At 46.8% G+C, this 40,375-nt stretch carries 39 protein-coding genes and 1 tRNA gene; 16 read left to right on the plus strand and 24 right to left on the minus strand.

Translation table 11 applies throughout. The annotated features are described in order from the left end of the window. Window positions 1–270 precede the first annotated feature (270 nt). Both QUB06_RS09515 and hpf read right to left on the minus strand, forming a co-directional pair. On the minus strand, window positions 271–909 hold the full coding sequence (locus tag QUB06_RS09515) for a Uma2 family endonuclease (RefSeq protein ID WP_333143054.1): 639 nt from the start codon (window positions 907–909) through the stop codon (window positions 271–273). 174 nt (window positions 910–1,083) lie between these two features. Beyond that, entirely contained in the window at window positions 1,084–1,737 is a 654-nt protein-coding gene (gene hpf / locus QUB06_RS09520; RefSeq protein WP_333435086.1) for a ribosome hibernation-promoting factor, HPF/YfiA family, read from the minus strand. A gap of 152 nt (window positions 1,738–1,889) precedes the next feature. On the opposite strand from hpf, the gene lipB reads away from it, so the two are divergent. After that, complete coding sequence (lipB, locus tag QUB06_RS09525; protein ID WP_333435087.1) at window positions 1,890–2,570, plus strand: lipoyl(octanoyl) transferase LipB; 681 nt, start codon at window positions 1,890–1,892, stop codon at window positions 2,568–2,570. A gap of 44 nt (window positions 2,571–2,614) precedes the next feature. On the opposite strand, the gene QUB06_RS09530 is transcribed toward lipB, so the two are convergent. Next, the gene (locus tag QUB06_RS09530) at window positions 2,615–2,836 is read right to left on the minus strand and encodes a helix-turn-helix transcriptional regulator (protein WP_333435088.1); all 222 of its coding nucleotides are present in this window, start codon (window positions 2,834–2,836) and stop codon (window positions 2,615–2,617) included. A gap of 221 nt (window positions 2,837–3,057) precedes the next feature. On the opposite strand from QUB06_RS09530, the gene QUB06_RS09535 reads away from it, so the two are divergent. Further along, window positions 3,058–3,291, plus strand: a complete 234-nt coding sequence (locus tag QUB06_RS09535; RefSeq protein ID WP_333077960.1) for a hypothetical protein — start codon at window positions 3,058–3,060, stop codon at window positions 3,289–3,291. Here the strand turns inward: QUB06_RS09535 and QUB06_RS09540 are convergent. Further along, the gene (locus QUB06_RS09540; protein WP_333435089.1) at window positions 3,276–3,410 is read right to left on the minus strand and encodes a hypothetical protein; all 135 of its coding nucleotides are present in this window, start codon (window positions 3,408–3,410) and stop codon (window positions 3,276–3,278) included. The genes QUB06_RS09535 and QUB06_RS09540 overlap by 16 nt on opposite strands. Window positions 3,411–3,687: 277 nt before the next feature. Between QUB06_RS09540 and QUB06_RS09545 the strand changes: the two genes are divergently transcribed. Beyond that, window positions 3,688–4,035 (plus strand): hypothetical protein, encoded by a 348-nt coding sequence (locus QUB06_RS09545; RefSeq protein ID WP_333435090.1) that lies wholly within the window; start codon window positions 3,688–3,690, stop codon window positions 4,033–4,035. A gap of 150 nt (window positions 4,036–4,185) precedes the next feature. Here QUB06_RS09545 and QUB06_RS09550 read toward each other — a convergent pair whose 3' ends face one another. Continuing rightward, window positions 4,186–4,743, minus strand: coding sequence for a single-stranded DNA-binding protein (locus QUB06_RS09550; RefSeq protein WP_333435091.1), 558 nt, complete (start codon window positions 4,741–4,743; stop codon window positions 4,186–4,188). Window positions 4,744–4,752: 9 nt separating this feature from the next. Here QUB06_RS09550 and QUB06_RS09555 point away from each other — a divergent pair, with 9 nt between their 5' ends. Beyond that, window positions 4,753–4,893, plus strand: coding sequence for a hypothetical protein (locus QUB06_RS09555; protein ID WP_333435092.1), 141 nt, complete (start codon window positions 4,753–4,755; stop codon window positions 4,891–4,893). A gap of 42 nt (window positions 4,894–4,935) precedes the next feature. On the opposite strand, the gene QUB06_RS09560 is transcribed toward QUB06_RS09555, so the two are convergent. Both QUB06_RS09560 and QUB06_RS09565 read right to left on the minus strand, forming a co-directional pair. Then, window positions 4,936–7,479 carry a mannose-1-phosphate guanyltransferase gene (locus QUB06_RS09560; RefSeq protein WP_333435093.1) on the minus strand — a complete coding sequence of 848 codons (2,544 nt, stop codon included), beginning with the start codon at window positions 7,477–7,479 and terminating at the stop codon, window positions 4,936–4,938. A 321-nt stretch (window positions 7,480–7,800) separates the two neighbouring features. After that, the gene (locus QUB06_RS09565; protein WP_333435094.1) at window positions 7,801–8,040 is read right to left on the minus strand and encodes a hypothetical protein; all 240 of its coding nucleotides are present in this window, start codon (window positions 8,038–8,040) and stop codon (window positions 7,801–7,803) included. An 18-nt stretch (window positions 8,041–8,058) separates the two neighbouring features. Between QUB06_RS09565 and QUB06_RS09570 the strand changes: the two genes are divergently transcribed. Next, window positions 8,059–8,256, plus strand: coding sequence for a hypothetical protein (locus QUB06_RS09570; protein WP_006633481.1), 198 nt, complete (start codon window positions 8,059–8,061; stop codon window positions 8,254–8,256). Between the two features lie 7 nt (window positions 8,257–8,263). Continuing rightward, window positions 8,264–9,001: a class I SAM-dependent methyltransferase gene (locus QUB06_RS09575; RefSeq protein ID WP_333143063.1), complete on the plus strand. Its 738-nt coding sequence runs from the start codon at window positions 8,264–8,266 to the stop codon at window positions 8,999–9,001. 245 nt (window positions 9,002–9,246) lie between these two features. Here QUB06_RS09575 and QUB06_RS09580 read toward each other — a convergent pair whose 3' ends face one another. Beyond that, window positions 9,247–10,980 carry a hypothetical protein gene (locus tag QUB06_RS09580; RefSeq protein WP_333435095.1) on the minus strand — a complete coding sequence of 578 codons (1,734 nt, stop codon included), beginning with the start codon at window positions 10,978–10,980 and terminating at the stop codon, window positions 9,247–9,249. 644 nt (window positions 10,981–11,624) lie between these two features. Further along, window positions 11,625–12,104 carry an NUDIX domain-containing protein gene (locus QUB06_RS09585; protein ID WP_006633478.1) on the minus strand — a complete coding sequence of 160 codons (480 nt, stop codon included), beginning with the start codon at window positions 12,102–12,104 and terminating at the stop codon, window positions 11,625–11,627. Window positions 12,105–12,256: 152 nt separating this feature from the next. On the opposite strand from QUB06_RS09585, the gene QUB06_RS09590 reads away from it, so the two are divergent. Both QUB06_RS09590 and QUB06_RS09595 read left to right on the plus strand, forming a co-directional pair. Continuing rightward, the gene (locus QUB06_RS09590; protein WP_333284003.1) at window positions 12,257–12,958 is read left to right on the plus strand and encodes an alpha/beta fold hydrolase; all 702 of its coding nucleotides are present in this window, start codon (window positions 12,257–12,259) and stop codon (window positions 12,956–12,958) included. A gap of 92 nt (window positions 12,959–13,050) precedes the next feature. Then, window positions 13,051–13,173 (plus strand): hypothetical protein, encoded by a 123-nt coding sequence (locus QUB06_RS09595; protein ID WP_333435096.1) that lies wholly within the window; start codon window positions 13,051–13,053, stop codon window positions 13,171–13,173. Window positions 13,174–13,211: 38 nt separating this feature from the next. Here the strand turns inward: QUB06_RS09595 and QUB06_RS09600 are convergent, their stop codons facing one another. From QUB06_RS09600 to QUB06_RS09615, 4 genes are all read right to left on the minus strand, one after another. Next, window positions 13,212–13,472 carry a hypothetical protein gene (locus QUB06_RS09600; protein ID WP_333435097.1) on the minus strand — a complete coding sequence of 87 codons (261 nt, stop codon included), beginning with the start codon at window positions 13,470–13,472 and terminating at the stop codon, window positions 13,212–13,214. A gap of 16 nt (window positions 13,473–13,488) precedes the next feature. After that, entirely contained in the window at window positions 13,489–13,815 is a 327-nt protein-coding gene (locus QUB06_RS09605; protein WP_333435098.1) for a flavoredoxin, read from the minus strand. Window positions 13,816–14,050: 235 nt separating this feature from the next. Then, window positions 14,051–14,395 carry a hypothetical protein gene (locus QUB06_RS09610; protein WP_333036310.1) on the minus strand — a complete coding sequence of 115 codons (345 nt, stop codon included), beginning with the start codon at window positions 14,393–14,395 and terminating at the stop codon, window positions 14,051–14,053. 67 nt (window positions 14,396–14,462) lie between these two features. Next, window positions 14,463–15,044 carry an RNA polymerase subunit sigma-24 gene (locus QUB06_RS09615; RefSeq protein WP_333435099.1) on the minus strand — a complete coding sequence of 194 codons (582 nt, stop codon included), beginning with the start codon at window positions 15,042–15,044 and terminating at the stop codon, window positions 14,463–14,465. A 205-nt stretch (window positions 15,045–15,249) separates the two neighbouring features. On the opposite strand from QUB06_RS09615, the gene QUB06_RS09620 reads away from it, so the two are divergent. Further along, window positions 15,250–16,650 (plus strand): NB-ARC domain-containing protein, encoded by a 1,401-nt coding sequence (locus tag QUB06_RS09620; RefSeq protein ID WP_333435100.1) that lies wholly within the window; start codon window positions 15,250–15,252, stop codon window positions 16,648–16,650. Here the strand turns inward: QUB06_RS09620 and QUB06_RS09625 are convergent. The 6 genes from QUB06_RS09625 to QUB06_RS09650 form a co-directional block, all read right to left on the minus strand. Next, complete coding sequence (locus QUB06_RS09625; protein ID WP_333435101.1) at window positions 16,624–17,262, minus strand: type I restriction enzyme HsdR N-terminal domain-containing protein; 639 nt, start codon at window positions 17,260–17,262, stop codon at window positions 16,624–16,626. The genes QUB06_RS09620 and QUB06_RS09625 overlap by 27 nt on opposite strands. Window positions 17,263–17,468: 206 nt before the next feature. Then, complete coding sequence (fba, locus tag QUB06_RS09630; protein WP_006633469.1) at window positions 17,469–18,548, minus strand: class II fructose-bisphosphate aldolase; 1,080 nt, start codon at window positions 18,546–18,548, stop codon at window positions 17,469–17,471. A 193-nt stretch (window positions 18,549–18,741) separates the two neighbouring features. Then, window positions 18,742–18,813 (minus strand) — tRNA-Lys (locus QUB06_RS09635). A gap of 67 nt (window positions 18,814–18,880) precedes the next feature. Then, window positions 18,881–19,750, minus strand: a complete 870-nt coding sequence (locus QUB06_RS09640; protein WP_445251370.1) for an aldose epimerase family protein — start codon at window positions 19,748–19,750, stop codon at window positions 18,881–18,883. Between the two features lie 134 nt (window positions 19,751–19,884). After that, window positions 19,885–21,963, minus strand: a complete 2,079-nt coding sequence (locus QUB06_RS09645) for a CapA family protein (protein WP_333435103.1) — start codon at window positions 21,961–21,963, stop codon at window positions 19,885–19,887. A gap of 12 nt (window positions 21,964–21,975) precedes the next feature. Further along, window positions 21,976–22,131 carry a hypothetical protein gene (locus QUB06_RS09650; RefSeq protein WP_158307982.1) on the minus strand — a complete coding sequence of 52 codons (156 nt, stop codon included), beginning with the start codon at window positions 22,129–22,131 and terminating at the stop codon, window positions 21,976–21,978. A 1,055-nt stretch (window positions 22,132–23,186) separates the two neighbouring features. On the opposite strand from QUB06_RS09650, the gene QUB06_RS09655 reads away from it, so the two are divergent. Continuing rightward, entirely contained in the window at window positions 23,187–23,498 is a 312-nt protein-coding gene (locus tag QUB06_RS09655; protein ID WP_015177146.1) for a DUF6679 family protein, read from the plus strand. A 334-nt stretch (window positions 23,499–23,832) separates the two neighbouring features. Here the strand turns inward: QUB06_RS09655 and QUB06_RS09660 are convergent, their stop codons facing one another. Next, window positions 23,833–25,470, minus strand: a complete 1,638-nt coding sequence (locus QUB06_RS09660) for an MBL fold metallo-hydrolase (protein ID WP_333435162.1) — start codon at window positions 25,468–25,470, stop codon at window positions 23,833–23,835. Between the two features lie 1,535 nt (window positions 25,471–27,005). Here QUB06_RS09660 and QUB06_RS09665 point away from each other — a divergent pair. The 5 genes from QUB06_RS09665 to QUB06_RS09685 all read left to right on the plus strand — a co-directional run bounded on the left by QUB06_RS09665 (window position 27,006) and on the right by QUB06_RS09685 (window position 35,343). Then, window positions 27,006–28,202 carry a glycosyltransferase gene (locus QUB06_RS09665; RefSeq protein WP_333435104.1) on the plus strand — a complete coding sequence of 399 codons (1,197 nt, stop codon included), beginning with the start codon at window positions 27,006–27,008 and terminating at the stop codon, window positions 28,200–28,202. A 34-nt stretch (window positions 28,203–28,236) separates the two neighbouring features. After that, window positions 28,237–29,637, plus strand: coding sequence for a glycosyltransferase (locus QUB06_RS09670; protein ID WP_333435105.1), 1,401 nt, complete (start codon window positions 28,237–28,239; stop codon window positions 29,635–29,637). 260 nt (window positions 29,638–29,897) lie between these two features. After that, entirely contained in the window at window positions 29,898–30,689 is a 792-nt protein-coding gene (locus QUB06_RS09675) for an ABC transporter permease (protein WP_333435106.1), read from the plus strand. Further along, on the plus strand, window positions 30,690–32,762 hold the full coding sequence (locus tag QUB06_RS09680; RefSeq protein ID WP_333435107.1) for a Wzt carbohydrate-binding domain-containing protein: 2,073 nt from the start codon (window positions 30,690–30,692) through the stop codon (window positions 32,760–32,762). A gap of 154 nt (window positions 32,763–32,916) precedes the next feature. Next, window positions 32,917–35,343, plus strand: coding sequence for a sulfotransferase (locus tag QUB06_RS09685; RefSeq protein WP_333435108.1), 2,427 nt, complete (start codon window positions 32,917–32,919; stop codon window positions 35,341–35,343). 130 nt (window positions 35,344–35,473) lie between these two features. On the opposite strand, the gene QUB06_RS09690 is transcribed toward QUB06_RS09685, so the two are convergent. Genes QUB06_RS09690 through QUB06_RS09700 form a run of 3 tightly spaced genes read right to left on the minus strand, consistent with a single transcriptional unit; the run spans window position 35,474 to window position 37,384 of the window. After that, window positions 35,474–36,694, minus strand: coding sequence for an NAD(P)/FAD-dependent oxidoreductase (locus tag QUB06_RS09690; protein ID WP_333435109.1), 1,221 nt, complete (start codon window positions 36,692–36,694; stop codon window positions 35,474–35,476). A 7-nt stretch (window positions 36,695–36,701) separates the two neighbouring features. Beyond that, window positions 36,702–37,070, minus strand: coding sequence for an aspartyl protease (locus QUB06_RS09695; RefSeq protein WP_333435110.1), 369 nt, complete (start codon window positions 37,068–37,070; stop codon window positions 36,702–36,704). Next, entirely contained in the window at window positions 37,067–37,384 is a 318-nt protein-coding gene (locus tag QUB06_RS09700; RefSeq protein WP_333435111.1) for a hypothetical protein, read from the minus strand. Before QUB06_RS09700 ends, QUB06_RS09695 begins: the two co-directional genes overlap by 4 nt. Window positions 37,385–37,452: 68 nt before the next feature. Between QUB06_RS09700 and QUB06_RS09705 the strand changes: the two genes are divergently transcribed. Further along, on the plus strand, window positions 37,453–38,214 hold the full coding sequence (locus QUB06_RS09705) for a calcium-binding protein (protein WP_333435112.1): 762 nt from the start codon (window positions 37,453–37,455) through the stop codon (window positions 38,212–38,214). Window positions 38,215–38,282: 68 nt separating this feature from the next. On the opposite strand, the gene dxs is transcribed toward QUB06_RS09705, so the two are convergent. Further along, window positions 38,283–40,190 carry a 1-deoxy-D-xylulose-5-phosphate synthase gene (gene dxs, locus QUB06_RS09710; RefSeq protein ID WP_333435113.1) on the minus strand — a complete coding sequence of 636 codons (1,908 nt, stop codon included), beginning with the start codon at window positions 40,188–40,190 and terminating at the stop codon, window positions 38,283–38,285. Window positions 40,191–40,375: the final 185 nt, after the last annotated feature.

Raw genomic sequence — 40,375 nt, forward strand, 5'->3', positions numbered from 1 at the left:
ATTGTCTGATACCCGTTAGTAGACGTTCCCTCTTTATCAATGCACTATTTGGTTATTTTGTCAATGCGTAAGTCCTAATAAGGTGTAAATGTCTAGATTGCATTGCGCTGTCGAGGTTTTAGTTATTTTTCTGATTGTCTGATACCCGTTAGTAGACGTTCCCTCTTTATCAATGCACTATTTGGTTATTTTGTCAATGCGTAAGTCCTAGAAAAAACTAAATTCCTGACTGCGAACTAACGGTTTTTAGTGAGAACTGAAATTCTCAGACTAGAGATTTTCCCGTACCCAATTTTTAAAAGCTTGAATAGCGCTGGTTCTGCCAGCAACTTGGCTCTGCTGAGTGTACTGATTCACCAGTTCGACAATCGGGATATTGGGGAAAGTAGGACTAACATCAGACTCAATATATTGTTCGGCTTGCAAGACGTTGATTTGTAGCCCTCGCCGTGCGTATCGCCAAAGTTCCGGCACTCCTAGAATTTGATAATTATCCAACTGCGTGCGAGAGGTGAGATCAATTTCTATAGCTAAGTCTGGGGGCGGATCAACACTCATATCAAGGCGATTTTTACCTATAACGGCTGCTTGATTTTGAATGTAAAAACAGGTATCCGGTTCTACAGCCTGACTCATGCGTTCATTTTTCAACGTTGTGGAACCTAACGACTCAAATGCTATTTGTCGTGTTTCCAACAAAATTTTTACCATGTCGCCAATAATTTCTTTGGCTTTTTCATGTTCGGGCAGAGGAACCATAATTTCTAACCGTCCGTTACTATAAGAAAGTCGGGAAGCACGACGTTCTCCTAATTCCGCCAGAATACTTTCAAATTGTTGCCAGTTAACATCCTCAACCAGTAATTGCTGACCAGGCTGAATCTTTAATTGTCTTAACTCCAATAGCATAATTGTTCATCCATTTTCTCTAGGAAATATCACGCAAGTCGTGACTACGAATCATTATCTTAAAAACCAAGAAAGGACTAAAGTCCTTACTAAAAACTCGTGGTTCGTAGTAAGGACTTTAGTCCTTTTTTGCTAACGACTTGCAGCCATTAACAATTAGCACTCAGCAATTATCTAGCTTTTCGCAACACTCGATTTTTCAGATGTAGCGCTTTCGGCAGTTTTGCCATTTTTGCTATTACCGTTACCGTTGCTGTGGCGGGGTTGGATAACTCCATAGCCACCGTGAGTCTTGCGTTCGTAGAGTACGTTAATTTCGCCTGTTTCCGAATTACGGAACATATAGAAATCGTGATCGATAATCTGCAATTGTTCCAAAGCTTGTTGCACAGTCATTGGAGGCATGGCAAAATACTTAGTCCGTACCACCTCAGCAGGAAGTTCGGGAGTTCGATCGCCAATTAGATCCGCTACTACAGGATGTTCTTCAACTGCCGTAACCGTTTTAACACTACTGTGGGTCTTGTTGTCGTGGCGTTTTTCCTTAAATTTCCGCAGTTGACGAGCTATCTTGTCGGCAACCAAATCGATGCTGGCATACAGGCTTTCCGTGCTTTCTTCAGCCCGAATAACGCTGCCGTTAGCATAAATTGTCACCTCAGCAGTCTGCTTAGGATTGATCCTGGGATTACGAGCCACCGATAGATGTATGTCCACTTCTGTAGTCAAATTTTGAAAATGGCTAACTGCCTTTTCAACCTTTTGATTGACGTACTCGCGAATCGCATCGGTGATTTCTATATTTTTACCCTGGATAACAAGCTTCATAGAGCTCCCTCCCTTCTGTAACTTCGGTATATTTTATACAGTAGCACTATGTATTCTCGAAAACACTTATCTTCCAAATCTTTTATTATATGTTGACAATTCTTGATTTAAACTGCGCCAATATTCCGTAATAACACTATTGACTTTTTTGCATGATTTCTCCTCTCATCCCTCAACAGTTAAATGCACAACCCTGCTTGCTCCTCGATTGGGGACAAGTTCCCTACTCCCAAGCTTGGGAAATCCAGCAAAAACTTGTGCAAGAACGCCGCGACAAGCCAGATTTGCCAGATGTCCTGATTTTGCTGGAACACCCGCCGGTTTACACTTTGGGAATGGGAGCAAAGTTGGAATTTCTGAAATTTGACCCAAGCCAAACTCTGCCGGAACTGCACCGAGTTGAGCGGGGCGGCGAGGTGACTTACCACTGTCCGGGCCAATTGGTGGGCTATCCGATTTTAAATTTGCGCCGTCACCAGCCTGATTTGCACTGGTATTTGCGGCAGTTGGAGGAAGTGCTGCTGGGGGTGCTGGAAGTTTTGGGGTTGAAGGGTTCGCGGGTTCCCGGTATGACTGGGGTTTGGGTGGATGGGTGCAAGGTAGGTGCGATCGGGATTAAAGTCAGCCGCTGGATTACGATGCACGGTTTTGCTTTAAATGTTTGTCCGGATCTGGCCGGTTTTGGGCAAATTGTACCTTGCGGAATTCCCGATCGACCTGTTGGCAGTTTAGAGCAGTTTATCCCCGGAATTGAGGTCGATCGAGTGCGATCGATCCTTGTCGCTGAGTTTGCTCGCGTTTTTGCAGTGGAAATTGTGCGATCGAATGTGTAGGGTGCGTCGCTGTCAACCTTACACATTCGATCGCAGTCGGTGTTTTAAGTGCGATCGCCATTGTCTTCCTCATACACCATTAAATCTCCCGGTTGGCAGTTTAGTGCTTTGCACAAAGCATCAAGAGTTGTTTCATCAATTCTTGTAAGCCGGCGGCGGGTTTTGATTTTAGAAACAGATGTTGGGTGCATCCCAACTAAAGTAGCCAATTCTTTATTGCTGATATTGCGATCGGCCATCACAACTGCCAATTTCCAACGGATCACTGCGGGTGCTCAACTACTAGCCAGGACTTTGCAAGGTGATGTTAGCATCCTGCAACCTTCACTAACACTTGTTTTGCCGTATCGGCAATATTTTTTGTCGTATCGCTTGACTTGCAGCAGCGAATGAACTATGCTGAGGATGTACAAACGGAAAAGCGATCGCCCCTTGGCCTCGAAAACTCAAGGGCGATCGCTATCCGACTATTTTGTAGTTAAAACTCATGATATCACAGCCAAAGTCAGTTCCCGAACTCCTGCGCGAAGAAATTCCCGACGCACCCATCGGAAAGCAACCGATCCGATTGTTGATTTGCGGCATTCCCAAAGGAGTGGAAAGCATCATCAATTTACTTCACGTCTTGGGTTTTGCAGAAGTTGGGGAATGGAGTCCGCCTTTACCGTCCCCTCTAGCAGGTGAAGTAATGCGGATTTTGACCCGTTACTGGAAAGAATAATCTTTAAGGGCGATCGCCCTTTCTTTTACCTCAAAAAAAGAGCGATCGCGCTTCCTTTCCCCAAGTGCGATCGCTCTTAAATAATCAAAAACATCAGGCTTAATTCTCCACCCAATCACTTAAAAACTCCAGACTAAGGATGCTAAATATCGAATCGAATTAACGCGGCGGTGTTTGCGAGACTTGGGGGTATTCTAAAATAGAAAATTTTAACGGTCTGTACTTACTGACTCAAAAATTGAGAGTAATTGGTGGTAAAATGCGCGATCGTCGGCTTCTATAACCTTAGAGAGAAGCAAGACCGATGCAGAAATACGTCCTAAGAGTTTTGCGATCGCCCCTAGCGTCAGGTAAGCTTCTTGTTAATTATTGCGCTCAGTTCAGGAGAAAAAATTTATGCCAGATATGTCCGGTCAAGACCCCTCGGAAATTAAAATGGCGACGGTTGATGAAGAAGAAAAAGGCGCAACGTTTAGCGGTACGGTCATCCTTGGTATCGATGTCGAGGGTGCTGGGGAAGTCCTTTTCTTCAAAGACTTTTTGATTGAAGATTATAAAGGCGAACTTACCGCTTATCTGGCAACAGATGGCAATATAACGAAAAGCATTGATTTAGGCGAACTTAAGCATAAGAGCAGCAGCTTTAAGCTGCCAATTCCGCTGGGGACGGATACATCACCCTACAATACCGTCGTGCTGCGCGACGAAAAAAGCAAGAAAAAAGTTGTGACGATCAAGCTGTAAAATTTGCAATTTAGCTCGTAGTTCAGCCAAATTCCTTAGCGCAGCCCTCGAAGAGGATCGCCCTTTTTTTGCTGAAGTGCGATCGCTCTTAAATTAAGGTGCGTCACTTTCGATCGAACAGTTCAGTTGTAAAGTGATGCACCCTAATTTTTAAAATGGAATCGGATCGTAATCGGGATTTTCCGGTTCGTTAGAGGAACCCGACTGGCGATCGGACTCAGAATTTGAAGATTGATGCGAGTTCCAATCCGAACTAGACGTGCGGTTAGCGCCGCCTGGAGCGCTGTTAGAACTGCGGTTCCGCGAGCCTAAAGGTACTACATTGCTCGGCACATTAGCCGGGGCGCTGTCGCGAATTTGAGCCGGTTCGGGGGCGGTTCTAGCAGCAGGAGCCGAACTCATTGCATCAGCCCCGACACTGTAAATCCTTTGAGCTGTCAGTTCAGCGCGCTTTTCTTTAATACCATCTCTTTCGATCGTATTCATGCTCAGCCGCCCCTCAATAATCACGCGATCGCCCTCGTGATATTTCTCGTGAATTTCTTGAGCAAAATTTCCCCATCCTATCACTTTCAAATGTTCGGGCGGATCTTCGGGTTTTGGGCCGGGAAACTGCACCAACATCTCAGCGATTTGAAGTTGATTGTCAGGAGTATAACGGAGTTGCGGTTGTTGAATTATTTCCGCCATCAAAATGCAGCTATTCATCTGTTCTCTGTGCGTAATTGGGAATTGGAAGAAGAAGGAAGACGGAAGAAGGAAGAAGGAAGAAGGAAAAATAGCTATCCGTGTACCGATGACTTGGGCGTCTTGCTTTGGGGAATTGCCAATTGCCAATGGGTAATTGGTAATTACTGATTTTTCTGCGCCCGATCGCTATTAGTTGTCACCGATGACGGATTACACGTGACCAAATTTATCTTGGAGAACCGCCGCCTCGGCTTGACTGACAAAATCGTGAACGAGGGCGCGGTACTCCTTCAACGTTTCAGATACCCAATCTCGATCCTCACTGTTGGCGAAGATATGAACGGTCGGTTCACTAGCATCGGGTAAAACTAATACCCAATTGTCGTCGCTGTAGTTAAAAATCTTCACTCCATCTAATAATTCTAAACGATCGGGCGAATGAGTTTCTACTAAATGCCGCATCAGCGAACCCTTGATAGTCCAAGGACAGCGGACGCTGTAACTGCGGTGGGTGATGCGGGGAAGTTCCGCCTTGATCTGTCCGAGCGATCGCTCCTGAATCGTCATCATTTCTATCACTTTAGCAATGCAGAACATTCCGTCAAATCCGGGATGCAACTGCGGGAAAATAAAACCCATAAGGCCGCTGCCACCCAAAACCACATTCGGGTTCCTGTTAGCGGCTTCCATCAAAGCAGTTGGGTTCGCCTTCGTGCGGATTACCTTGCTTTGATAGCGTCGGGCGATCGCCTCCACTGCAGAAGACGCATGCACCGGCACTACTACTGTACCTTTGGGATGAGAAGTCAGCATCAAATTTACCATCAACGCCGTCAGCATTTCCCCGCGAATCGCTATCCCAGACTCATCTACCAAAATGAGCTGTTCGCCGTTAGCCGATACCTGCACTCCAAAATTAGCGCTGAGTGCTTTCACCACCCGGCCGAGTTGGTCGAGCAAATATTCCCGTTCCCCGTTGCTTAGAGAAGTCTGCTTGAGACTAGCATTGAGCACCACCGCATCGCAGCCGAACTTGGCAAGCATTTGGGGCAAAATTGCTCCAGAAACCGCGTAAACGTAATCGATTACCACCTTAGTATTGCTGTAGCGTATTGCCTCAACATTCATCTGCCGCTCAAAAATGCGGTTGTAAACATCGAGAGCTTGGTTAAAGTACGTCATCTCTCCAATTTCGGGAATTAGAGCTCGGCGCAAATCTTCCTTAAAATAAGCCCCCTCGATTTTTTTCTCAGCTCCTTTAGTAATATTGATGCCTTTGATATCGAAGAATTCAATTAAAATGTGGTCGGAGCGATCGGGCGAAATGCGAACGTGAATGCCGCCGGCAATTGATATCGTAGACGAAACCGTGCGCGCGATCGGAATTGCCGTCGATTCCAAATTAATCACATTAATTCCCACCGACATCAAACCCGCAATCAAAGACCTCGAAACCATCCGCGAAATGCTCCGCTGGTCACGAGAAACCGATACCGCAGTCCCGGGTTTCAAAGTCGAGCCATAAGCCGCGCCCAATTTCACGGCAAATTCCGGGGTAACATCCACATTTGCCAGTCCTTGAACGCCACGCTGACCGAACAAATTCCGCTTAGCTTGTTCTCCCCAAATTAAATTTTGATTTAACAGAGCGCCGGATTCAATATTTTTGCTCGGCCAGACGCGCACGCTTGGCCCCACTTGTGCTTCTTCTCCCACGATGGACATTGAACCGACGACAGCACCTTCTAGGACGTGGGCGCGCCTGTCTACGCGGGTGCTCCGGCAAATCACGCAGGCCCTAAGATGAGCGTCTTCGCCGACAATTGCTCCGTTCCAGACGATGGGACGTTTGAGGTTGGCATCGGCCCCGACTGTCACGTTATCTCCGATCACTGTACCGGCATCGATTTTAACTCGGGCTCCAATTCGGCAATTGTTGCCGATCATGGCCGGTACTTCGACGATCGCGCTATCGTCAATAAAAGTATTCTGACCTACCCAAACTCCCGATCGAACTTCGTTGTAGTAGCTCAAATCCAGTTTGACCTTTCCCCGCAGCGCGTCGTACTGAGATTCCCGGTAAACATCTAGCTGGCCGACATCGCACCAGTAACCTTCGGCGATGTAGCCGTACATCGGCTCGTTTTTTTCCAGTAGCAGGGGAAACAAGTCTTTGGAGAAGTCGCACTCCTGATGTGTCGGCAGGTAATCCAAGACTTCGGGTTCTAAAATATAAATGCCGGTATTGATAGTATCGGAGAAAATTTCGCTGCTAGAAGGCTTTTCCAGAAAGCGACTGATGCGGTAATTTTCCTCGGTAATCACGACCCCGAATTCCATCGGGTTGGGAACGCGAGTTAAAATTAACGTGGCTTTGGATTGCTGACTGCGGTGAAATTTGATCGCTGCGGTTAAGTCGAAGTCTGTGATGCTGTCGCCGCTGATGACCAGAAAAGTTCGATCGAGCAATTCAGCAATATTTTTGACGCAACCAGCCGTACCCAGCGGTTGGTCTTCCTCCACAGCGTAAGTCATTTGAACGCCAAACTCTGCCCCGTCAGTAAAATATTCGCGCATGACATCGGGAAGGTAGTGCAGCGTCGCAATAATTTCCGTAATCTGATGCCTTTTTAGCAAATTAATAATGTGTTCTGCGATCGGGCGATTAAGAATCGGCACCATCGGTTTGGGCAAATCGCACGTCAGGGGTCTGAGCCTCGTTCCCGATCCCCCAGCCATCAGCACTGCACGCATAAAATCCTCCTTGCTTAGAAAGCTCTCTACCGCCATTGTCCGCTAGAAAAAGTTTGCCTGCTGTAATTCGTCGGCCGCGAGCTATCAGTTCTTAGTTAATTATCTTTGAGTAGTGACACGTCTGTGAAATCCCGTTCGGCCAGGCCGTCCCCCAACAGCAACCGATTTCAACCGAATTAGAACTTGCGACATCGCACCAATCCCCCGGTCGAGCTCGGATTTGTAGGGGATGTTGGGTAATACCAGTTAAAAAAAAAGAATGCAACTGTAGGCCCGTGCTCTAAACCCTTATCTCATCAGTCATTCCCAATTCTTTAATTCTTAAATTCTTCCATCTAAAATGGTATAAGTCCTCAGAACGATCGACTTTTGGCAGAAGTCCCTTCTTGCTTGCTGGGTGAAAGCTATTTCGGGGGTGTTATTTTTAAGTTTGTGGCAAGCGGGGATTTTGAAGTCTCTTTCTGAAGGTGGAATTACTACGGCTATCGGGTGCGCCTTGGCGTCTGATAAATGATAGATTAAGGGTAGCGCTGTGACTAGCTGACCCAAAATCCTATCCATTGCTTAGGGGTTTTTTAAATGAGTACGTTAATTAGCTTGGCATTGCTGATCGCTTACGGTGGCGGTATTTGGAAATTTTGGAATGGTTTCGATCGCACTAACTTCGACAGAAGTTTTACAAATCGCCTGAAGCTCTCGCTGCTCTGGCCCGCGTTAATTTTTAATAAGCCTTACCGCCAAAACTTTACAAAAGCTCTCAAAGCTTCTAAAAGGTAATTCAAGAATGTCTAAAAAGTCCGATCGCCCAGTAGCGGGTCAGGAGCAGACTTGGTTTGCTAAAGGAAAATCAGATAGCTGGCAAGTTTTACTGTCGCAAGTCGCTTCTCGATTCGATCGCGAATACCGAGGAGAAGCTTTCGCTTTACCCGAAGAAGTCGAAGCAATGCCGATTTTCCTAGAATCAGTTGCAGGAACTCTCCAAGCAAAAACAGTTTCTCCCTTCTGGAAAATTGCCAAACCTCAAAAAAATCAGCGCTGTTTAGACATTGGCTGCGGAGTCAGCTTTCTCATCTACCCTTGGCGGGATTGGGAAGCATATTTTTACGGTCAAGAAATCAGCAGCGCAGCGCGAGATGCCTTAAACGCTCGCGGCCCTCAGCTCAATTCTAAGCTGTTCAAAGGCGTAGAATGGGCCCCCGCTCACCAGTTAAATTACGAGGAGGCTCAGTTCGATTTATGCCTCGCTACAGGCTTTAGCTGTTACTATCCCATAGACTATTGGAGTATTGTCATGGGAGAAGTAAAGCGGGTATTAAAACCGGGCGGTCATTTTGTTTTTGATGTCCTCAACCCCAACGCTCCTTTAGCAGAAGATTGGGCTATTTTGGAAACTTATCGAGCCGGAGAAGTATTTTTAGAGACAATAGAAGATTGGGAAAAAATGATTAAAGCTGCGGGCGCTAAGGTAGTAAAAAAGCAAAGTGGCGACTTATTTCAAATGTATAAAGTTGAATACAATTGAGAGGTTAAGGGGAATAGATAATTAGCTTTGTAGTCAAAACTTCAATCGTCCAAAGCAGAGTCGGGCGGACGAAAAACAACTTGATTCTTAGTAGATAAAGTAGGGTGCGTCAGCCCGTAGAAATTAGTTTGAAAAGCAACCAATATTCAAGCTGACCCACCCTACTAACTACTAACTCACAATAGTGAAGCAAGCAGATTGGATATTACCCATTCCCATACAAATTGCCAATTACCGATGCCCAATTAATTTTCGGTAGCCGCAGGAGATGGCGCTGCTTCCGGCGACGGCGACACTTCCGGGCCAGGAGATGGCGACACTTCCGGGGCAGGAGATGGCGCTGCTTCCGGCGATGGCGACACTTCCGGGGCAGGAGATGGCGCAGCTTCGGGCTGCGGAGACTCTTCGGCGGCAGGAGATGGCGCAGCTTCCGGCTGCGGAGACTCTTCGGCGGCAGGAGATGGCGCAGCTTCCGGCTGCGGGGACTCTTCGGCGGGTTGCGGTTGAGGAGAAGGCGACTGTTCCGCGGCTGGTTTCGGTTCAGGCGAGGGCGACGGTTTAGCAGCAGGCTTGGGTGCCGACGGCGACGGTTTGGCCCCGGGCTGCGGTTTGTTCGACGGGGCCGGCGGGTTCTCAACCTGCGGTTTCACTTCAGTAGGCGCTGGGGAAGGTGGCTGGCCTGTTGGTCTGCTGGGCGCTGTCGGCGCGGGCGCAGGCTGCGACTGGCCTGGTGGGTTGGGCCTGGTTGGGGTGAGAGGAATGCCACTACAAAGTTTTTCGTCGTACTTAAACTCGACAGTCAGTTGGTAAAGCTTGTGCGTGCTGGCTGCTTCAAATGTTAGAGAAGGGCTAATAATCGCAATTTTAGCCGCATTATCGAGAATACCGTAACCCGTGGGGACGATCGGCTGTGGCTCGGCCTTGAGCAAGCCTTGAGGGCTGACAACTGCTCCAAAAACTGCTCTTCCTTGGAGTTTTTGCGAGCAAGCTGTTACGGGATAAGGGACAGGCACAGGAGTCGGGCCCGTCGTTTCCAAGTCAGGATAAGCCTTTTTGAATTTATCAAACAAAGCAACATAGGTCTCTCCAGCCGCCAGCAGTGTCTCTCTGTCGGTGGGTAAGTTTGAACCCGGTTGGCCGGACTGTCCTAGCTGTCGCTGTCCCTCTTCAAATTGTTGTCTCCTGATTCTTTCTTCGGGAGTTTCTGCGATGAGATTCCTTTTATTGGGATCTTTTTGAGTCAATTTTGGTACTCCATCGGGTCCCACATTCCTGCCAATTGGGAATTCCGGGGTAAAGACTGGAGCTCCGTCTGGAAATAGTGGGAGTCCGCCTCTACTGGCTATGATCTTTTTGAGCGCCTCTGCTTCATCTTCCGAGCCGCCGCCGGGAAGCTGGGGCGGTTCTGGCAGCGAGGGTGGTGGCGGGATATTGGGATCGAAATTACCAGGTAAGGGCGGGAAAAGCAAACCGCTGGGAGGTACGGGTGGGACGAAAGTGGGTATTGGCTGCGAGGGGGCTCTGACTGTTGGGGATGGAGTTGTGGGAGGTGGCGGGGCTGTTGGGGCCGTGAAGGGCGGGAGAGGGGAAGGAGGGAGAGGGGAAAAGAATCCAGGAGGCGGCATTCCCGGCGGCATGGCGGGCAAGTTGATGGTATCAGGTGCGGGGGGAAAGGGCGGGGCTAACTTGGGCGCTGGCCGAAGGGGAACTGGTGCGATCGAAAATGGCGTAAACGGCGTATTAGACGGTTTCGGTGGTATGGTTTGTGGCAGGCGGCCGGCTTCTGCGGGAGTTAGTTCTACTAAGCCGACAGAACCGGGGATATTTTTTGAGGAATTTCCACCATAAAGTATGTTTGAGAGCGTCGGGGCGGTTGCTCCGAGGACTCCGTGAAGGCCGACAGAAGCTAGGGCTGCCCACCAAAAAGGCTGGCGCAGCGGTTCGGAAAGGGTGTTGGCTAGGGAGGAAGAGTCAGTCATTTAAATTTTAGATTTTAGATTTTAGATTTTAGATTGGGGGATTGCGAGATTGAGTTATTGGGGGATTGGTAATTTATATTGTTGTGGTTGTGATTGAGTGTAAATTCGTTTTAATGAGGAGAGGTTGGGAATTCAAAGGTATAATTTTAGCACGATCGCCCTCGAAGTTGCCCGATCGACCTTGATGAAAATTCATGGGCCCGAAACTGAACCAAATTTATTAAACACGATCGACAAGTTCGATGGATCGGCGTTTCCAATTCGGTTACGCCATCAAAAAAACTGATCGAGTGGCTGTCAGCCCAGCCCGCAGCCCCTCGGTGGGCCCGCCCCAAAATGAGTACAAGCCCGCGACACTAGCGTCAGGGTCGATTCTAAAAATTGTAAATTAAAGTTCCTGCTCCCTGATTCACTGCGCTGCAAGTAAATCTAAAATCTTCAGTTGACAGTTGACAGTTGACAGTTGACCGCACGCGGGGCGACCTCTACCTGGAAGTCCGAGGATTGGAGTAATGAATAGTCGGATTTTAATTTCTCCCGATACGGCTTGGGGCTTTAAACCAATTCTTTCTGGTAAGGGCGATCGCACTCACGCCGAAGTCGAAAATCGAAAATCCAAAATCGAAAATCCAAAATCGACAGATTCACCAGCGATAGCGGTAATTTTTAAAAGGAGCTCCCTCGATGGTGAGCAAGTCGATGGGATAAATTGGAGCGCCGCTGGCCATATATTGAAACATTTCTCGAACTTCCTCTCCCCGTAGAGACAACTGGTCTAATTCCTTGAGAGAATACCAGCCAGCGCACAAAGTATGCTCATCCGGCTTACTCTTGGGCGGCGTCTTATCTTGCGGACGAGCCACAAAAATGACTCGGAGGCGCACATTGCCCCTAGGCATCACTGTGTGCTCTACCCTGAGAATTCCCTCAACGATGATGGAAATGCCCGCTTCCTCAAGGGTATTACGCATAGCAGCTTCGAGCAAAGTCTCCCCTTTTTCCACTCGCCCTGCTGGGAGATACCACTGCTGCTCGTACTTGCGCTCTTGTACCAGTAGAAAACGGTCTTCTAAGTGAACGACAACTAGGGTAAAATACCATGTTTGAATCGGCTCGCGAGCCATAGAAGTAGATATTCCCTAAGCAAAAGGTTAAACGAGCGGCAGATGTTAGGAATCCAAAGGATGCTTCGGCAAGTGTCTTTGAACTTGAAAAACAGATCGTACCACTCCGGCCGCAAAATCTAAAATCTAAAATCTAAAATCTAAAATTGACAATGCCATTACCAACCGTGATTTTACCAGGATATTTTGCTGCTGCTTCCGACTATCGCGAATTAGAAAAGTCTCTGGTCGATCGAGGTTTCCCAACAGTAACAGTGCCTCTGGGCAAGGGAGATTGGTTGCCGACTTTTGGCGGGCGGTCGATGGTGCCAATTTTGCGACAGCTCGATCGCACAGTCAAACAAATGTTACAGCAATACGGCGTTCCCCAGATCAATCTCGTCGGTCATTCCGCCGGCGGCTGGATTTCTCGCATCTATTTGGGGGAAAAGCCTTACACCATTCACGGCGACGTGCTTGAGGACGCGGGTTTGTGGGAAGCTCACCCTTATGTGAATACTTTAATCACTTTAGGCACGCCGCACGTCTCTCAAGAGCGCTGGACGCGCAAAAATCTAGATTTTGTCAAAATTCACTATCCGGGGGCTTTTCACCCGCAAGTGCGCTACGTGTGCGCTGCTGGGAAGGCTGTTTTTGGCAAGCGCGGTTTAGGGACTTGGCTGGCTTATAAAAGTTACGAGTTGACAGTGGGGAAGGGCGAAACTTGGGGAGATGGAATTACGCCGGTGGAAGCTGCTGTTTTGGACGGGGCAGAAAATTTGGTGTTGGAGGGAGTTTGGCATTCGCCTCGTTCTCCGGGGAAGTGGTACGGTTCGCCGGAGGTTTTGCCGACTTGGATTGAATATTTGCGTTAGAAACGAAGCGCGAAGAGGCGAAGGAAGAAGCAGAAGGTTTAAGGGAACGTACCAAAACCCCCCTCACCATCATCCATGAAGGGAAACCATTAGTGATTATCTATCCTGCCACTACCCAAACCCCACGCCCCCTGTTTGGCACAATGAAAGGAAGCGGTGAAATATTAGGAGATTTAATTGCTCCTGTCGCCGAACTATGGCAAGTTTTAGAATAAAACTTTTACTTGATACCCGCATTTAGCTAGCGATCGCACTAGACTGTTGCTTGAACAAGCATATCCTCTACCTGCCTAATTTGCTTCCAATCAATTACTGCAACCCAAAGACTTTCCTCTTCTGAATATTGCACTACGCCATCGACTTCTAACTCTTCGTCATACAAGGCTAAAAATTTGCCATCTTCCAACTTAATATTTTGGCGACTCAAATCTTCAATCGTACCAACGCAATTTAGGCGAAGGCGACTTTGTTCATCCGCATTATGAAAGTCTGCAAAGATTCTGGGATATTTCATATTTTTGCTCAACTCACTATGATTGTTGTGATGGATTAGGAATCGTTGGTGTCAGCAGCAGACTTGCTTTTTCTGGTGTTAAGCCAGTTAATGTTGCATGATTTGGGCTCCGGCCAGAAGTACGGATAACATCTCCATCGGACGATCGAACCTCGCCTACTGTCGTCACACCAACTTGTCCATGAGGGATTGTCACTGCTAACTCTGCTACAGATAATCCTACTGCACATTCTACAGAAATTCCCGTGATGCCGCTGGGGTGAGTTGCCGTACTGCGTTTAATATCTTCTGGGCGATTACGACCGCCACGAACTACTAAAGCCTCGTTTGGAATTCTTTCCACAAGTGTAGGCTGTTTGATTTAAGTACGCGCTATACTTTAGCAGAAATCTTTGTCCATAGGGCGATCGATCTTTTTTTAACTCAAGCATCGCCCTCCGTGCAATCAGCGCACTTTTAAATGGTGGCAATGGATAAGATTGTACGTAGAAAAAGAGGTTGGGATGACACAAGCGTCAACCCAACCTACAAAAAAAGGCGATCGCACTAATGGAGAGCAGCAATCACACTTATTCCTTTTATACTAGGCGGACATATTCACGTAGTTGGGAACGTAGACCTTGAGTAATCATTGGAAAATTATTGATTTCTTGAATGATAGAACTCTCCGATCTGCCACTCTCCTTAAGCTTTTGAACTACAGCCTTTGCTAGAGTCTCAACCCCAACCTTTGCAATCATGCTTGAAACGCCTGCAATCAAGGTGAGAGCAACTGCGCCCCCAATCATGCCAAAAGGACCACCTAAAAAAGCTAACGAAGTTGTAATTGCTACGGCTCCTGCATAAGAAGAGGTTGCAACAAGCCCAACTAAGACTAAACCAGCAACTCCTAGACCAGCTAACTTATTGACTATCTCATCCATAATAATTAAGTGCTCCGCTAAACTTCAGATTAATTAGACCTTCAAAGTCAAACTGAACTAACTATCTTTACCCTTTACCTCCAAACAGTTTATATATTCCGTATCCAACAGCAGCCGCCGCAGCAACAGGCGCAGCAGCAACTATGGCAGTACCAGCAATTGCGCCTCCCCCGACAACACCACCGATACCCGCAAGGGTGCCCATAATTGCAGCACCAGAAGCACCGCCAGCTACCGTTACAGCACCAGCACCAACTAGACCAGCAGCAGCCCCAATGTTTGTAGCTGTTCTTGCCGCTGCACGAGCATCATTCTCTTCCTCAGACAAGTTCGATTGCTCTTTGAACAAAGTTTCATTCATTATTTTTGCCCCCAGATAAGCAGGGCCTGCTGCTAATACCGCAGGAGCCGCCGCCATACCACCACCAACCACACCACCTGCTGCTGCTAGACCAGAAGTAATTCCTGCTCCTGAAGTTGCTGCAACAGTCAACCCTGTAGCAGCACTGGCAGCCGCACCTACCGCAGCACCAGTTTCTGCAACCGCTTTGACTGTTTTGACTGTATTTCCATTAATTCCCGTAGTTTTTTCTACAACATTTTCTACCACTTCTTCACCTGCTTTACTGGCCAAATCTTCCCAATTCATAAATCAATTTATCCTTGTAATACTTGTTCCATTATCCTTAATAAATTCAACGTTTGTCTAGCCCAAAAAAGTTCTATTTTGCCGCCAATTCTCCCTCGCTTTTACTTTAACTTTAATCTAAGTTTGTACAACAATGTACGAAAATGTACGAAAATGTTGGCAGTTGTGAGCTACAATACACAAAACTCTCGCATCTCCCTGCCAGATGAATCTTAAAGAAATGTTAAATGTCGCCGATCGCATAGTTTTGGAGAAAACAGGTCAGCACCTTGACGATTTACAGGAAGCGGTACTGCGGGGAACTCTACAACGCGAGACATACAAAGAAATAGCTAAAGATTTTAACTGTTCTGAAAGTCGCATCAGGGAAATCGGCTCGGAATTATGGCAGATACTTTCAGAGGAGTTAGGGGAAGATGTCAGTAAAACAAATTTTCGCTCCACAATGGAGAGGTTGCAAAACTCTAATATTTTAAACTTTGCACAAGACATTGTAGTGAAAGGTAGTTTTAACACCTGTGGAGAAGGTAGACACCCGCCAAATATACCAAACTCACACCCACCAAATGAGGAAATATCTAACCCAAAACCAACTAAAACTTCGCATCAAGATTTAAGCGAAATGCCAGATTTGGGTGATTTCTTCGATCGCACCCCCGAACTCCAAACCCTCACCACATGGATTCTACAACAACACAGCCGGCTCATAACCCTCACCGGCATCAGTGGTATCGGCAAAACCACCCTAGCAGTGCAACTCGTACAACAAATTAAAGACGAGTTTGAGTACGCAGTTTGGTACACACTAGACGAATGCCCCACCATAGATAAATTTCAATCTAACCTAATACAGCTTTTTTCAAATTCAGAAAAACAAGATTCATCCCCAACCAACCAGAAACGCTTACCGCTGATTAAGTATTTACAAAACCATCGCTGTTTAATAGTCTTAGATGACGTTCACAACCTTTTCTGTAGCGGGGAATTTGCAGGGAAATACAAACCTGAATGCGAAGAATATCGCACTTTATTTAAACAAATAGAAAAATTATCCCATCAAAGCTGCTTGATGTTAGTCGGTTGGGAACAACCCAGAGAAGTGACTCAAGTTAAAAACCCAAATACTGCCATTCGTACCTTACAACTCAAAGGTTTAGAAATTGCAGCCGGACGGGAAATACTCAGAGATTATGGGTTAGAAGAAATCGATAACTACGAAACACTCATTCATCGCTACCAAGGCAACCCCCTATGGTTAAAAAGCGTGGCGACTCTGATTCAAGACTTAGGAGGAGGCGTGACAGAGTTATTACCAAATGATACCATATTGTTGCCAGCAGATTTGAAAGATGTTTTACAGCAGCAGTTCGATCGCCTATCCGAACTAGAAAAACAAGTAATCTCCTTGTTGGCGAAAGAAAGCCAGCCAATCAACCGGGCAAAATTGCTAGAAAATGAGATAATTCCGGCTTCAGATTTGCTAAATGCGCTGCAATCTCTATCGCGGCGCTGCTTGATAGAACAACAAGCAAATTTTTACACGATTTCACCTGTACTAAGGCAATACCTTCACCGTAACTTAGACGGCCGTGATGCCTTGCCCTAAATGCTTCAAGACTTGAAAAGCCGATCGCAATTCACTTCGCACAGTATAAATCGAAAATGCCCGCGATAACCCGTATTCGGGTGTAGGTTGAGCCCTGAGTTTCACAAACAACACATCATCGCCATTCGTCAACATACCAAATCTCGGTTTATCCAAATCAGGATTTGCCATCATGTATGCTAATGCTTGGGGTAATGCCGATCGCGTGGAAATCGTAGTCTTCTTACACTCCAAAACCATTACCCAAAGCTGATTCTGCAAAATCAAGATATCAATTCGTCCGCGCAGCGTTTCTTCCCCATCATCGATCGCAATTTCGATCGCAGCTTCAGCCTTCATCCTAAACGGTGGATCGTAGAATCCCGCCAATTCTAACAAAGGTGATGCCACCAGCAATGTCACTGCCCCTTCTAACAACTCTCCATCGGCTCTATGATACAGCAATCTGCGTCGTAGCGTATCCAAAGCAGTCTGTTCAGAATCGCTGGGACTTGGCAATTCAGTTTGCCACTCTGTAAAAAAAGCCTCATCCTCAGTTCGGCTCAAATTCAACCTTGATTCAGCCTCAGCAAGGCTTTTAATAGCTTCTGTAACTGCAATAACCTTTGCCATTTGTTCACCTTTGATTCAAACGGTTGAATTTCCAAGGAAAATTAGCTTCATTGTAATCAAAAATAGGGAAACTGCTATAGCGATCGCAGTTTTCAATATCACTTCTATTGGTTTGTGTCCCAAAACAAAAACCGGGCAACTCCACAGCTACCCGGCAATCCTAACTTTAGACTTCAGACAAAACTAAAATCTAAAACCTAAAATTCTTAAACAGCTACAGTCTTCTTAGCAGAGGAGCTCAATTCGCCCTTAGCATACTTAGCTGCAAAATCATCCAAAGATACTTGCTTAATCTTTGTACCGTGACCGGCGCAACCAAAAGAATTATAGCGATCGCTACAAACCTTTTGCATATACTTGATCGACGGCTTCAAGAAGTGGCGGGGGTCAAACTCATCAGGCTTCGCAAACAAAGCTTCGCGCACCGCAGCAGTAATCGCCAAACGGTTGTCAGTATCGATATTGATCTTGCGAACACCGCACTTGATGCCCTTTTGGATTTCTTCCACAGGTACGCCGTAGGTTTCGCGGATTTTGCCGCCGTTGCTGTTGATGATTTCCAGCAATTCTTGGGGCACAGAAGATGAACCGTGCATTACCAAGTGAGTATTCGGCAAGCGGCGGTGAATTTCTTCAATGCGGCTGATTGCCAAAATTTCGCCAGTCGGCTTGCGAGTGAACTTGTAAGCGCCGTGAGAAGTGCCGATCGCGACTGCTAGAGCATCAACGCCGGTTTGCTCGACGAAATCCACAGCTTGTTCAGGATCTGTCAGCAACTGATCGTGAGAAAGCGCACCTTCAAAGCCGTGGCCGTCTTCTGCTTCGCCCATTCCTGTTTCCAGAGAACCCAAGCAACCCAGTTCGCCTTCAACGCTAACGCCGATCGAATGAGCAACATTCACCACATCGCGAGTAACTTGAACATTGTACTCGTAGCTAGCAGGAGTCTTAGCATCCGCTTCCAGAGAACCGTCCATCATCACGCTGGTGAAACCTTGGCGCATGGCAGAATAGCAAGTGCCGGGGGCATTGCCGTGGTCTTGGTGCATGGAAATGGGAATGTGAGGATAGGTTTCAACTGCTGCCAAAATCAAGTGGCGCAGGAAATTTTCGCCAGCGTAGGAGCGAGCGCCGCGAGAAGCTTGCAGAATCACAGGGCTGTTGGTTTCGTCAGCAGCGCGCATGATCGCTTGGATTTGCTCCATGTTGTTGACGTTGTAAGCCGGTAGGCCGTAACCATTTTCAGCCGCGTGGTCGAGCAGCAATCGCATAGGTACAAGCGCCATAGATATTCCTCCTAATTATTTGTGATTTTTGGGCAGTGAATTTTGGACAAGCTCAATTCTTACGATAATATTAAGACAATTTGCCACCGATCGCGCACTATCTTTCCAGATTTACTAAAAAGTTCAAAAAACAAAATTTTGAGTTCCGAGCATTCAGCTCAAAACTCAAAATTCTTAACTCACAAATTTTTTATGGGTCGCCCGGGATTTGAACCCGAGACCAATCGGTTAAAAGCCGAATGCTCTACCGCTGAGCTAGCGACCCGCGAAAACATTGTTACCGCACACAATTTCTAATAGTAGCACCCCTCATTTGAAATAGCAAGCGTTTTTTAAATAAAATTTGCAGTCATGCGAACCAGCATCTCGCAAGTCGCGCCGGGGGGCAAATAAATCAAGTGTTCGCCAGTGTTGAGGGCATTTCGAGGAGCAGTCCAAGGTTCCAAACAGTAAAAATCCTTGCCCTTCACCATCCAGAAAACCAACTTCCCATAGCTGGAGTTGTAACTGACGGTCAGCCGCAAGCCGCTCGCCGCGTCAGTAACAGTAGCAGCAAGACCAGTGAGCTCGTCAAAGGAAACATCAATTTCATCCAGCGTCGGGTCAAAAACCCCAGTGAAGTAACCCTTTTGGTGGGTGTTCTGATCTCTGTACTGCATCCCCGGAATCTCAAAGCGGAGCTTAGATTTGTCCGTCGCCAAAAAGTAGGGGTGCAAACCACTAGAAAACGGCATGGGTTCGGCAGACAGATTGGTGTATCGCTGAAAAATTTCCAAAGAATTGCCTTTAATCTGATAAGTGAAGGCTAGTTGGAAATCAAAGGGATAAACAGCCAGCGTCTTGTCGCAGCTATCGAGAATCAGCGTCAGAGCGGCGCAACCCTCCGTAACTTGTTCGCCTATTTTCCAAGGCAAGTCGCGAGCAAAGCCGTGCTGTTTGAGCTTACGCTCCACTCCCTTGTGCGTGTAAGTATTCTCGGGGAGATTGCTGCAGATGGGAAACAGGATGGGAATCCCGCCACGTACAGTTAGATCGGGATTGGCGAACCGTTCCGCGTCCAAATAGAAGATTTCTTTGCCTTCAACCAGCCAGCTAGTGGCAATACCGCCCCGTTCCGGCACAACTTCTAGAGTAGAGTTAGCGGTTTCGTCGGAGAGGATATAGGTTTTGTACTGCTTTTGCTTGAGCGCGATCGCAAACACATTTGTCATCGGTAGTAGGTCATTGATCATTGGTTGTCAGTAAATCGATCGTTAATAATTGGTCGCTAGTATGTTGATGTTCACCCATTACCGCCCCTATCCTCCCCCTGCATCCTCGCTCCGGCCCCCACCGGCTAACCAATGCTCCCAGCTATAGGAGGCAGGGCGATCCGCTGCTTGGAGCGGTTGCTGCTGGTAGCTGGAACGATCGCTGAGGTCGGCTGCCCTTTGAGTGCGACTTCAAAAGATACAGCCCGATTTCGGGGAAGATAGCTTTGGGGACTCGGCACTGCTCCTTGACTGGGAGAAGGGGGCGAAATAAACGGCTCTTTGATGAATGGCTCTTTTGTAAACGGCTCTGGTTCCCGGCTGGGATTTTGAGGTTGAGTGGGGTAGATGCGCGGCGGCAAATTTTGATTCGGAGGTGGGTTTGATTCAATTGCAGGCCCCGTCCCGTTCGGGAAAAATGAGGAGTTGTCCGGCTGTTGGGGCGCAGCCGGCAAAGCCGGCAAAATCAAAGTAGGTTTGGGTTGTCCGGGGCCTTGCTGATTGCTTTCACCGGAAGTTCCCCCGGAACCTCGCCCGCGCTGGTATGTACCGCTCTTGGCTGCTCCTGGCAAGGTCGAATTTGGAGTTTTTGATGCCGATCCTGGCTGGACTAGGGAATCGAGAACTACAGAAGATGGCATCGGTCGATCGAAAATACTAGAAATTTGCTCGACCCGTTTGAGAATGCGATCTGCTGCTGCTCCCTTCACCACCTTCGGCTGAAACTTTTTCACCTCCACAGGCAGAAACTCTACCTTCATATTCCTGTCTTTGAGCGATACTTTCAGGACTGCGGTATCGTAATCCCTGCGAGCATTCCCGCCGAATATAAAATTACCCAGCGAGTAAACTATCGGGCGGCCTTTGTAAATTTCTGCACCTTGCAGTACCTGGGGATGGTGTCCCACTACCAAATCAGCTCCTTGGTCGATCGTGAACCGAGCCAAATCAATCTGCCAGTCCCCCGGATAATCTGCCAATTCGACTCCCCAGTGGTAATTAACAATAATCCAGTCTACCTGACCCCTAAGAGCTCGAATATCCTCTGCCACGCGATTGTTGCGGCGGGGATTAGTGCCCGCTTTCCCTTGGTCGGCGACGTTAAGCTCGGCATCGTAATAACCGAGGTAGGCAATCCGCTGACCCTTAACTTCAATAATATCTGGACGCCTCGCTTCTTTAATATCTCTGCCGGCTCCCAGGTGTTGAATCCCACTATTATCTAGAGTATTCATAGTCTCCACCAGCCCCGGTTCCTCGTAATCCATAGCGCGGCTATTTGCCAGATTGACAAGATCCACTCCTCCGGCTGTTAATACTTTCACCGCTTCTGGATCGGCTTTAAAATTTAATTGTTTTTTGCCAGAGCCCAATGTAGAGCGAGTCAGGGAGTTTTCTAGGTTAACCATCGCCACATCTGCTTGCCGGTACTCGTCCATATTGGCGAAAGCCCATTGGTGATCGTTGGCAGCAGATGCTCCGAGCGCATCCGATAGATTCACATTTCCTCCGAACATCAGCGTTACTGTTGGGTCGTAAGGATTAGCAACTTGCTTTTGCTGTACTACTGGTACCACTTCTAAGGCCGCTTGCACCGTATCCGCACGTTTTGGAGGCGGCCCCGAAATTCCAGCAGTTTGCTGGTAGCCGGATACTGGAGATCCTAACTGCAGTGTCACAGCCTCGTGGTAGCTGACCCAACACCCTAAAATAAATGAGGCAAGTGCCGATCCCACTAGCAGCAGAGAACGATACGTTTTAAATTTAACCCAATCGACAACCGGTAGGGAACGGTAACGCCGCCGCTGGCGGTTTGCCGGAGTCACAATTCGCACTGACTGTTTCCAGAGAATGTCTGCATCCCCAGCCAAGCGCGCGTGAATTCGCACTCCTTCTACTGCTGGCGAGTTGAGTCTCCAGAGTTGGTGGCAAATAAATTTGACTAAGCCTTCCCGGATAGTGCTCCCCAGTAAGGTAGTATCTGGCGCAAATTCGCGCTGGAATTCTACGAGGATTTGGACGCAGCCGGCCTGAGCCTGTTCGACGCGGGCATAAATCCCTTCGGGGCGCAGCAAGCTGTCAATCCAGTAATTCAGGGCTTGAAAGTTGCCCGATCGCGCTAGCTCCAAGATAGACGGCTGCGACCAATTTTCTGCGTACACCATCAATTAGCCTCCTTAATACGCACGAGCGATGACTCCAATTTGTTTTGAACGGAACCGCAATTCTTTTAGCTTAACCGCCACAGGTTCCGCTGCCCGTTTTGAAGCTAGTTGTTGGCCGCCACCATTTTCTACATTTAGGGGCTGCCTGCTGTCAGTGATTTTTATCACACTCCGAACAATCGATTTTAAATTTTAGATTTTAGATTTTAGATTGAGTTCAGAGGGGGTACTGGGGGCTAGAAATAACCTCCCAACAAGAGGTTTCTGGGGGAATTGAGACATAAGAGAGCGAGATATCTGAGGCAGAGTCTGTTTTTATTGTCGCTGTTTGAGTGTCGCTTTAGAGCTTTCGCTTGGAGATTTGAGATTTGAGATTGAGCCTTGACGGCGTTAGTGGGCGATCGAACAATCGATTTTAGATTTTAGATTTTAGATTTTAGATTGAGTTCACACAGGGTACTCGGGGTCAGAACAAAAGTCGAAACAAAAGGTGTCTGGGGGACTTGAGGCAGAAGAGAGGAAGATTTCTGAGGCAGAGTCTGTTTTTATTGTCGCTGTTTGAGTGTCGCTTTAGAGCTTTCGCTTCGAGATTTGAGATTGGAGATTGAGCCTTGACGGCGTTAGTGGGCGATCGAACAATCGATTTTAAATTTTAGATTTTAGATTGAGTTCAGAGTGGGTACTGGGGGCTAGAAATAACCTCCAAACAAGAGGTTTCTGGGGGAATTGAGGCATAAGAGAGCGAGATATCTGAGGCAGAGTCTGTTTTTATTGTCGCTGTTTGAGTGTCGCTTTAAAGCTTTCGTTTCGAGATTTGAGATTGGAGATTGAGCCTTGACGGCGTTAGTGGGCGATCGAACAAACGTCGAAACCAGAGGTTTCTGGGGGACTTGAGGCAAAAGAGATCGAGATTTTTGAGGCAGAGTCTGTTGTTATTGTCGCTGTTAATCGCGTGCCGTCGTCAAGTCCTAATGCTCCGATCTATGCTGGCAAATGCCTCTCACGAGGGATGCCACTGACGGGAAAACCTGTAATTGGATAAATGGCGTACTCGATAGATTTGGTGGTAAAATCAAATTTGGTAACTCCCATCGGTACAAAAGTTGCGGAAAACGTGAAACTGGCCAGTCCATACGGCTGTGCCTTCCGATGTAAAACCCAAAGTACGTTACGGTAAACAGACCATATTTTAAGCAAGTTACACTGCGCAGGAGAACTGACAAATGCTACAGCGCAAAATCTATCAACTCTGTTGTGATGGTCGTGAGGTTTCTATTTTTCTTCGAGATCAGCAACGTTGGATAGAGCGCGCTCGTATCCTAGATATTGAAGGGGATCTAGTCACGCTGCGCTACGAAACCGACGAAGAAGACGAAATCAGCTCATGGGAAGAAATGGTACGTCTCGAAAGTATTGGATCTGTGTCCCAGAAGTTGGCTTCGGTGTCCCGAACTAACTGCGAACCCCTAGTTTCTGACGATTGTCCCGAAGCCGAACAAATTCGCAATCACTACCCGGACTCGAATTTGGAATAGTTTTGAGCTCGCGCTTGAGGCACAAGGAAAACTTGGGGGAAAAGAAAACTACTTTTCTCCCTTTTTTGTGGAGAAATTATTATGCAAAAAACCCGGTTGAGGCCGAAAATATTCTGGGTTGTGACCACATAAGCTATTTTGCCTTTAAATTTAAGCTTGAGGGCGGGATCTCCTGCCCAACCCCTACTCCCCACAACAGCGTAAGTACACAGTAGTTTAAAAATTCAATACGCGACAGCTTACCCCTGCTGAAACGGGGTTTTTTGTCTGGGTGCGTCCAGGACTGTTTTTTTGTTGTCTTTGCCTGCGGGCTGGTTTCGAGGTTCCCGACAGCTTATTCCCCGTCTGTTTCCCCATCTTCTAGGAAAAGTTCGGACTCCGGTATCGCTTTAAACACCGGACAGAAACCGTCGGGGGTAACTTTAAAGCCAAACAAAGCACTGGACTGGTTCCAACAGCGCTGACTGCGGTAGTGCTGGCAATTGCCGCAGCATTCGAGGTTGGCCTGAACGGCGCTGCCTTGAAAAAGGAGTTCCCGCTGGGAGATGCCCCGCAGTACCAGTTCTTCGCCTTGCCAGCGCGCTTCTACCAAACCGGTATCGGCAAAATTGGCCCACCGAGGATCGGCTGTAATCGGACTCGGCAAGCTAATTGCTACCTCTGTCCCCAATTCGGTGAGTTCTCCCTCATAGTTAGTTTCTGGGATAGCGGGCTGCAAAAACATTTCCCCGATCGGCAATTCGACCAATGTGCCGGCCGCCGGAGTGTGCAACTGGTAGCGGTTTCGCAGCTCGTCCAAGTTAGCCAAGTCAGCCAAATATGCAGGGGAACCGTGGAGTAAAATTACGTGCTGGGGACGCAAATTGTGGATGAGTTGGGTAGTCCCCGGCCCGTCGCAGTGTTCGGCTAGCAGATAAGTTTCGACACTTGTGACTCCAAATAGGGGCCTGTTGCCCAGCCAGTCGGTGACGGGATATCCTGGTTTTTGAGGGGCGAGCAAAATCCAAGGATTTGTGCCATCGGCAACATACAAAGCCAAATCAGCTAACTTGTCTGTAATTACAATACAGGGCGTGGCTCCCAATCCGGGGCGCTGTTCGGCAGAGAGCCGGCGGACGCGGGGCTTCACCCTTTCGTCCCAAAACAAAGGTTGGTGCAGAGCAAAATTTTGGACGGCGGTGGGAAATTGGGGTAACAGTTCCAGATAAGCGTCGCACCCGTCGGCGACAGTGCCGTCCACCCAAATATCCAAGTCGCGGCCAGTAAAGTAGTGGTGACTGCGGAGCAGCATCAGCATTTCTTGGCCCAAACCAAGGGCCGGCGCGGGCAGCAGTACCGAGTAACCGTCGGCGATGGCGCGGTGGATGCGATCGGCTAACTGATTTTCTAGTTGTCGGCGGTGAGGGTGGCGGGCCGTGCCGTAACTGCCTTCCAAAATTAACACATCCGGCTTCATGCCCCTGAGTTCTCCCAGGGGCAAACCTTCCACCAAACGAGAATTGGACAGGAAAAAGTCGCCGGTGTAAACCACTGTGTAGGTGCGGTGCGGGGCGGCATAAGTCAGCAGCACAGTCGCCGCTCCGGGCAAATGGCCCGACGGGAACAACTGCACGCTCAGTCCTGGGCGCACTTCGAGCGGCGACTGCCAGGGCAGTCCCTGACAGAACCGGGACTCTGGCTGTTGAGCCAGTTCTGGCCAGTTGAGCGGTAGCAGTCGCGCTGTCACTTCGCTGGCGTAAATTGGCAAGTGGGGGAAAGATTGATGGAGTGCTAGCAAACCTCTGGCATGATCGGAGTGGGCGTGGGTACACACCACAAAATCGGCTGGCAGCGATCGATTTAAGGTCGCTGATAGCGGTGCAATATCGTCTACACCGCAGTCGAGTAAAATGCGGTGCGGCCCCATTCGGACTAGGAGACAGACCCCTTCTTGGGCGTGGCCTGCGCCGTAAGGTAAACAATCGAGATCCATCACTGCGGTTAGCTCCCTGCTTTGCACGCAACTTGCAGTATCGCCACTTTTAAACATCGGTTGCGACTGCATTCATTCGATCGAGTTGAGTCTCGGACGCTGAAACCGGGTTTGATGAACGAAAACACTTTGTTGCCGCCCTCGCTCCCGGTAAAAAAACCCGGTTTATCCAAGTTCTGGTGCGTAAGCCCTGGAGCTAAATGTTTGCTCGAAGGCTCCGGCTCTCGTGCAAGGAAAGTAATTGCACTTAAGATTTGATGCAGCGCCAAGAAGGCGATTTTCCGAAGGCATTTGCCTGATGGGCATTCGGCCTTCGACAAAGTTCATGCTACTGGTTCTGGCATCAAAAGTTACATTTTATTGCACCATGTAAGAGTAGCGAACTCAATCTCATATTCTGAGTTTTAAACTTTTTTCCACAATTTGCGCCTGCTAAAAGCTAGTCTTTTTTATGAGAAGATTTTAATTCAGATGTCCCAATATCTTGATAAAACTTTACAATTCTTCATTTTTAGGGTTTTGAGGGCCGTGTAGAGTCCAATCTGAAAAACGGAGAACCCGCATCGTGCTAGCTAACTGCTTTTGTCAGGGCAGAGAGAGACTTTATGAGTTTGCTCGGTTTTTTTGTAAAAGTTTGATACATTCTTCTAAGCAAACCTTGTGGCTGTTGAGGAGAGAGTTTAAATAGCTTTTTGACCCCGCCCAAAAACGGATACTAAGTTTCCGACAGGAATCGCCCGCAGCCCAAAGTTTTAGACTCTTGTTCAAGCTCCCAGATTCATCTGTGGAGTAAATCGAAAATCGAAAATCGACTGGCTGCCCCATAATAGGTTTTTTAACTCCGCTCATTGACTAGGGGACAAAACGATGCGTTCTTTTGTTTGCCCCCAAACATAGCCACATCAATCCCCCGACAATAGATGATATTCATTTTATAAAAATACCACTAGCTTGCCAGAAGTAATCTCAGCTCGATCTGTTTCCAACCAGCCTGTTATCTCCTGTTTTTTTATCATTCCTGGGTCTTATTTAGGGTTGAGTTTTGGAGTTTTTTTCAGCTAATCCGTGGGCGGTTAAACGGCGAAAGTTTGAAGGGCGCGAGTGTTTAATTGTTTCCTATGTTGCCATTGAATAGTACCCGATCGCCATTAAAGCTGAAATGAGGAGCGATCGCACCAACGCGGTTTTATCAAAAAAGCAGGTTTTTAGATGTGGCATTAATGGCGAGACTTGGTAGCGCGCCGGCAGCCAATAACACCTGCAATTGACAGCAGCCTCGACGATCTCTCGTTTTCGGCGGTAAAAATTCTGTTGGGAAAAAACTTGACATCAGCCGGTCATTGAAAGTTAAAATAAATAAAAGCAATAACAAAAATGAGGCTTTATTTTTGATTCGCGATCGGCGATCGGCAAGTATGGCATTGAGAAGTTGCTATCCCATAAAACAATTTCTGCTAAAATACATCCGGTAATATACGGAGTATCTAGGATTTTTTGGCAATCTAAAATCTAAAATCTAAAATCTAAAATCTAAAATGGCAACAGCTATTCTTGACCTCGAAATATCCAAACTCCCGCCAGAAATTAGGGTTGAGGAGCGTTACAGCAAAGCCTTGGTTTTAATTCGGCTGGGGGGAAAACCGATCGGCCAAGCTCTTTTGCCCGTAGTCGGAGGTCGCATGGGGGGTGACGAATTACGGGAAACACTGATGAATGCTGCTGGTGACAATTTGTGGAAAAACTGGCTCTACGATTCTCTAGAATGGGATGAGCGGGGGCCGGTGGAGGCAATGCCGATCGCCACAGTAGCAGTTTGCACGCGCGATCGACCGGAAGATTTGCGGCGCTGTCTGGAAGCGTTTATGCGGCTGCCCGACGACGGCCAGGAATACTTAGTAATTGACAATTGTCCGGCTACCGACGCTAGCAAGGAACTGGTCAAAAATTACCCAAAAGTGCGCTATGTGCGCGAAGACCTACCGGGATCCAGCGCTGCCCGCAACCGAGCTTTACGCGAAGCTAAACACGAATTCGTAGCGTTTACAGATGACGATGCAGCCCCCGATCCGAACTGGCTGCGATCGCTCTTGCGAAATTTCAGCGATCCCCGAGTTATGTGCGTCACGGGGCTGCTGATGCCCTTGCAACTGGAAAGCGAAGCGCAAGAATGGTTCGAGCGCTACACCCCCCACGGGCGGGGCTTCGAGCGCCTAATTTTTGACGGGGTGCACTGCAACCCGCTGGTTGTCTCGCCAGTGGGGGTTTCGGCGAGTATGGCTTTGCGGAAAAGTTCGATCAACTTTATCGGCTTGTTTGACGAGGCTTTGGGACCGGGAACGCCCACTGCCAACGGGGAAGACTGCGAACTGTTTGCCCGCATTTTGTGCGCCGGCTACCGCATCGTTTACGAACCGAGGGCCTTGAGTTGGCACCGCCACCGGCGCACATGGGAAGAACTGCGAAACACGCTCCAAGGCTACGCAATGGGACTCTATGCTTTCTGGACGCAACTATTTGTGGTCAACAGAGAATTCAGCGTACCTATGTTAGCCTTGTCATGGCTGTGGAAGATACAAATTCCTGAACTAATTGCTTCTTTGCGAAGGCAACCGGATTCTATCCCTAGTGATTTGCTTTTAGCTCAACTGCGGGGCTGCATTAGCGGCCCGAAGGCTTATTTTGTGTCTCGCAAGTGGTTGCAAAAAATTAAGGAAGAAATTATTAGTTATTAGTTGTTAGTTATTGGTTATAAGTTAAGAATGCCCAATGCCCGAACCCTTCGCTCCGCCCAATTCCCAATTCCCAATTCCGAATGTAAATATGGAAAATGTAACATTTAGCATCATTCTTATAACTCACAACCGAAGTTCTTCGCTGCGACGGGCTTTAGATGCTCTGCAATCACAGACTTATCCGATGGACCTCATCGAAGTCAGGGTCGTCGTAGATAGCTGCATTGACGATACTTTAGCAATGTTACAAGACTACAAAGCTCCTTTTAAAATGCACATAATTGAGGCCAACTGCCGGAGTGTGGGTATGTCTCGCAATATTGGAGCAGCGGAGGCTACTGGACAACTGCTGTTGTTTCTGGACGATGACATCGAAGCAATGCCGTGTTTAGTCGAAAACCACGGGCGCGTTCATCGAGAACGTCCGGGCTGCGCCGCGATCGGTCCTTATCCGCCAAAGTTGCAATCCAGGACTAATTTTTTTGACGTAGAAGTGCGGACTTGGTGGGAGGAAAAGTTTTACCAGATGAGCAAGCCGACTCACCGGTACACTTATCAAGATTTGCTCTGTGGGAACCTTTCTATTGATACAAAACTGTTTGCTGGTACCGGAGGCTTCGATTCTGCCTTCGGCCCGGGTACTGCCTATGAAGATTACGAGTTCGCCTTGCGCTTGCTCAAAGCAAATGTACCTTTTGCGGTGGCACCGGATGCAGTCGGGTATCACTACGAACACGAAACTAACAACCTCGATCGCTCTTTTGGCCGAGCTCGCGCGGAAGGGCGTTCGGATGTTTTGATCGGTCAGCGGCATCCAGAAATGAGACAGACGCTGCACATAAAAGACTACGAAACTCCTGATTCGCTGGTAAATAAAATTTTGGTCGCGATCGTATTTTTCTGGCCGGCAGCCTTAGATGTGCTGGTTGTCGGACTGAGAAAATCCCTTGACTGGCTTCAATACATGGGGATGCGAGGTAGTTGGCGGTGGCTGCGGACGAGACTACTGGCTTACTCGTACTTGCGGGGAGTGATGGATCAGTTAAAAACCCGATCGGCTCTTTCTAGTTTTATGCAAGGTGAGCCTGCTCATGTTGACTTGGGAAGACATGAAATTGAAATCGATTTGCACGAAGGTTGGGAAGCAGCAGAAAGAATCATTGACGAGCAAAAACCCGATGGCATTTACCTCCGTTACGGTGAACTGGCAGTCGGTCACGTCACTCCCAAATTCGGTGTAGAGCCACTGCGGGGCGCTCACTTGCGATCGATTCTGGCGCTTGACTTTGCCGAACCCCTGGCTCGGGCGATGGCGGTTAAAGGTATGCCCAAAAGTGCTGCTCAGAATGAGCCTAGCTTAGTTGACAACACCCTACTTCAACATCTACTGTTATTTACAGTAGTAGACAAAAAACCACTGAAAAATCCTTCCTAATAACTGACATAATTAGGTCAAATAAGCAACAAAAAATAGAGGTATAATGAAGCATTGAAGTAAGTATAAATAAATAAATAGGAAGTGAAGTTAAAAAAACAAAAATTAACAATGGTAATTATGGCAATAAAATTGATTGAAGCTGATTTTTTAGAACCAATTGCTGACAAGCTGACCCGAGTGCCGACCCAGAATTTGGTTAAGATTCAGCCCTGGGAGGGCTCCGGGCCAGAACCTCAGATAGCTGCCGGAGGTGTGCGGTGAGAAATGCTGGAACGCTCCTCGATCGGCGCAAAATGGCTCATTGGTTCGATTTGCTGCGGGTGTTGGTCGATCGCGAGATGAAATTACTTTACAAGCGATCGACCTTGGGGATTGCTTGGACTTTAATCAGTCCGCTGTTACAGTTGGCTGTATTTTCCTTTTTGTTTCGCTCTGTCGTACCCCTTAATATTCCAAAATTTTCTTCCTTTGCTTTCAGCGGCTTGTTAATCTGGAATTGGTCTCAAACGGTATTATTTAAATCAACGGCATTAATTACCAATCATAAGCCACTAATCAGGCAGCCAAATTTCCCGTCGGCAATTTTGCCGGTAGTCACGACGACGACGGGGCTCATTCACTTTTTCTTAGCATTGCCGGTGTTACTTATCTTTCTGGCAATTGATGGCGCTCCTCTGAATGCAGTGCTCTTGTTGTTGCCAGTGCTGATGATTATTCAGTTTGTTTTGACAGTTAGTTTTGCTTATCCCCTTGCCGCTTTGAATGTCACTTTCCGCGACACTCAGCACACTTTGGGAGTAGTTTTGCAGATGCTGTTTTACCTGACTCCGATTTTCTACGACATCAGCAGCGTCCCCGAAAAATTTAAGATTTTTTATTACTTAAATCCAATGGTGCCCCTGATTGAAGCTTACCGCGCCATACTTCTTAAAGGTATGCAGCCGGATTGGTCTGCTCTGTTAATTTTGAGCTTGGCTGTGGCGGCTCTTTTACCCATCGGACTGGGAATTTTTAGACGGCAAAGCGCTCATTTTGTGGAGGAAGTGTAAATGCGTGAAGCAATTATTGTCAAAGGTTTGGGTAAGCGTTTTAACCGCTACTCTACCGCGAAACCTCATACGATTATGGAAGCCGCTTTGTCCGGTTGGTGGAAGCTGAAGCCGGAGGCGAGTTTTTGGGCGCTGCGGAATATAAATTTTACTGTTTCTCCTGGCGAAATGCTGGGAATTCTTGGCAAGAATGGCGCGGGAAAATCAACGCTGCTGCAACTTATCGGCGGTATTTGCCTGGCTGAGGAAGGCTCTCTTAAAGTTAACGGCAGAATTGGCGGCTTGTTGGATTTGGGTGCGAGTTTTCACACGGATCTAACGGGCAGAGAAAACGTGTTTGTGGGGGCGGTGGTGGCCGGTTTGACTCGCCGGGAAGTGGCGCGCCGGTTTGACGATATTGTGGAATTTGCAGAGTTAAAACAGTTTATTGACAGCCCGACGCGGACTTACAGTACGGGGATGAAAATGCGGCTGGCTTTTTCGGTGGCGGTGCATACCGATCCCGAAGTGCTTTTAGTTGATGAACATTTGTCGGTTGGTGATGTGGCTTTTCAAACTAAATGTTTGAATAAGATAACTGAGTTTAAGAATCAAGGATGTGCGATTGTTTTGATTTCTCACACTGCGTCGCAAATTCAGAAAATGTGCGATCGGGCTTTGTGGCTGAAATCCGGTGAAATCGTGGCTTACGGGGAACCGGAAGTGGTAGTCGGTCAGTATTTGTCAGAAATGCGATCGTCCACAGAAAATCGCACTCCCCTGCGTGCTGCTGAAGCTACAAGTAGCGGTTCGCCACTGCGAGGTAATCAGAATCGCTTCGGTACTATGGAAGTAGAAATTACCGATGTCAAAGTGTCGCCAAATACGGAAATAGATAGTGGTGATGCTATTAGCATTGAAATTCATTATTCGGTGGCGCAGGAAATTTCTGCTGCTATTTTTGCCGTGACAATCAGCAGGGATGATGGTCAAAGTTGTTTTGAGACTAATACTAATCAAATGGGCAGACTGCTGCCGCTGGTGAAAGGGAAAGGCAAAATCCGGCTGCAAATAGATAGGCTGGATTTAGGAAACGGTCAGTATTACGTGAATGCTGGGGTTTACGAGGAAACTTTGGCTTACGCCTACGATTATCAGTGGCAGGTTTATCCGCTGTACGTGCGATCGACTGTAAACCAAAAAACGATTCTTTGTCCGCCGTACCGCTGGGAATTTGAGGGCAAAATGCCGCTTCTGGATTTACCGGAACCAGCCACTGCAACTTACGATTTGAATAAAAATAATCCCGGCTACGTCAATGTTTCAAATCAGTTGGGACTTAAGCAAAAACCTGATTTTTTAATTATTGGCGCTCAAAACTGTGGGACGGAATCTCTTTACGGGTATCTCGCAAATCACTTGCAAATTAAAGAAGCTTCCCGCGAAATTCACTTTTTTGATTTGAATTATGAGCGTGGTGTTGATTGGTACAACAAACAGTTGGCTCGCAGTGTAACTGGTGAAAAGGTGTTGCTGTGGGAGATGACTACTTATTATATTTATCATCCTTTGGTGGCCGAGCGGGTTTACAAGTGTTTCCCGGATGTTAAGCTGATTGTGATGCTGCGAAACCCGGTAAAACGAGCATGGATGCACTATCATTTAGAAGTGGCGAGTGGCTGCGAAAAGTTGGATTTTGAAAAGGCGATCGCTTCTGAACCAGATAGGCTCAAAGGTGAGATTGAAAAAATGAAAGCCGATGAAAATTATTACAGTTTTAATCACCAGCATTATTCCTATCTGTCGCGGGGAATTTATGTAGAACAAATCAAAAATTGGCTTGATTATTTTCCTAGGGAACAGTTGCTAATTCTCAAAAGCGAAGATTTTGACGAAAATCCCAGCCAAGTCTTTTCGGAAGTATTGAAATTCTTAGATAATATTAGTGAGAGTGCGATTAAAGAATATGAAATCAATCATGTAGATCAATACAGCAAAATGCCGCCTGAACTCGAACAAGAATTGACTAATTATTTCACACCTTACAATCAGGAACTTTCGGATTTGTTAAAAGAAAAATTTACGTGGAGTTAAGCAAATATTTGAGTCCAGCTAAAAAATAGAGGTTGACAAATGAGTTATAATCATACATCAATTAAATCTCTTTCTTCTCTTCCTGTGTGGGCTTAGCGCTCTCTGTGTTTCCCTCAAAAAAATCTCATTCACAAACCATTTATCAGGTAGAAAAATGCAACGGATATTTTTAGTAGGCTCTCCGAGAAGCGGCACAACCATGCTTCAAAGTTTATTAGCCGCTCATCCTGAAGTTATTTCTTTTCCTGAATCTAAGTTTTTTCACTATTTACTGTACAAAAAATTTGTGCGAAAGTTTCCTGCTAGGATGGAAGCTTTTTTTAAGGATGAGATTAATCGCCCTGAACTTTTGCAAGGTTTTGATAATAGTCAAACTCTAGGCACTAAAGTTAGGTGGTTTGTCGAAATTTTGGATGGTTTGGCGGCGGAACAAAACAAAAGTATTTGGTTGGAAAAAACGCCGGAACACATATATTTTATTGAGGATATACAGCGGTTGTTGCCGGATGCTAAATTTATACATATTTTGCGAAACAGTATGGATACCATAGCTTCTCTGCATGAGGCTACTAGAAATTCTCATGATTTATGGGGGCCTGGTTGGGATTTAAACCACTGTATCACTCGCTGGAAAGAGGCGATGTTAATTAGTCACAAATATGCTAAAACTTATAATCATATATTAGTGAAATATGAAGATATTGTAGATAATAAAGTTAAAAAGTTAGAAGAAATTTGTGATTTTATGGGGGTTAAATATGATCAAAGGATGCTGGAATGTTATAAAGAAAAAGCAGTAAATTTAAGTTTAAATCTGCCTTGGCATCAAGGGATTGAGAGAGAGGTTAAAAGTAATAATGTTCACAAATATCATAAAATTTTTAAGAGCCATGAAATCAGCTATATTTTAGATAAGACTAAGGGCGTCAAGGGTGACATTTCCTGGAAAGTAATGGTGGAAGTGAGCGAACCAATTTCCGATATTTGCGATCTTCCGCAAATATACGATCGCCTGTGCTGTACGATCAAACTAGAAGGAATTAAACTCGGTATTATTGAATTGCCGATTTGCGATGGCATGGTTGCGGCTTCGGTTTTGGCGGATGCGGTTGCCGCCCAGTTTGCTTGGCACATTCTCGATCGCTTCTTTCAACGCAATCGCTGCGAAAAAGGCAATAAATTGTGGGAAACTGTGCTGAAACCATTGCATCCTAAACAGGACTGGACGCTATTTTTGCAAGAGTTATGGGGGCGTCCGCATTGGAATTTGGAGGATTTCTACAAGCCAGAAATAGCCGAGGAAGTCCCCACAATTACGCTCGAAAAAGATTTGATGGTATTAGAAATTAGCGAGGAATTTGCTAATATAAAAGTTGAGCGTTCTGAAATAGACGTGCTGGTGAAAATAGGCGGCGTTGCTGTCGGGATTGTCACTGTTGCGGTGGAAAATAATTTTGTTTCTGCTCAAAAATTGCGATCGACAATTACTCGAAATATGGGTTTTGAGTTGTGCGTCGCCGCCGTGCGAGAAGCTTTGCTGGGAAAACCACTCAACGGCAAGCAGTGGCTACGATCGCGCTTAGCCTCTTGTGCTCAACAAAGGTCTAATTTGCCCGACAGTTTGAATGCAGCGGGTGCTGGGGGCATTTACCCGCCAAATGCGGTGCTCTTCGGCAGGCGATCGGGTGCGATCGGGACGAGTGTCAGCCGTCGCGCCGCACTCCCGGCGGCGGCGCTGCCGGAAATCGAGTCAGCCGCGGCAATCGCGGGGGAACCGACAATGCAAATTCCCCAAGAAAACGAGTTTCCCAAGCAAGTATTTTACGCACCGGAAATCATTGGCTCAAAATCTTCTTATCGGGAAGTTTCTCACTCCGTGAAACCTCAAGTTTTGGACAATCATGGCGTTACACAAAGGCTGCCGATTCTCTCCTACCGCCGCATTTCTCCTGACGGTTTAGACGCAGTTACTCCGCAGGTTTTGGAACAACAGTTGCAGTATCTCAAAGATCGCGGTTATTATAGTGCGAGTTGGGAAAATTGGCAAAGTGCGAAACGGGATAAAACTCCTTTACCCGGTAAAGCTGTATTGATGACTTTTGACGGTGGCTATCTCGACTTTTTCCAATATGCTTGGCCTCTGCTAAAACGCTTTGATTTTACAGCAACTGTTTTTCTTGTAGCGGAGTCGATAGGAAAGACAAATAGTTGGGAAAAAGCCGAATTTGAAGAAGTGCAGTTAATGGGATGGCCGGAAATTCGGCAACTGCGGGATGCAGGGATTGAATTCGGTTCTATGTCTGCTACTCATCAACCTCTGACTGCATTGTCGCCGACAGAAATTGTGCGGGAGGGGGCGAAATCCCGTGCTATCTTGGAACGGGGATTAGAGAAATCGGTTAAATGTTTTGCCTATCCTTACGGCGATGTCGATCCAATTGTAGCGCATTTAATGGGAGCGAGTGGGTATATTTTTGGTGTATCATATAGGTCAAATTTTAGCCGTTTTGACGATGCTTTACTGTCGCTGCCGCGCATTAAAGTTACAGCAGAAAATTTTTTATGGCAATTAGGTTTGTAGGGTGAGTCAGCCAGCGAGATTTTTCCCTGTACTAACAATTTTTCAACAGACGCACCTTACTTTTAAGTCAGTAGGGTGAGTCCGCCAGCGAGATTTTTCCCTCAACTAACAATCTCTCAACACACGCACCTTACAAGTGAAATCGCTTAATCAATCCCTTGATTTTCCGCTGCAAATAACCGCCTAACCCTCTGGAAATTCTCTCAAATTTATAATAAAATAAAATATCCATCACCTCTTCAGTTTTCATATACTTTAAATAAGAAATCATTTTATCGGTTAGTTCATCATTAACATCATCGATATACTTTCTCACCGCCAACCTTTCCGAAATATTCCATTTCCGATCAAACTTGCGGTGCATTTCCGTCTCATAATCCCGAAAATCTGAGATTTTCCCCTCCAAATACCTTTGAATATATTTCCCCGCGATTTGGGCACCATCCATCCCGTGTCTAATCCCTTCGCCACCCAAAAAATTCACTGTCGAGACAGTATCGCCGATCGCAATTATATTATCCTTGCAATAAATATCCTTCAAGCCGCGACTGTACTTCAGCGTCGAACCGTGTTTGTCAATAATTTTATAATTTTTAGACTTCAGATATTCATCAATCAGTAAATCAATATATTTTTTCAGGGGTGACAAATGCCTCACCGTTTTCGCATCTAAAAAAATGCGACCCGCGCCAACTTTCAGCCTGTTTTGTTCCATTGGGAATATCCAGGAATAACCCTTTGGCATCCATTTATCGCCCAAAAAGAAGATTAAATCACCCCTGTATTTATTGTAAACTTCAGGTTCAACCTCAATTAAATATTCGATTCCGGTTCCCGACAAAAAATCTGGCTTATCATTCTCTTTTTCGTACATAATCGCCCTAGCAAAGCCAGTAGCATCAACCAATATTTTCGTGCTAACTTTGATAATTTGACCGTCGGATAACTGTTTAAATTCGACTGTGGTTTCGCCCTTGCTTTGTGAATGTCCGGTGTAGCGATAACCAAGCCAAACTTCACCGCCAAATCGCTCAACTTCGCTGGCCAAAAATGCTCTAAATTTAGCAAAGTTGAGAACAACTCCCAAGTTTTGGGGAGACTCCCAAGTTTGACTGACTTTGCTAGTTTCAATAGTAAGTTTGTGCCAAAAACTGCCGATAACGGATTCGGGTAAATCGAATTGAGAGAGGGTTTCTAAAGGCGTGGCGGCGCTGGAAAACTCGTTTTTATTAAAATTGTCGTTTTGCTCTGCTAGCAAGACTTTGTGGCCAGATTTGGCTAGGATTCTCGCGCAGTGTCCGCCTGCAGGGCCTGCTCCTACTATTACTATGTCAAAACTTTTTAAATTCATTTTGCTTTTAACTCGCTTCCAATGTCAAAACACCCGCAGACATATCAACTATTAACCGCCGAGTTGTCAGCCACTGGCGGCCTATTAAAATTTCCGGTACTCCGTCACCCACATGAACGGGAATGTCAAATTCTAGGTACTCAATACGCACTTTTCCTACATAAATTTCAAAATCGAATTCTCCCTTAGCTGTTCGCATTTTTTCTTGTTTCACATATGTCCAATCAAGTCCGTCTACATCCTGACTGTCCATTGCTAACCAGCCCGAAAAACCTGTATCAAGCAGAGCATCAACAGGTAATTCTAAGCCGTTATCAGCAATCAGTTCAAGTTCAAAAAATAGCTCGTCCTCATCACCAAATCTTCCTTGAATCATATTGTGCCACAAACTCCGGTTTCATTGAGCCGAAAAACGTGCAATTTAGCTTTCGGGTATTTCTCATGGGCTATGTTTGCAACTTGCATATCATCCTGGTCGATAAAATATTCTCCACTGTCGGGTTCAACGGCCATGTACCAGTTGTAGTGGGTTTTAATCAATTCTGGTTTGAGGCGATCGAAAATTGGTTTGCAACGCTGATAAAATGCCACTCTTTCGGCTCGCCACTGGGCTTTTTTTTCTTCTGACCACTGAATTTCTGGGAAGAGTCTTCCCCGCCGCACGGTACGATTTGGTTTCACGTTAGTCATTGTTTTTTCTCCGTTGTGTTAGATGGTAATATATTTATTGGTTCAATTGAATATTCCTGAAATCAATTATGGCAAACACTTTTAACTTGACTCCTAATCCTGATAATTATACAGTCCTTCCTGGTTTGATGGTTCAGTTCCCTGGAGGTGTTCTTGCCTTAGAAGGAAATGATACAATCAGAGGCTCGTTTGAGAGTGAAATCATCAACGGAAATGCTGGTAAAGATATTTTATTCGGTGGTGATGGCAATGACAACTTGCAAGGGGGTAGAGACGAAGACGATTTATACGGCGAAGTTGGTCGAGATTCTCTCATTGGCGGTCTTGGTGATGATTATATCGCAGGTGGTGACGGAGACGACATTTTGAATGGCGGTCGAGGTGATGATTTCTTAGATGGAGGTGCAGGTAACGATACTCTGAGTGGCGACCTGGGTTACACTCTATATAAAGGGGGAACTGGTAGTGATGTGTTCGTCCTAAGAACGGATATTGTTTTAGGAGATCCAAAGCGCAACCCTAACAGTAGCGTACAGGCGTGGGATATTATTCTAGACTTTGAAAAGTCTCTGGATCGAATTGGTCTTACTAATGGTATAACTGAGGCAAACCTCATACTCACCACTTATTCAGTACCACTGCCAAATATTCGCTTGGTTTCGGGGAGATTTCCTCAAGAAGGCAAAATTTCTTTAGCCGATTTAGATCGCGATAGCAATGGTAGTTATGACGCCACTACTATTCAAATTGCTTCAAACGGTCAAATTTTAGGTAGAGTTCTGAATGTGACACCATCGGACTTGCGGGGTCGTTTTATTACACTGTCATAAATCGGGTATTTCTTAGGATTAGTCTCGAAGAGTAAGGTGCGCTAGGCGCACCCTACAATTCTAGCTATTTACACGCTAACAGGAGACTGTTTGCGGCTGAATGTTGCTAAGATACGATCGCACATTTGCGACGGAGTTAATCCTAAACTTGCAAATGATTGCTCTGGGGTTGCATGATCTACCAATGTATCCGGTACGCCCAGCCGCATCAGTGGCACGAGAACATTATTGTCGAGCAAAGATTCAGCAACTGCTGAACCGAAGCCACCCATCAAACAGCCTTCTTCCATTGTGACAACTTTGCCGATTCGCTGTGCTAAAGGCAAGATTAATTCGGTGTCCAAAGGCTTGACAAAACGCGCATTGATCACAGTTGCTTCAATACCGTGTTCGCTCAGCATCTCGGCAGTTTGCATTGCCGGATAAACCATTGAACCGTAACCCAGTATCAGCACATCGTCGCCGTTGCGGAGAATTTCGGCTTTGCCGATCGGCAATTCTTCCCAACCTTCCTCCATCAAAGGCACGCCGTAACCATTACCGCGCGGGTAACGCATCGTTATCGGGCCGCTTGTGTGGTTGATTCCCGTGACTACCATCCGCTGCAATTCTGCCTCATCCTTTGGTGCCATAACTACCATATTTGGCAGGCACCGCAAGAAAGCAATGTCGTACATTCCTTGGTGAGTTGGACCGTCAGCACCGACAATGCCGGCGCGATCCAAACAGAAGAAAACTGGCAAATTTTGGATGCAAACATCGTGAATTATTTGGTCATAGCCTCGCTGCACAAATGTCGAGTAAATTGCCACAACCGGGCGCATTCCTTCGCAGGCTAAACCAGCGGATAAAGTCACGGCGTGCTGTTCGGCAATCCCGACATCAATGTACTGTTTTGGCAGTTTTTCATGAAGTTTATCCAGACCGGTTCCGGTTGCCATTGCAGCGGTAATGCCGACAATTTTGGGATTATCTTCTGCTAGCTTGACGAGGGCGTGGGCAAAGACTTTCGAGTAAGCTGGAGGCTTGGGTTTTGTGGAAGGAATGCCTTTGCCTGTGGCTAAGTTAAAGGGATTTTGGGCGTGATATCCTACTTGATCTTTTTCGGCGATCGCATATCCTTTGCCTTTCACCGTCACCACATGAACCAACACCGGCCCTTGAATGGTATGAGCTTGTTTAAAAGTGGCAATTAACTCTTCCAAATTGTGTCCATCTACCGGGCCCATGTAAGTAAAGCCTAATTCTTCAATTACTGCTCCAACTTTCGAGACAGCCAAGCGTTTCATCCCTTCTTTGAGGCGTTCCATTTCTGGAGTAAAAGTTTCGCCCACAAAGGGAATATGTTTGAATTGTTCCTCTAAGTTATCTTTGAGAAATTGCACCGGTGGCGACAATCGCATCTTGTTCAAATAGCGGGTAATTGCGCCGACGTTGGGCGAGATTGACATCTCGTTGTCGTTGAGCACAACTAACAAATTGGTTTTCGGCATATGGCCCGCGTGGTTGATCGCTTCAAGTGCCATGCCGCCAGTCAATGCGCCGTCGCCGATGACTGCTACAGTTTTAAAGTTTTCCCCCTTGAGGTCGCGCGCCATCGCCATTCCTAACGCTGCGGAAATGCTTGTGGAAGCGTGGCCTGCGCCGAAGTGGTCGAATTTGCTCTCGCAGCGCTTGAGATAGCCTGCAACGCCGTCTTTTTGGCGCAGGGTGTGGAATTGGTTGTAGCGGCCGGTGATTAATTTGTGAGGGTAAGCTTGGTGGCCGACATCCCAGGTAACTTTGTCGCGATCGAGGTCGAGTGTTTGGTAGAGTGCTAAGGTCAGTTCGACTACACCCAATCCTGGGCCGAGGTGGCCGCCGCTAGCGGCTACAGTTTCTAAATGCTTTTCTCGAATTTGTCGGGCAATTTGTTCGAGTTGATGAATCGAGAGGCCGTGTAATTGGTTTGGGTGAGTCAGTTCGCTGAGATGCATATTTTAAAATCTTGCTCCTGTGAATCAGGACGAATCCTTAACAGATATAGGTTGTGCCTGCGAGGTTGGGTACGCGCAAACGTTAGAATAGTTTAACGGTTATTTGAGAAAAACTGTTAGGCGTAAGATTTTTGTTAGTTTTGGCCTGGTAATTATAGTTAATAAATTGTGCGCCGTCAATCGAT

The organism is Microcoleus sp. D2_18a_D3 (assembly GCF_036702455.1).
In the GTDB taxonomy this organism is placed as follows: domain Bacteria; phylum Cyanobacteriota; class Cyanobacteriia; order Cyanobacteriales; family Microcoleaceae; genus Microcoleus.

Bases quoted from the DNA above. Each gene is read 5' to 3' on its own strand.
- QUB06_RS09585 (WP_006633478.1), bottom strand. From the start codon at position 12,104: ATGGCTCGCGAGCCGATTCAAACATGGTATTTTACCCTAGTTGTCGTT.
- QUB06_RS09515 (WP_333143054.1), bottom strand. From the start codon at position 909: ATGCTATTGGAGTTAAGACAATTAAAGATTCAGCCTGGTCAGCAATTA.
- QUB06_RS09560 (WP_333435093.1), bottom strand. From the start codon at position 7,479: ATGCGTGCAGTGCTGATGGCTGGGGGATCGGGAACGAGGCTCAGACCC.
- lipB (WP_333435087.1), top strand. From the start codon at position 1,890: ATGATTTCTCCTCTCATCCCTCAACAGTTAAATGCACAACCCTGCTTG.
- hpf (WP_333435086.1), bottom strand. From the start codon at position 1,737: ATGAAGCTTGTTATCCAGGGTAAAAATATAGAAATCACCGATGCGATT.
- fba (WP_006633469.1), bottom strand. From the start codon at position 18,548: ATGGCGCTTGTACCTATGCGATTGCTGCTCGACCACGCGGCTGAAAAT.
- QUB06_RS09615 (WP_333435099.1), bottom strand. From the start codon at position 15,044: ATGAATTGGGAAGATTTGGCCAGTAAAGCAGGTGAAGAAGTGGTAGAA.
- QUB06_RS09545 (WP_333435090.1), top strand. From the start codon at position 3,688: ATGCCAGATATGTCCGGTCAAGACCCCTCGGAAATTAAAATGGCGACG.
- QUB06_RS09590 (WP_333284003.1), top strand. From the start codon at position 12,257: ATGCCATTACCAACCGTGATTTTACCAGGATATTTTGCTGCTGCTTCC.
- QUB06_RS09695 (WP_333435110.1), bottom strand. From the start codon at position 37,070: ATGATTCAAGGAAGATTTGGTGATGAGGACGAGCTATTTTTTGAACTT.
- QUB06_RS09565 (WP_333435094.1), bottom strand. From the start codon at position 8,040: ATGGATAGGATTTTGGGTCAGCTAGTCACAGCGCTACCCTTAATCTAT.
- QUB06_RS09655 (WP_015177146.1), top strand. From the start codon at position 23,187: ATGCTACAGCGCAAAATCTATCAACTCTGTTGTGATGGTCGTGAGGTT.
- QUB06_RS09600 (WP_333435097.1), bottom strand. From the start codon at position 13,472: ATGAAATATCCCAGAATCTTTGCAGACTTTCATAATGCGGATGAACAA.
- QUB06_RS09660 (WP_333435162.1), bottom strand. From the start codon at position 25,470: ATGGATCTCGATTGTTTACCTTACGGCGCAGGCCACGCCCAAGAAGGG.
- QUB06_RS09580 (WP_333435095.1), bottom strand. From the start codon at position 10,980: ATGACTGACTCTTCCTCCCTAGCCAACACCCTTTCCGAACCGCTGCGC.
- QUB06_RS09620 (WP_333435100.1), top strand. From the start codon at position 15,250: ATGAATCTTAAAGAAATGTTAAATGTCGCCGATCGCATAGTTTTGGAG.
- QUB06_RS09690 (WP_333435109.1), bottom strand. From the start codon at position 36,694: ATGAATTTAAAAAGTTTTGACATAGTAATAGTAGGAGCAGGCCCTGCA.
- QUB06_RS09575 (WP_333143063.1), top strand. From the start codon at position 8,264: ATGTCTAAAAAGTCCGATCGCCCAGTAGCGGGTCAGGAGCAGACTTGG.
- QUB06_RS09670 (WP_333435105.1), top strand. From the start codon at position 28,237: ATGCCCGAACCCTTCGCTCCGCCCAATTCCCAATTCCCAATTCCGAAT.
- QUB06_RS09535 (WP_333077960.1), top strand. From the start codon at position 3,058: ATGATATCACAGCCAAAGTCAGTTCCCGAACTCCTGCGCGAAGAAATT.
- QUB06_RS09685 (WP_333435108.1), top strand. From the start codon at position 32,917: ATGCAACGGATATTTTTAGTAGGCTCTCCGAGAAGCGGCACAACCATG.
- QUB06_RS09625 (WP_333435101.1), bottom strand. From the start codon at position 17,262: ATGGCAAAGGTTATTGCAGTTACAGAAGCTATTAAAAGCCTTGCTGAG.
- QUB06_RS09645 (WP_333435103.1), bottom strand. From the start codon at position 21,963: ATGGTGTACGCAGAAAATTGGTCGCAGCCGTCTATCTTGGAGCTAGCG.
- QUB06_RS09680 (WP_333435107.1), top strand. From the start codon at position 30,690: ATGCGTGAAGCAATTATTGTCAAAGGTTTGGGTAAGCGTTTTAACCGC.
- QUB06_RS09610 (WP_333036310.1), bottom strand. From the start codon at position 14,395: ATGGATGAGATAGTCAATAAGTTAGCTGGTCTAGGAGTTGCTGGTTTA.
- QUB06_RS09665 (WP_333435104.1), top strand. From the start codon at position 27,006: ATGGCAACAGCTATTCTTGACCTCGAAATATCCAAACTCCCGCCAGAA.
- QUB06_RS09570 (WP_006633481.1), top strand. From the start codon at position 8,059: ATGAGTACGTTAATTAGCTTGGCATTGCTGATCGCTTACGGTGGCGGT.
- QUB06_RS09550 (WP_333435091.1), bottom strand. From the start codon at position 4,743: ATGAATAGCTGCATTTTGATGGCGGAAATAATTCAACAACCGCAACTC.
- dxs (WP_333435113.1), bottom strand. From the start codon at position 40,190: ATGCATCTCAGCGAACTGACTCACCCAAACCAATTACACGGCCTCTCG.
- QUB06_RS09705 (WP_333435112.1), top strand. From the start codon at position 37,453: ATGGCAAACACTTTTAACTTGACTCCTAATCCTGATAATTATACAGTC.
- QUB06_RS09700 (WP_333435111.1), bottom strand. From the start codon at position 37,384: ATGACTAACGTGAAACCAAATCGTACCGTGCGGCGGGGAAGACTCTTC.